This window comes from Leisingera sp. JC1 (genome assembly GCF_001679925.1).
GTDB lineage: Bacteria > Pseudomonadota > Alphaproteobacteria > Rhodobacterales > Rhodobacteraceae > Leisingera.
On record NZ_LYUZ01000080.1, the window covers coordinates 1 to 57,671 of the forward strand.

Genomic DNA, 57,671 nt, shown 5'->3' on the forward strand with positions numbered 1-57,671 from the left:
GCGGGGGGAGGGCGGGCGGCTAGAACGGGCAGCCCGAGCAGAATTTTGAGGAGGCCGATTTTGAGGAGGCCGCCTTGGACACATCCGCCCGCATCAGCCAGACCATTGCCACGGAAATCGGCGCTGCCGCCAAGCAGGTGAGCGCTGCGGTTGCGCTGCTGGATGAAGGCGCCACGGTCCCCTTTGTCGCGCGCTACCGGAAAGAGGCGACCGGGGGGCTGGATGACACCCAGCTGCGCACGCTGGCGGAGCGGCTGGCCTATCTGCGGGAGCTGGAAGCGCGCCGCGCCGCCATCCTTGAGTCGATCAAGGGCCAGGACAAACTGACCGATGATCTGGCTGCGTCGATTGCCAAGGCGGAAACCAAGGCGCAGCTCGAGGACATCTATCTGCCTTACAAGCCTAAGCGGCGCACCAAGGCGATGATCGCCAAGGAAAACGGGCTGGAACCGCTGGCAGACGCTATCCTCGCGGACCGCAGTGCTGATCCGGAGAAGCTGGCCGAAGGTTATGTCACCGAGGCTGTGGCCACGGTGAAGGATGCGCTGAACGGTGCGCGCGATATCCTGACTGAGCGGCTGACGGAAAACGCCAGCCTGCTGGGCCGCCTGCGGGAGTTCCTCCAGCGCGAGGCTGTGCTGACCGCCAAGGTCGTCGAGGGCAAGGAGCAGGAAGGCGCCAAGTTCTCCGACTACTTTGCCCATTCGGAGCGCTGGGCGGATGTGCCCTCGCACCGGGCGCTGGCGATGCTGCGCGGATCGAACGAGGGCGTGCTGACGCTGGACGTGGGGCCGGAGCCGGAAGAGGGCGTGGCCCGGGCGGAAGGAATGGTTGCGGCGGAACTGGGAGCGGGCGGCAACGGGCCGGGCGACAAATGGCTGCGCAAGGTCGCTGGCTGGACCTGGCGGGTGAAACTGAGCCTGTCGATGATGCTGGAGCTGATGGGTGATTTGCGCGGCCGCGCGCAGGAAGACGCCATTCAGGTTTTTGCCCGCAATCTCAAGGACCTGCTGTTTGCAGCGCCAGCCGGTGCGCGGCCGACTCTCGGGCTGGACCCGGGCATCCGCACCGGCGTCAAGGCGGCGGTGGTTGATGCAACCGGGAAACTGGTGGCCACAGAGACCTTGTACCCGTTCCAGCCGAAGAACGATCTGCGCGGGGCGCAGGTGTCGATTGTGAAGCTGATCGCCGAACACGGAGTAGAGCTGATTGCCATCGGCAACGGAACCGCCAGCCGAGAGACCGAAAAGATGGTGGCGGAGGTGCTGAAACACCTGCCTGCCAAAATCAAGGCGCCAACCAAGGTGGTGGTGAGCGAGGCGGGTGCCTCGGTCTATTCAGCCTCCGAGCTGGCGGCGCGGGAGTTCCCGGATCTGGACGTGAGCTTGCGAGGGGCGGTGTCGATTGCCCGGCGCCTGCAGGATCCGCTGGCTGAGCTGGTGAAGATCGAGCCCAAGAGCATCGGCGTCGGCCAGTACCAGCACGATGTCGATCAGCACAAACTGTCGAAATCGCTGGAGGCGGTGATCGAGGATGTGGTGAACGCGGTGGGGGTCGACCTTAATATGGCGTCGGCTCCGCTGCTGTCTCATGTCTCGGGCCTTGGCCCCGGCCTGGCAGAGGCGATTGTGGCGCATCGGGACGTGAACGGTGCGTTTGCCTCGCGCAAGGAGCTGCTGAAGGTTGCACGGCTTGGGCCCAAGGCGTTTGAGCAATGCGCGGGCTTCCTGCGCATCCGGGATGGCAAGGAGCCACTGGATGCGTCCTCGGTCCACCCGGAAAGCTATGGCGTGGCGCGCAAGATCGTGGCGGCCTGCGGGCGGGATATCCGCCAGATCATGGGGGACGGCGCGGCTTTGAAGTCCCTGCGGGCTGAGGAGTTTGCGGGCGAAGGGGTCGGCCTGCCCACCGTGCGCGACATTTTCCAGGAGCTGGAAAAGCCGGGCCGCGACCCGCGCCCGTCTTTCGTGACCGCCTCCTTCAAGGACGGGGTGGAGGAGATCACCGACCTGAAGCCCGGCATGGTTCTGGAAGGCACGGTGACCAACGTCGCGGCCTTTGGCGCCTTTGTGGACATCGGGGTGCACCAGGACGGGCTGGTGCATGTGAGCCAGCTGGCGGACCGGTTTGTGAAGGACCCGCATGAGGTGGTGAAGACCGGTCAGGTGGTCAAGGTCACCGTCACCGAGGTGGATGTGCCGCGCAAGCGGATCGGGCTGACCATGAAGAAGGACGGCGGCGCCTCGGCTAAGGAAGACCGCAACGTGCGCGGACCGTCCAAGGGCACCGGGCCGCGGCGCGGCGGTAAGCCGGGCGGACCCCAGGGCGGCAAAGGCAGGATGTCGGCCGGGCCCAAGGGCGGGCAGGCGCCCGGACAGGGCTCAGGCCAAAGTACTGGCGCGCTGGGTGCAGCCCTGATGGATGCCTTCAAGAAGAAATGAGGAAACGGGGGCGCGGCCCCGTTTCCCTTTTCAATAAGCCGCGTTTCCCATTTCAATAAGGGTTGTCAGGCGGGGCTGAGGTGCAGCCCCTTTTCGGTGAAGGAGATCTTCTGCCCGCTCTCGATTTCCTCACGGAACTGGGCTGCGAGGGCTTGCAGCGCGCCGGCATGCCCGCGGGCGGCAAAGCGGCTGACGGAGCGGATCAGAGTGCTGTTGTCAAAACCTTCCTCCGCGTGTGCCCAGACCAGCGGGTGAAGCTCCGTCAGGTGATCGCGGATCAGCCAGTCCGCAGCCCCGGCAATCCTGAGCCGCGGCACGTCGGCTTGCAGGTCCTTTCCCATGTCCTTGGGCAGGGCAACGGTGCAGTAGGCGGCGAGCAGGTTGATCATTTCCTGCGACGCGTCGGCCTGGACGATGTCGCGCAGCCCGTCCAGGAAAAAGCGGGTGTCGACACGGGCGCAGGCCTGGCTGTCGACGGAGATGGCGTCAAAGTAGACCCAGGTGTAGCCGCCTGCGCCCCAGGTGGCTTCGGTGCGGGCAGCGGTGCGGCGCGCCTCCAGCTCCAGTGCGGCATAGGAACCGGCGCTGCGCGGCAGCATATGGGTGCCAAGCGCCCGCATGTGGCGGTGGTTGGCAGGCGCCAGGTCAATCAGCGCGCTGTAGGTGTCCGCCACCTGCAGGGTGCCGGTGCTGCGGCCGGCAAAGAGCGCGCATTGCGCGGCCAGCAGAAACGGGCTGTTCCGGCTGTCCTCTGCAATCGGCTCCAGCAGAGCGGCGGCACGGTCGAAATGGGCGGCGCAGCGGCGCTGGTTCGAGGCCGGCGTCTCCTGCCCGCCGGTTCCGCGCCAGGCCCAGCCGATATCAATGTGGGCAAGCGCCACCAGGGCGGTCAGATAGGGATCGTGCCGGTTCTCTGCGCGCAGCGCCTCAAAGGCCATCAGGCCGCGGATCAGGGTGCGGCTGCGGGCGTCGTGATTTTCGGCCAGCGCGTGTTCCGTGGCGGTCACCACATCGGCGCGGGCGCCAAAAGCAATGAGATCGGCCAGCGGCATCCCGCAGCGGGTGGCGGCGCGGGTTTCGTCGGCCGTGCGGATCTGCCGGGACAGGTCGTCCCAGCGTTCCTGGCGGGCCAGAAACTGGCCGCGGTCCTGGGCCTCGGTGCCTTCGGGGGCGTCCTGCGCGCTCAGGACCGTGATGGACAGGCAATCCTCCGGGGGCTGGGCCAATGGCTGTTCCGCTGGGGCTGGCGCCTGGCGTGCAGCGGGCTTGGACCGGCTGGAAACCAGGCCTGAAATCCGGGAGAAAAGATCCAGTGCCTGTCGAGACTGTGTGAGCATTTGTGCTTCCTGATGAGTGGCAGCTTATCGTTGCTGCCAGTTTCGTCAGGCAATGGGGCGCAAAGATGGCGGCACTGAGGAAGTTAACGCGCCTGGGCGGTTAATCGCGTATTGCTGTCTAAAATCCGAAGTGGAATTGGCGGGCTTTTGACGGACGGGGTCAGAACGCGGCGAAGTGGTGGCGTTCAGTGCGCAGGCCGCGGGCCTGAAACACGGCGTCAGCCTCAGCGTGGGGCGGCGTCGCTTCCTGCGGCAGGCGGATGCGTTTGCCGCTGCGAAGGATCAGGGTTGCGCGGACGGAGAAGTCCCAGCGGGTATCGAACCGCACGCGGTCGATTTCACCCAGTTCTGCCTGTCCGGCCAGTTTTCCGGTGAACCATTCGACTCTGTTCGGGGATACCTTCAGCCCGGATACCGGGTTTCGGACCAGATCGGCGATCGCGGGCAGGACCGGCAGGGCAAGCAGGATTACAAGCCAAAGCGCGGCATCCAGCACCAGCCACAAGACAAGTAGCGCGGCCAGCCAGCCGCCAGTTGCCAGAATGGCCGCGGGGGAGCGGCCCCGGCGGGAGAAGCTGTAATCCTTCGCCGGGGGGCATGTTTCAGGCGTTTCAGGCATCCAGGATCCGGGTCACCATTTCATTGGTGTCGCGGCTGAGCCCGTCCGTGCCTGCAATCCGGTTGAGCTGGGCGCGGATCAGCGACTGGCGGCCGGAATCATAACGCTTCCAGGTCTGGAACGCGGCGCACATGCGGGCGGTGGTCTGCGGGTTCAGGCTGTCCAGCGCGATCAGGTTTTCGGCCAGAAGCTGGTAACCCTCGCCGCTGGCATGGTGGAAGCCGGCGTGATTGCCCGCCAGCGCTCCCATCACCGCGCGGAAGCGGTTGGGGTTCTTCATGTCAAACAGCGGGTGTTTGATAAGCGCCGCAGCGGTTGCAGCCGTCTTTTCCGGTGCGGCGCAGGCGATTTGCAGGGCAAACCACTTGTCCATCACCAGCCGGTCGTCCTGCCACTGATCAAAGAACGCCTTGGATTGGGCCGCGCCGTTCTCAGCCTTCATCAGCGCGGCAAGCGCGGCATACTGCTGGGTCATGTTGTCTGCGGAAGCATATTGGCGCGCGGCCTGTTCGCCGCCATCGAGCCGGGTAAGAAGTGAAAGGATGCGGCCGTTGAGCGCGCGTTTGCCGGCGCTTTCGGCGTCGGGTGAATAGGGCCCTTCTACCGTTGTGGCCGCATAGAGCCGGGGCAGGCTGGTTTCCAGCTGCTGCGCCAGGGTCTGGGCGAAGGTCTCTGCCGCGTCGTAGATTTTCTGCGGATCGGGGGTAAAGCCGCGCTCATGCAGGGTTTGAGCGATGTCCGACTGGCTGGGCGGCGACAGAACCAGGGCGCGGAAGGCCGGGTCCTGATCATCATCGCGCACCAGTTTTTCCAGCGCATCCAGATAGCTTGCATCGGGGGCGGCGCCGTCCAGCACCATGGCAACGCGGGTTTCCTTGGCCAGCGCATTGCCGGCCTCCCAGCGGTTGAACGGGTCGGTGTCGTGCGCCAGCAGGAAGGCGCGTTCGGCGTTGGTGGTCTCGCGCTCCAGGATCACCGGGGCGGAGAACTCGCGCAGGATCGAAGGAACCGGCTTGGAGGCGAGGCCGTCGAAGGTGAAGCTTTGCTTGGCTTCGGTCAGTTCCAGCACCTCAGTTGCGTGCACCTCGTCACCGTTGGGGGACAACAGGCCCACCGCCATCGGGATCACCCACGGCGCCTTTTCGGGCTGGCCCGGTGTCGGCGGCGTCGATTGCTCAAAGGTCAGCGTGTAGGTGCCATCAGCATAATCTTCCGAGACCTTCACCCGCGGGGTGCCGGCCTGGCTGTACCACAGCTTGAACTGCTTGAGGTCGCGCCCGGTGGCGTACTCAAACACCTTCAGCCAGTCCTCGATGGTGCAGGCCTGGCCGTCGTGGCGCTCGAAATAGAGCTTCAGCGCCTTGTAGTAGTTGTCCTCCCCAACCAGCCGCTTGAGCATCCCGATCACCTCGGCGCCTTTTTCATAGACGGTGGCGGTGTAGAAGTTGTTGATCTCCTGGAAGGCTTCCGGGCGCGGCGGATGGGCGAGGGGGCCGTTGTCCTCCGGGAACTGGCGGGCGCGGAGTGTAATCACGTCGTCGATCCGTTTCACCGGCTCGGACCGCATGTCGGCGGTGAACTGCGCGTCGCGGAAAACGGTCAGCCCTTCCTTGAGGCACAGCTGGAACCAGTCGCGGCAGGTGATGCGGTTGCCGGTCCAGTTGTGGAAGTATTCATGGGCAATTATTGCCTCGATACGTTCGAAATTGGCATCTGTAGAGGTCTCAGGCGACGCCAGAACGCAGGAGGAGTTGAAAATGTTCAACCCCTTGTTCTCCATCGCGCCCATGTTGAAATCGTCAACGGCGACGATGTTGAACAGCTCCAGGTCGTATTCGAGGCCGTAGACGTCCTCGTCCCATTTCATCGATTTCTTTAGCGCCTCCATGCCGAAGGCGCATTTGTTTTCATCACCCGGGCGGACCCAGATGTTCAGCTCCACCTCCTTGCCGGACTTGGTGGTGAAGCTGCCGGGGTGGTTCACCAGATCGCCGGCCACCAGTGCAAACAGATAAGCCGGTTTCGGCCAGGGATCGTGCCATTCGGCCCAGCCTTCGCCCGCGCCCACCGGATTGCCGTTGGACAGCATCACCGGCTCGTCGCCTTCGATGCGGACAGTGAAGGTGGACATCACGTCGGGGCGGTCCGGGTAATAGGTGATCTTGCGGAAACCCTCGGCCTCGCATTGGGTGCAATACATCCGGTTGGACATGTAGAGGCCTTCCAGCGCGGTATTGCCGGCCGGGTTGATCTCCACCTCTGCCTCCCAAGTGAAGGGGGCGCTGGGCACGTCGCATTTCAGGCCGCCCTCGACCAATTCCGGCGTGACCGGCTGGCCGTCGATTTTGGCGGAGATCAGTTTCAGCTCTTCACCATGCAGGAAGAACGCCTTGTCCGCCGCGTCCGGTTTCGGGGCAAAGCGGATTTTGCTCAGGACGCGGGTGGTTTCCGGTGCCAGGCGGAAGGTCAGGTGAACGCTTTCGACGTCATATCCAAAGGGCGTGTAGTCTTTCAGGTAGAAGGTCTGGGGCGTGTCTTTGGCCATTCTCGTTCTCCTCTGCACTGCTTCTTTTCAGGTGTAGAGGATAGGGGCGGGACTGCAAGCGGATTGGCGGTTGAAATGCGGCTTCCGGAAAATCCGCAGCACTTTCTTGAAAATCAAGAAATTGAGTTCGGTTTCACCGATGGGGTGTTTTGTTGCTGACCGGAAACTTCTGCCCTAGTTAGATGTCAGCATACAGTGGTGTACCGCCAGAAGGAGCAAGTCATGAGCCGGGTCGAGAAACAGGGAATTCAGGTTGCGCCGGAGCTGGCGGAGTTCATCGAGAAGCAGGCGCTGCCAGGCACCGGGATCGAAGCGGAAGCCTTCTGGAAAGGCCTGGCGGAACTGGTGAACACCTTTGGTCCGGAAAACCGGGCGCTGCTGGCGAAACGCGAGGAGATCCAAGCCAATATCGACGCCTGGCACATCGCCAACCGCGACAAGCCGCATGACCATGAAGCCTACAAGGCGTTTCTGGCGGACATCGGCTACCTGCTGCCGGAGGGCGGCGATTTCGAGATCGAAACGCAGAACGTGGACCCTGAGATTGCATCGGTGCCGGGGCCGCAGCTGGTGGTGCCGATCACCAATGCCCGCTATGCGCTGAACGCGGCCAATGCGCGCTGGGGCAGCCTGTATGACGGGTTCTATGGCACTGACGCGATGGGAACCCCGGCGCCCAAGGGCGGCTATGACAAGGGCCGCGGCGCGCGGGTTGTGGCGCGGGCGCGGGTGTTCCTAGATGAAGCATTTCCGATCAATGGAGCCAGCCATGCCGACGTGCGCCGCTATCACGTGCAGGACGGCCAGCTGCTGATCGACGACCTGCCGCTGGCGCAGCCGGAGAAATTTGCAGGCTACCGCGGCAACCCCAGGGCGCCCGAAGCCGTTCTGCTGCGAAACAATGGCCTGCATGTGGAGCTGGTGTTCGACCGCGCCCACGCCATCGGCGCCCGCGATCAGGCCGGTCTGGCCGACGTGCGGCTGGAAAGCGCAATGTCGGCGATCATGGACTGCGAGGATTCGGTCGCCTGCGTCGATGCTGAAGACAAGGTGCAGGCCTATTCCAACTGGCTCGGCCTGATGAAGGGCGATCTGGAGGCGGAGCTGGAGAAGGGCGGCAAGACCATCACCCGCCGCCTGAACCCGGATTTCGGCTATACCGCGCCGGACGGCTCAGCCATGTCGCTGAAGGGCCGCGCCCTGCTGTGGGTGCGCAATGTCGGCCACCTGATGACCAACCCGGCGGTGCTGGATCAGGACGGCAAAGAGGCATACGAGGGCCTGCTGGACGCGCTTATCACCGTGATGATTGCCAAGCACGACCTGAAGCGCGAGGGCGGCAACTCCGCCCATGGTTCTGTCTATGTGGTGAAGCCCAAGATGCACGGGCCGGAGGAAGTGGCGTTCACTGACCGGATCTTCGGCAAGGTCGAGGATATCCTGGGCCTGCCGCGCCACACCGTGAAGATCGGCATCATGGATGAGGAACGCCGCACCTCGGTGAACCTCAAGGAATGCATACGCGCCGCCAAGCACCGGGTCGCCTTCATCAATACCGGTTTCCTCGACCGCACCGGCGACGAGATCCACACCTCGATGGAGGCCGGACCGTTCTCTCGTAAGGACTTCATCAAGCGCAAGGGCTGGATCGGCGCCTATGAGAACCTGAACGTCGACATCGGCCTGGAGTGCGGTCTGTCCGGAAAAGCACAGATCGGCAAGGGCATGTGGGCAATGCCCGACATGATGGCGGCAATGCTGGAGCAGAAGATTGAGCATCCGAAGTCCGGCGCCAATTGCGCCTGGGTGCCAAGCCCGACTGCCGCCACACTGCACGCGCTGCATTACCACAAGGTGGATGTGCTGGCGGTGCAGGCCAAGCTGAAAGAGGGCGGCCGCCGCGCCCATGTGGATGGCATCCTGGAAATCCCGCTGGCGACCTACCGCAAATGGACCCCGCGCCAGATCGCCCGCGAGGTGGACAACAACGCCCAGGGCATCCTCGGCTATGTGGTGCGCTGGGTGGATCAGGGCGTCGGCTGCTCCAAGGTCCCGGACATCAACGACGTCGGCCTGATGGAGGACCGCGCCACCTGCCGGATTTCGGCACAGCACATCGCCAACTGGCTGCACCATGGCGTCGTCTCGGAAGAGGAGGTGATGGGCTCTCTGCGCAAGATGGCCAAAGTGGTGGATGAGCAGAACCGCGGCGACAATACCTACCGCGCGATGGCGCCTGGCTATGACACCATCGCCTTCAAGGCGGCCTGCGATCTGGTGTTCAAGGGGCGGGTGCAGCCCTCCGGCTACACCGAGCCGGTGCTGCATGCCCGCCGGCTGGAGCTGAAGGCCCAGGAAGCCGCCAGCTGACCGCGGCAAACTGACCGGATGAAACAGTTTCCCCGCAAACAGGGGTAGTCAAAGGGGGCCTTTTGGCCTCCTTTTCTGTTCCGTAACGTCAGGAGAGGAGGCTGAACTGATGGCTGGGATTTCACTGGAGCAGGCGCGCACCATCATCCGCGTGGCACTGGACAAGGGGCACGAGCTGAACCTGAAACCGCTGTCGGTGGTGGTGCTGGATGCCGGGGGTCATGTGCAGGCGTTCGAGCGCGAGGACGGCGCCGCACCGGGCCGGTTCCCGATTGCGCACGGCAAGGCCTATGGCTCTGTGATGCTGGGCATGGCGGGGTCTGCCCAGATGGCGCGTGCAGAGGCACAGGGTTATTTCATGGCAGCGGTGAACGGCGTTTACGGCGGCCAGGTGGTGCCGGTGCCGGGCGGCGTGCTGGTGCGCGGTGCCGATGGCGCGGTGATCGGCGCGGTCGGCGTGACCGGCGACACCTCGGACAATGACGCCATTGCGGCTGTTGCAGGCATCGAAGCTGCTGGCCTTTCAGGGGAAATCTGACCCTCCGGTGCGTATGTGAACAATCTGTTGCGCCATCACTGCGGTTGAACCCGGCCCCTGGCAGAGCTAGTTTTTCTGTCAGGGAACGGAGACAGCACAACATGGCGCGACCCAAAGTAGGCATTATCGGCAATTCCTATCTGCTGAACGACCAGTACCCCGTGCATGCGGGCGGAACGATGAATTCCGAGGCGATTGCCGAAGTGGCGGGCTGTATGCCGCTGATGATCCCCTCGGACCCGCGGTTCGTGACTGTCGGGGAGTTGCTGAATACCTTCGACGGGTTCCTGCTGACTGGCGGGCGGCCCAATGTGCATCCCAATGAGTACGGCGAGGCCGAGACCGAGGCGCATGGCGCCTTTGATCGGGCGCGCGATGCCATCACCCTGCCGCTGGTGCGCGCCTGCGTCGAGCGCGGCCAGCCATTCCTGGGCATCTGCCGCGGGTTTCAGGAGGTGAACGTGGCGATGGGCGGCACGCTGCACCCGGAAATCCGCGATCTGCCGGGGCGGATGAACCACCGGATGCCGCCGGACGGCACGCTGGAGGAGAAATTCGCCCTGCGTCACACGGTCAAATTCAACTCTGGCGGGGTGTTCCACCGCCTGTTCGGCGCTGAGGAAGTTATGACCAACACCCTGCACGGGCAGGGCATCAAACGCCCCGGTGCGCGGGTTGTCATCGACGGCCAAGCACCGGACGGCACGCCGGAGGCCGTCTATATCAAGGATGCACCAGGGTTCACCCTGTCGGTGCAATGGCATCCGGAGTGGGAGGCAGCAGCAGACCCGGTGTCGCGGCCGCTGTTTGAAGCCTTTGGTGAGGCTGTCCGGGCCTGGGCAGAGGGCGGCCCGCAGGCCAGTCTGCAAAAAACTGCATAAAGGATTTTCGCGCCCCTCAAGGGGAATGCGGCCCGCCCGGCGGGGCAGGCCGCATCTTGGTTCAGATCAGCAGATCAAAGTCATGCATCAGCGGCAGCCGCCGGGCGCGCCTACCGGTAAGGTCGAACAGTGCATTTGCCAGCGCCGGGGCGGCCGGCGGGGTGCCGGGCTCGCCCGCACCGCTGATATGCGACTGCTCTTCCAGAATACGCACCTCCACCTCGGGCATCGTGTGCATGCGGATGGCGTCGTAATCAGGGAAGTTTCCTTGCTCCGCCGCACCTTCGGCAAAAGTGATTTCGCCGAACATCGCAGCTGACAGCCCATAGGCCATGCCGCCGAACATCTGTGCTTCCAGGTTCTGCGGATCCAGCGCAACGCCCAGGTCGGCGGCGATCCAGGCTTTCCTGAGGCGGATCAGCCCGTCTTCCTCCGCCACCTCGATCACCTGAGCCACAGGGGTGCCGAAGCTGTAGGTCATGGCAACGCCCCGGCCCACGCCGTCAGGCGTCGTGCCGGTCCAGCCGGACATATCCTTGACCGCTTCCAGCACCTTGGCCGCGGGTGCCCATTCCTGGCGTGTGAGGGCCAGCCGGAATTCCAGCGGATCGGCACCGGCCGCGTGGGCCATCTCGTCCACGAAGCTTTCCATGAAGAAGCCGTTGAAGGACGCGCCGACAGACCGCCAGGCACCGATCGGGATCTGCAGGTCCGCCGCATGGCCGCGGATGCGGTAGTTGGGGATGCCGTAGGGCTGGTTGAAGGCGCCGTCCACCATTGTTGTGTCTGGACCCGCAGGGGTCATGCCGAACCAGCGGTTCATCAATTGCGGGGTCAGCGCCTGGCTGGCGATCTGGCCGTCCAGCAGGACCGCGCTGCCGTCTTTCACGGCGCCGCGCATGCGGGCCATGGCACCGGGGCGGTAGAAGTCATGGGTCATGTCCTCTTCCCGGCTCCAGGTGAGCTGCACCGGGGTACCCGGCATCTGCCGAGCCAGCCTGGCGGCGTAGATTGAGAAATCCATCTCGCCGCGCCGCCCGAAACCGCCGCCCATAAGCGGGGTGTTCACCTCTACCTGCTCCGGGTCGATCCCCAGCGCATCGGCACAGTGGTTGCGGGTCAGAAGCGGCCCCTGATTGCCGCTCCAGAGCTGCAGTTTGCTGCCGTCGTAGAGCGCGGTGGCGTTCAGCGGCTCCATCGTCGCGTGGGCCAGGAAGGGCACTTCGTATTCGGCGGAGACTTCCTGCGCGCCCTGGGGAAGTGCAGAGACATCGCCATCGTCGCGCAGTGTGGAGTTCGGCTCAGCGTCAAAGGCAGCGCGGATGGCGTCCTGGATTTCCGCTTGCGTGTCCGGAATGGGGGCGGGCCCCCAGTCTGCGGCGACCGCCTCGGCGGCCTGGATGGCGAGCCATGTGTTGTTTGCAACCACGGCAAAGGCATTGCCCAGGTCCACCACTTGTTCGATGCCCGGCATCCGCAGCGCTTCGCTGGCATCAAAGCCGTTCATTGTGCCGCCAAGGTGCGGGTTGGCCTTGAGGGCCGCGAACTTCATGCCCGGCAGGCGCACATCGATACCGAACTCTGCGGTGCCGGTGGCCTTGCCGGGCATGTCCACACGCGGCTGCGCCTTGCCCAGAAGCTTCCACTCACTGCGATGGCGCAGCTGGGCCTCGACCGGTTCCAGCCCGGCGGCTTCAGCAGCCAGATCGGTATAGGAAATCTCGATGCTGCCGGGGGCAATCACCTTGCCGTCCCTGGTGGACAGCTGGCTGCTGGCAACGCCCAGCCGGTTGGCTGCGGCAAGTTTCAGCGTTTCCCGTGCAGAGGCGCCCGCGGCCCGCATCCGCTCATACCCGTCCTTCATCGAGGACGAACCGCCGGTCACCTGCATGTCCATCAGCTTACCCGCATGGCCAAGCGCCTCACCCAGCGAATGCACAAAGCGGGACTTGTCATAGCCTTTGGACGGGATCACCTCCCCCAGCAGGGCGGAGTTGTAATAGGCGGTGGCGGCCGGGCCGTGGATGACCTCCACCTGGTCCAGTGTCACGTCCAGTTCTTCGGCGATCAATGCGGCCCAGGTGGTGTGCACGCCCTGGCCCATCTCGGCGCGCGGGGCGATCAGGGTGATCTTTTCGTTTGAGATCATCACAAACGGGTTGAACGCCGCTTCGCCTTCTGCCGGTTTCAGCGGGTTCGGGGCCGGTCGGCTGACGTAGTAGGCGCCGAAAGCGACCCCGCCAACGATGGCGGCGGAGCCGATCAGGAAGCTGCGGCGGGCGATTTTCTTGAAGCTGGCCATGACTTACGCCTCCTGCATCTTCTGGGCGGCGGAATGGATGGCGGCGCGGATGCGCGGATAGGTGCCGCAGCGGCACAGGTTGCCCTGCATCGCCTCGTCAATCTCCGCATCGGAAGGCGCCGGGTTCTCTGCCAGCAGGCTCGCCGCCTGCATGATCTGGCCGGACTGGCAATAGCCGCATTGGGCCACCTGATGCTCTATCCAGGCCTGCTGGATTGCTGCCATCGCGTCCGGCGAGCCGAGACCCTCGATCGTCGTCACCTCGCCCCAGACATCCGACAGCGCCACTTGGCAGGAGCGCACCGCCTCACCGTCGATATGCACGGTGCAGGCGCCGCAGGCAGCCACGCCGCAGCCGAACTTGGTGCCGGTGAGGCCGACCTCATCCCGCAAAACCCAGAGGAGGGGCACATCATCAGGCAGATCCACCTGATGGGTTTTTCCATTGATGCGCAGATCTGTTGGCATGGCGGGGCTCCCTTGCTGTGCTGCTGACAAAAATAACGAGTTTTGTCAGGGTGTCAATTGACATTTTTTACAAACAATGTCAGAAGCGGAAATATGAACATGGCAGGCATTGATCCGAAACAGCAGGCAATCCTTGAGGCCGCCTGGATGGCGTTTTCGACCTATGGGTTCCGCAAGACCTCGATGGATGACATCGCCAAGGGCGCGGGCATGTCGCGGCCCGCGCTGTATCTCCATTTTAAGAACAAGGATGCGATCTTCCGGGCACTGGTGACCGCCTATTACGGCAACGCCGCTGCCGGAGTGCGGGCGGCATTGGCGGAACCGGGGCCTTTGCCGGAACGGTTGCTAGCGGCGTTCCAGGGCCAGGCCGGGGAGGGTGTGCAGATGATGATGTCCTCGCCGCACGGGATGGAGCTGTTCGAGATCACCAAAAGCGTTGCAGGCGAAGTGATCGCTGAGGGCGAGGCTGCCCTGAGCGGGATCTACGCGGAGTGGCTGCAACAGCAGGCTGCGGCCGGGCGGGCGGTGCTGAGCGGCGATGCCGCGGTGATTGCCCGGACCCTTTGCGCCGCATTGAAGGGCATCAAGCAGACTGCTGCGGATTACGAGGCTTACCAGGACGGGGTGCGCCAGCTGGCGGCCCTTGCCGGGGCAGGGCTGACGCCGCGGTGATGCGGACCGGGCAGGCCGGCCCGCAAGTGTTTCAGAGTTCCGTGCGCAGGTGCCAGAGTTCGGGGAACAGCTCCACCTCCAGCATCCGCTTCAGATAGCTGACGCCGCCGGTGCCGCCGGTGCCGCGCTTGAATCCGATGACGCGCTCCACCGTGGTCACATGGTTGAAGCGCCAGCGGCGGAAGTAGTCCTCGAAATCCACCAGTTTCTCGGCCAGCTCATAGAGTTCCCAATGGGTTTCGGTGTCGCGGTAGACCTCGGTCCAGGCGGCCTGCACCGCCTCATGCGGCTGATAAGCTTCCGACACATCCCGGTTCACCACCTCATCCGGCAGCGCAAAGCTCTGCCCCAGCGCCTTCAGAGCCACATCATAGAGCGACGGCTGCGACAGTTCCGCCTCCAGCAGCGCCAGAATGTCCGGGCGGTGGGCGTGCGGGCGCAGCATCGCCTTGTTGCGGTTGCCCAGCATGAATTCGATCTGCCGGTACTGATGCGACTGAAAGCCGGAGCTTTGGCCCAGCTCATCCCGGAAGGCGGTGTAATCCGAGGGTGTCATGGTGCGCAGAACATCCCAGGCGGAGTTCAGCTGCTCAAAGATGCGTGCCACCCGCGCCAGCATCTTGAACGCCTGCCGCGCCTGGCCGACCAGCAGCCGCTCACGTGCGGCTCTCAGCTCGTGAATGGCCAGCCGCATCCACAGTTCTGAGGTCTGGTGCTGAATGATGAACAGCATCTCGTCGTGGGTATTGGTCCATGTCTTCTGCGCGTTCAGCAGCATGTCGAGCGACAGGTAATCGCCATAGGACATGCGCCCGTCAAAGGACATCTGGGCGCCGTCGTTGGCGGGATCGTAGGGTTGTGTCATCACATCATTCCTTTTCCTAAATTCAGTATATGTCAGGGAAAGGAATGCGTCCTCCGGTTCAGGGTGCCGCATTGGGCCAGGCGGCGCCACAGCGCAACCCAGCCCGCCGGGCGGCAGAGCGGCAGATGGTATGCGCGGAGCAGGCGCATCAGGTGACCGCGTGGCGGACCATGTATTCCGGGCGGTCCCACAGGGCATTGTTCATCACGTCAGCGATGATTTCTGCTGCGGCGCGCACGTCGCCCTCGTCGATATACAGCGGGGTGAAGCCGAAGCGCATGATATCGGGCGCCCGGAAGTCGCCGATCACACCACGGGCGATCAGCGCCTGCATCGCCGCATAGCCTTCGTCGAACTTGAACGACACCTGGCTGCCGCGGAACGCCGGGTCGCTGGGGGAGGCCAGCTCCAGCTGCGGGCAGCTTTCCTCAACCAGGGCGATGAACAGGTCGCAGAGTTCTATGGACTTTGCGCGTACCGCATCCATTTCCGCCATGTCCCAGATATCCATTGCCGCTTCCAGCGCAGTCAGCTGCAGGATCGGCGGGGTGCCGACCCGCATCCGGTCGATGCCGCTGCCGGGCCGGTAGTCGAGGTCAAAGGCAAAGGGTGCCTCATGCCCCAGCCAGCCGGACAGGGCGGGGCGGGCGGTCTCTGCGTGGCGCGGCGAGACATAGATGAAGGCCGGCGCGCCGGGGCCGCCATTGAGATATTTATAGGTGCAGCCAACCGCAAAATCCGCGCGGCACCCGGCCAGATCCACCGGGACCGCGCCAGCAGAATGGGCCAGATCCCAGACCGTCAAAACGCCATGGGCGTGGGCCTTTTCAGTCAGCGCCTTCATGTCGTGCTTGCGGCCGGTGCGGTAATCCACCTCAGTGATCATCAGCACCGCGATGTCCTCGGTGATGGCGTCTTCAACCGCTTCCGGGTCCACCACCCGCAGCTCATAGTCCGGCCCCAGCGATTTCAGCAGCCCGCTGGCCATGTACAGGTCAGTGGGAAAGTTGCCATTGTCCGACAGCACCACCTTGCGGCCCGGGTTCAGTTCCAGCGCCGAGGCAACCGCCTGGTAGACTTTGATCGACAGCGTGTCGCCCATCACCACATGGCCCGGCTCCGCTCCGATCAGCCGGCCGACCCGGTCTCCCAGCGCCTTGGGCTTGTCCATCCAGCCGGCCTTGTTCCAGCCGGTGATCAGCATCTGGCCCCATTCATCCTGCATCATCGCTCCGACCCGCTCCTTGGCGGCGCAGGGCAGGGGGCCCAGCGAGTTGCCATCCAGATAGATCACCCCTTCGGGCAGGTCGAACATCGCCTTGGTTGCGGCAAAATCGGTCATGGAGGGCCTCGTGTCTGGTGGGTATTTTAAGCTTGAAGCTTTTCCGGTTTGCTATCCTATCCTGGCCGTTCTGTCCAGTGCCTAGCCGTCCGCGGGCTGCGGATCCGGTATCCCGAACTCGGCGCGCTTCTTCTTTGACAGCTTCGCTGTGACCATCTGATAGGACAAGGTGATCTGTTCCTTCAGTTCTGTGTCCGTCAGGCCGTCGTCGTCAAACTGCTGCAGCCACTTCATCCCGCGCGACGCCAGATAGGGCGCCGGGCGGACGCCTGGGCGCTCCTGCAGCACCTCATAGGCGATGTCGCCGGCCTTGAAGGTGAAGGCATCCCTGCCATTGGCCCAGCCGCAGACGGCGAACAGCTTGCCGCCCGCTTTCCAGACGTCGGCATTGCCCCATTGCACCACATGTTCCGCTGCAGGAAAGGTGGCGCAGAACTCATTGAAAGCTTTGCGGTCCATCACATCTGCCCGCCTGCAATTTCAATGCACTGCCCGTTGACCGATCCGGACCCTTGTCCGCAAAGCCACAGGGCCGCGGCGGCCACTTCGTCCGGCTCGATCAGCCGCTTGTGGCGGTTGGCGTTGACCATCACGTCCAGGGCCTCAACCGCATTCAACCCGGCGCGCTGGGCGATCGAAGTGATATTACGCTCGACAATCGGGGTGTCCACGTAGCCAGGGCACAGCGCGTTGAAGGTGAAGGGCGTGCCCAGGTAGTCCTCGCTCAGCGCGCGTGTCAGTCCGACCAGCCCGTGTTTGCTGGCAGTATAGCAGGCGCCGCCTTTCAGGCCTCGAAGGCCTGCAATGGAGGATACGGTAATAACCCGGCCCCAATCGGTCTGCCGCATTGACTTGAAGCACTCGCGGATGGTCAGGAAAGCACCGTCCAGATTGGTGGCCATCATGTCGCGCCAGAACTCCATCGAGGTCTTGTGCAGCGCCGCGCCTTCGGCGATGCCGGCATTGGCGACGCAGATCTGGATGGGTCCGCGGGATGCGGCTGCGGCTTCCACCTTGGCCGCTACATCCGCCTCGTCGCGCACGTCCATTGCCAGTGGATGCATCCCTTCGGTCGCAGCATCCTCCAGCACCTCCTGCCTGCGGCCGGTGATGGTGACCTGTGCGCCCTCTGCGGCCAGCGCCTGAGCGATAGCGAGCCCGATCCCGGTGCCGCCGCCGGTCACCAGCGCGTGTTTGCCTTGCAAAGTCATGATATCCGGCCTCCCTGTTTTCCGGTCAGCCTATCGAGGGGCGGCCATCTGGCAAGACCGCCGTGCCGTCACGGCCGCTTTTGGGGGCGAAATACGTATTTCGGAGGCGGCCGCGCAGGCAGCCGGGCTGCGGATGCCAAACAGTACACGAAGAAATACATAGGCATCCGGACGAAACTATGCAGGATCATGCCGCAAGCGGGAACGGATTCGCCGTTTTCGCGGCATGTGGGGCAAATTGTCCTTTTCTTTCAATCCCGGCCGAAGCGGGCTGGACGAGCAAGCCGGATAAGGGAAGGTTGCCCGCGATGCGTGGTGTTTCAAACAGAAGTCTGCAAGAGGGCAGAGAATGACGCGGTGGCTGGATGTGCCGCCGGTCTGGCTGGCTGTCTTTGTTGCCGCGGCTTGGCTGCAAGCGGACCGTTTTCCCTTCGGGCTGTCTTTCGGCGGGGCCTGGGCAGAGTTTCTGGCAGGCATTCTTGTGGGCGGCGGCATCGTGCTGGCACTGCTGGCAATCACCGAAATGCAGCGCCAGAAAACCACCGTGATCCCGCACAGGACGCCCAGCCGCCTGGTGCAATCGGGGATCTTCAGCCGCAGCCGCAACCCGATCTATCTGGGTGATGTGCTCATCCTGGCAGGCCTTATCCTGTGGTTCGATGCGGTCCTGTCGCTGCCGCTGATCCCGGTCTTCCTGTGGCTGCTCGAGAAGCGTTTTGTCATCCCGGAGGAAAACCGGATGCGGCGTGAATTCCGGGCGGACTGGACCCGGTACGAGCAAAAGGTGCGCCGCTGGATGTGACGTCAATGCGGCAATGCGGCATGACTTTGCGGCAATGCGGCAAAATCCTTGCGCAATAATATTGCGCAATGTAGAGAGAATTATTGTGATCCGAACCCGGGCGTTGCTGGCGCGGGCAAGACGAGGGGAACCAAAAGGTGAAAATAGGTACACCAAAAGAAACATTCCCGGGTGAAAACCGGGTTGCGATGACGCCGGATTCGGCAAAGCAGCTGCAGAAGCTGGGCTATGAGTGCGCGATTGAGGCCGGGGCGGGCGCCGCTGCGGGCTTCTCCGATGCGGCCTATGAGGCGGCGGGGGTCGAGGTCATCAAGACCCCGGCGGCACTGTGGAAGGCTTCGGATATCGTTGCCAAGGTGCGCCAGCCGGACTCAACCGAGCTGAAGCGGCTGACCAAGGGCAAGACGCTGATCTCCTTCTTTAACCCGGCAGGGAACGAAGAGGGAATGGAGCTGGCCAAGTCGAAAAAGGCCAATGTCATCGCCATGGAAATGGTGCCGCGCATTTCCCGCGCGCAGAAGATGGACGCACTGAGCTCGATGGCCAATATCGCGGGCTACCGCGCTGTTATCGAGGCGGGCAACAACTTCGGCCGCTTCTTCACCGGCCAGATCACCGCCGCGGGCAAGGTGCCCCCGGCCAAGGTCCTGGTGGTCGGCGCAGGCGTTGCCGGTCTGGCCGCCATCGGCACCTCCACCTCGCTGGGCGCGGTAACCTATGCGTTTGACGTGCGCCCCGAAGTGGCCGAACAGGTCGAATCCATGGGCGCCGAATTCGTCTATCTGGACTTTGAGGAGGAGCAGCAGGACGGCGCCGCCACCGGCGGCTATGCGGCGGTCTCTTCCCCGGAATTCCGCGAGGCGCAGCTGGCTAAGTTCCGCGAACTGGCGCCCGAGGTCGACATCGTCATCACCACCGCGCTGATCCCCAACCGCGAGGCGCCCAAGCTGTGGCTTGAGGACATGGTCGCGGCCATGAAGCCGGGCTCTGTCATCGTCGACTTGGCCGCCGAGCGCGGCGGCAACGTCGAGGGCACGGTGAAGGACGAGAAAGTCGTCACCGACAATGGCGTCACCATCATCGGCTACACCGACTTCCCCAGCCGCATGGCGGCGCAGTCGTCGAGCCTTTACGCGACCAACATCCGCCACATGATGGCTGACCTCACGCCGGAAAAAGACGGCCAGGTCAACCACGACATGGAGGACGACGTGATCCGCGGCGCGACCGTCACATTCGAGGGCGAGATCACCTTCCCGCCGCCGCCGCCCAAGGTGCAGGCGATTGCGGCCAAGCCGAAGGAAACCGTGCCGGAGCTGACGCCGGAGGAGAAACGCGCCAAGGAGGTTGAGGCCTTCAAGGCGCAGACCAAGAGCCAGGTCACCATGCTGGCGGGCGGTGGTGCGCTCCTCTTGCTGGTCGGACTGTTCGCACCGGTCAGCTTCATGCAGCATTTCATCGTCTTTGCGCTGGCCTGCTTCGTCGGCTTCCAGGTGATCTGGGGTGTCGCCCACTCGCTGCACACACCGCTGATGGCGGTCACCAATGCGATCTCCTCGATCATCATCCTGGGCGCGCTGATGCAGATCGGCTCCGGCAGCTTCCTGGTGATCCTCCTGGCGGCACTTAGCGTCTTCATGGCCGGGATCAACATCTTCGGCGGCTTCCTCGTCACCCGGCGCATGCTCGCCATGTTCCAGAAATCTTAAGGAGGCCGGGCACATGGATTACGGTTTCACCACCGCCGCCTATGTTGTTGCGGCTGTTCTTTTCATCCTGTCGCTGGGCGGCCTCTCCAACCAGGAAAGCGCCAAACGCGCGGTCTGGTACGGCATCGCCGGTATGGGGCTGGCGGTCTTTGCCACCCTCATCGGTCCCGGTTCGGGCCTGTGGCTGCTGTCGATCCTGCTGATCGCGGGCGGCGGCATCATCGGCACCTATGTCGCGAAAAAGGTGCAGATGACCGAGATGCCGCAGCTGGTTGCAGCGATGCACTCGCTGGTCGGTCTGGCCGCGGTCTTTGTGGGCTTCATCGCCCATTTCGAGATCGGCAATGTGGCGGCTGCCGTCGCCGCGGGCAGCACCGAGGACCTCGGCACTTTTGCCAAGCTGATCGCCAAGAAAACCCCGGCAGAGATCGCCTTCCTGCGCGTGGAACTCTTCCTCGGCATTTTCATCGGCGCGATCACCTTCACCGGCTCCGTGATTGCCTTTGGCAAGCTGGCGGGCAAGGTCACCTCGGCTGCTACCAAGCTGCCGGGCGGCCATATGCTGAACGCAGGCGCGGCGGGTCTCTCCTTCCTCTGCCTGATCTGGTACTTCAACTCGGGCGGCTTCCTGCCGCTGTTCCTGATGACCCTTGCGGCACTGTTCATCGGCTACCACCTGATCGTGGGTATCGGCGGCGCCGACATGCCGGTGGTGGTCTCGATGCTGAACAGCTACTCGGGCTGGGCCGCGGCGGCGATCGGCTTCTCGCTGGGCAATGACCTGCTGATCGTGGTCGGTGCCCTCGTGGGCTCCTCCGGTGCTATCCTCAGCTACATCATGTGCAAGGCGATGAACCGTTCGTTTGTCAGCGTGATCCTGGGCGGCTTCGGCGGCACCACCGGTCCGGCGATGGAAGTAGAAGGCGAGCAGATCGCTATCGACGCCGACGGCGTTGCCACCGCGCTGGAGGAAGCTGACAGCGTCATCATCATCCCCGGCTACGGTATGGCGGTGGCCCAGGCGCAGCAGAACGTCGCCGAACTGACCCGGCGCCTGCGGGCCAAGGGCAAGGAAGTTCGTTTTGCCATCCACCCGGTTGCGGGCCGCCTGCCGGGCCACATGAACGTGCTGCTGGCCGAAGCCAAGGTGCCTTACGACATCGTTCTGGAAATGGATGAGATCAATGAGGACTTCCCGGAAACGGATGTGGCTATCGTCATCGGCTCCAACGACATCGTGAACCCGGCGGCGCAAGAGGATCCCAACTCGCCCATCGCCGGCATGCCGGTGCTGGAATGCTGGAAGGCGAAACAGGTGTTTGTCTCCAAGCGGGGCCAGGGCACCGGCTACTCCGGTATCGAGAACCCCCTGTTCTTCAAGGAAAACACCCGCATGTTCTATGGCGATGCCAAGGCAAGCCTCGATACGCTGCTGGGTCTGGTCCAGTAAGCGGGACATCAGCCCAAGAGAAAAAGGCGCTCCATCCGGGGCGCCTTTTTTGGTTCCTTGGCAGCGTTCTCGACTGGATTTGTATACCGTTGCATTCCGCTAACATGTTGAAATAAAACATTTCTGTACATGTTTTTCCGACTGCAGTATGGTCCGCGGCATTGCCCCGGAGACCAAGAATGCCGCCGATCCAGGATCACCCGCTGCGTTACCAGCTGACCAATGAGCTGCACGCCCGTCCGTTCCCCACCATGACCAGCCCTTGCACGGTGGTCTACCTGGCTGTGAAACAGCCGCAGGAGGCCGTGCACCGCGACCGGATGCAGGACATGCAGCACCTGATCCAGCTGCTGGACCGGCACGGCGCGCCGCATCCCAAACCGGGGGCAACCCATCACACCGCCCAGATTGGGCGGCACATGCTGAAGTGGGAGCAGCACACCGAGTTTGTCAGCTACACCGTCTACAGCGACGGCGTCAGCACGCGTGCTTTTGATCCGGCAGATTTTGACGTCTTTCCCGCCGACTGGCTGGCCGAGGCGCCGGGCCAGCGGATCACCTCGGCGCTGATCCGGGTAGTGCCGCGCGCGGCGCCTGCGGTGCTGAAATCCACAATGCACGACTGGTTCGTGCCGGAAAGCCTGACCGCCTCGCAGGTGCTTGATGACAGCGCGGTGGTGGCCGGCGATTTCCGCATCGACCCGGCGGGCCATGTACGCTTTGCCATCTTCCCTAATACGGACACCGGCGCGCAGCGGGTCGGCCGGATTGTGCAGCGGCTGTGCGAGATCGAAACCTACCGGGCGATGTCGATGCTGGGCTTTTCCCGCGCCCGCGGGCTGTCGCCGGTGATCGGCAAGCTGGACACCCGCCTCAGCCAGATGATGGCGGAGATGACGGCCGGCTCCAAACCCGCAGAGGAAATCCTGACCCAGCTGCTGGCGGTTTCCGCTGAGCTTGAGGCAATGGCGGCGCAGTCCGCCTTCCGCTTCGGGGCCACTGGCGCCTATGACGCGCTGGTCAGCCAGCGCATCAGCCTGCTTCGGGAGGAGCGCCACGAAGGGTTCCAGACCTTTGCCGAATTCATGCTGCGCCGGTTTGAACCTGCCATGCGGACGGTGAATTCCACCGAGAAGCGGCTGGATACGCTGGCCAGCCGGGCGCGCCGGGCAGGGGAGCTGCTCAGGACCCGGGTGGATGTGGAGCGTTCTGCCCAGAACCAGGCGCTGCTTGCCAGCATGGACCGCCGTGCAGATATTGCGCTGCGTCTGCAGCACACGGTCGAAGGCCTGTCGGTGGTAGCGGTCAGCTATTACGCGATATCGCTGGTTTCCGACTTCCTGTTCCCGCTGGCCGAACGCTACGGGCTGACCAAGAAGGTGCTGATCGCGGCTGTCACCCTGCCTGTGATCGGGCTGGTGTGGCTGGGCATCCAGCGGATCCGCAAGAAGCTGCACTGAGCGCAGCTGGATGTGCGCCAGAGAAAAGGGCCGCCCGGTGGGGCGGCCCTGTTTCGTGTCTGCGGTGGCTGCTCAGCGGCCCCGGATCCGTGGGTCCAGCGCGTCGCGTAGACCGTCGCCCAGGTAGTTCACGCTCAGCACCGTCAGCGAGATCGCCATGCCGGGCCAGAACACCCGCTCCGGGTGCTGCTGCAGGTAATCGGTGGCATCAAACAGCAGCCGTCCCCAGGTCGGGAAATCCGGCGGGAAGCCGAGGCCGAGGAAGGACAGCGACGACTCAGTGATGATCGCGGTGGCAATGCCCAGGGTGGCCGAGACCATGATCGGCGACAGCACGTTGGGCAGGATGTGCCGTGTGATCAGCCCGCTGTTGGTTGTGCCGATGGAGCGCGCCGCCATCACGAACTCGCGCTCCTTCAGCGCCAGCACATCGCCGCGCACGATCCGCGCGGTGGGCATCCAGCTGGTCACCCCGATGGAAATCACGATCAGGATGAAAATTCCCTGTTCCGGTCCGAACGCGGCGTTCAGCGGCTCGCGGAACAGCAGCATCATGACCAGCAGCAAGGGCAGCAGCGGCAGCGCCAGGAACAGATCGGTGAGGCGCATCAGCGGCCCGTCCAGCTTTTTGAAGAAACCGGCCATCACCCCGATGAAGGAGCCCAGGAACAGCGCCAGCAGCATCGCGGTCAGGCCCACCGACACTGAGGTCGCGCCCCCCGCCATCATCCGGGCCAGCATGTCGCGGCCCAGCTGGTCGGTGCCGAAGGGATGCGCCCAGCTCGGGCCCTGGTTGCGGGCGCGGATGTCGATCTGGGTAGCTTCAAGCTCCCAGAAGAACGGGCCCAGATAGACCGCCAGAATGATGAACAGGAACAGCGCCCCGCCCATCAGCGCCCCGCGGTGGGACTTGAACTGGTCCCAGACGTCCAGCCACTGGCTGCGCGGCGGCTTGTGCAGCTCTTCCAGCGCTCCGGCGGCCGGAACCGCTGTCGAGGCCGGTGCCATGCCTTCATCCGGCACAAAGCGTTCCTTGTCAGTCATAGCGGATCCTCGGGTCAAGAATGCCGTACAGCACGTCGGCGATCAGGTTGAACAGCACGATCAGCACCGCAAAGATGAAGGTGAGGGTCTGCACCATCGGCAGGTCGTTGGCCTGGATGGCGCCGATCAGCAGCTGGCCGATGCCGTTCACCTTGAACACCTGCTCAGTGATGATGGCGCCGCCGAAGATCGACGGAATGCCAAGCGCGATCACGGTAACGACCGGGATCATCGAGTTACGCAAGACGTGGACCATGACCACAACATATTCGCTCAAGCCTTTGGCGCGGGCGGTGCGGACATAATCCTGGTTCAGGTTGTCCAGCATCGAGGCGCGCATAAAGCGGGAGAGTTGCGCGGTGATCTGCAGCGCCAGCACCATCACCGGCATGATCATCTGTTTCAGCTGGAAGACAAAGGCGTCCCAGCTGTCCACCACATGGGTGGTGTCATAGATCGACGGGAACCAGCCCAGCTGCACCGAGAAGATCACGATCACGAGCACACCAGAGAAAAACGGCGGCACCGAGAAGCCGACCATCGACACGAAAGTGCCCATCTGGTCGAACCAGCTGTACTGGCGGTAGGCGGAGTAGATGCCGATCGGCAGTGCGATCAGGATTGCGACCACATAGGCGGTGCCGACCACCCACAGGGTCTGCGGGATGCGCTGCACCACGATGTCCATCACCGGCGAGCGGGTCTGCCAGGAGATCACCCGCAGCTGGCCTTCCGCAAGGCTGGTGCCGAAAATGTTGTCGATCAGCACCTGCGGCTCGATCCAGAAGAACTGCACCAGCCATTTCCAGAAACGGATATGCATCGGCTCGCCCAGGCCCAGGGCTAGGCGCATCTTTTCTTTGACTTCGGCGGGGACGGTCAGGGGAACCTGCGCCATCGGGTCGCCGGGGGCGAGCTCCAGGAGCAGGAAGATCACGAGGCTGATGAACAGCAGTGTCGGAACTGCCAGGATCAGCCGCCGGATTGTAAAGGTCAGCATCTGCTAAGCGCCTTTGCAACTTGTATTGAATTCGGAACAGGCGGGGCGGGCGCCCCGCGTCCAGGCCATGCGCGGCGCTGCTCTGCAGCCCAGCAGATGGCAAGAGGCCCCGGCATGTGCCGGGGCCCCGGGAAGCAAGCAGCGCTTACTTGATGCGGTACCAGTCAGCTGCGTTCCACAGCTCGCTGTCCCAGACGTTCAGGTCGACACCGCCCAGGGTGTTGGAATGCGCCGACAGGCGGCCGCGGTGAACCAGCGGGATCATGCCGCCGTTTTCGACCATGATGTCGTTCAGGCGGCGGCCGATCTCAGCACGCGCTTCCAGACCGGCGGTCTTGGTCAGCTCGGCGTGCAGCTGGTCGAACTCTTCGTTGCAGAAGCGCGAGATGTTCTCACCCTGCCACTGGGATTCCGGCTTCGGCGCCTTGTCGCACAGACCGTTGCCCAGGTAGGACTGCGGGTCGGTGCCGTCGAAGTTGTTGGCGTACATTTCGACGTCTGCATAGAAGCGCTGGAAGGTGTCGGGCGAGCCCGGGTCGCCGCCGAAGAAGACGGAGGCGTTCACGTTGCGCAGCTCGGTCTCGATGCCGATCTGGCTCCACCATTCCTTGATCAGCGCCTGGAAGTCCTGACGGACAGCGTTGGTCGAGGTCTGGTACAGGATCTTCATCGGCTTGCCGTCCGGGGTCTCCCGCACGCCGTCGCCATTGGTGTCCTTGTAGCCGGCTTCTTCCAGCATCGCCTTGGCGCCTTCGATGTCCTGGGTGGAGCAGTCAAAGGTGTCGGAAGCAAAGGCTGCGGGTGCAGGCACCCAGTTGCAGCTCACTGCGCCAGCCTTGCCGTAGCCGATTTCCACCAGCAGCGGACGGTCGATGGCCATCGACATCGCCTTGTAGACCGCCGGGTCTTTCAGGAACGGGTGCGGATGCTTGGCGGTGGAGCGCTCGCCCTCCGGCAGCTCCGGCGACGGGTCGGTCTGGTTCAGCATGATTCGCTCCACCAGCGAGCCGAAGCCCGCAACCGGCTTGCCTTTGCCGCCTGCTTCCATCTGCGCAATCACTTCCGGCGCCAGCTGCAGGTTCCAGGCATAGTCGAACTCGCCGGTTTCCATCACCGCGCGGCCAGCCGCGGTTGCATCCCCGCCGCCCTTGAACAGCACCTTGGCAAACGCCGGCTTGGCCGGGTCGCGGTAATTGTCGTTGGCCGACATGGTGATCACGTCGTTCGGCTTGAACTCATCCACCACAAACGGGCCGGTGCCGATCGGGCCAAAGTTGGCCTCGGTGCATTCCGGCGCTTTGGCGCCCATGCAGTTTTCGAACTGGGCCTTCTGCAGGATCGGGCTTTCGCCGCCCACAAACGGGCCATAGGGGAACGGGGTCGGCTTGTCGAAGGTGACCTTGACGGTCAGATCGTCCACCACCTCGACGCCGGTGACGCCCTGGAACTTGGTCAGCTGCGCGCAGCCGCCTTCGGGATGCATGCAGTAGTCGGCGGTGAATTTCACGTCATGGGCGGTGAAGTCGGTGCCGTCGGACCATTTGATGCCCGGTGCAACTTTCCAGGTGATCGAGGTCAGGTCTTCGCTGACGCCGCCGTTCTCAACGGTCGGGATTTCCGCCGCCAGATAGGGGACCATGTTGCCCTGCGGGTCGTAACGCGCCAGCGGCTCGATGACCAGCGACGCCGACTGCACGTCCTTGGTGCCGCTCGACAGGAACGGGTTCAGGATCGACGGCGCCTGCCAGTAAATGATGTTGACCTGGCCGTCGGACCCGCGCTCTGCAAAGGCTGCAGGCGCAAGAGAGGCCGCGGCAACGGCACCCATCAATAGGGATTTCAATTTCATCACACACTCCTTGTCGGACACGTTTCGTGTCTTTTTGTTGGCCGGGCCGGCTCAGGCCCGGAGGGTTGCCGCATTGCTGCGGAAGTGTAGCATTGGGCCTGCAGGCACAGGGAAAACCTTGGAGCTATAATCCCTTAACACTTTACCGGAGACACCGGCGTGTGACAGCTTGCAGACAACCACGGGGGTATCGAAACGCTTTTGCCGGCAAATTGCAAATTCCAATTTCGAAGAGCCCATGCATTATTTGCATGAGCATTTTGAAGGAAAGTAGAGTTTACTCCGGAACCTGAGGCTGCCTTTGAACGCGGCCCGGACAAAATAGAACCAGGGAGCCGTCATGCTGGACAACGCCATTGCGTCCATAAGAAATCTGCGGGTGGAGTTTCAGACCAAGGACGGCCCGGTGGTCGGGGTGGAGGATGTCTCCTTTGATGTCAGCCCCGGCGAAACCGTTTGTATCGTTGGCGAATCCGGTTCCGGAAAATCGGTTTCCTCGCTGTCGCTGATGCGGCTGGTGGAGTTCGGCGGCGGCGAGATCGCGGGCGGCGAGCTGCTGTTCAACCGCCGTGGCGGCGAGCGCTCCAACCTTGCAACCACCGAACAGGAGCTGATGAAGCAGATTCGCGGCAACGAGATCGGCATGATCTTCCAGGAGCCGATGACCGCGCTCAACCCGGTGTTCACCGTCGGCCGCCAGCTGACCGAAGGCCTGCGCATCCACAAGAAGATGTCGCAATCCCAAGCGGAGGAGCGGGCGCTTGAACTGCTGCGCCAGGTCCGTATCCCGGAACCGGAACGCCGTCTGAAACAGTACCCGCACGAACTGTCGGGCGGCATGCGCCAGCGGGTGGTGATTGCGATGGCGATGGCCTGCGAGCCGCGGCTTCTGATCGCGGATGAGCCGACCACCGCGCTCGACGTGACCATCCAGGCGGAAATCCTGGCGCTGATGGACCGGCTGAAGCGCGAGACCGGCACCGCGGTGATGTTCATCACCCACGACATGGCGGTGGTCGCCCAAATGGCCGACCGCGTGGTTGTCATGTTCCGCGGCAACAAGGTTGAGGAAGGCACCGTCGAGGAGATCTTCGAAAACCCCAAGCACGACTACACCAAGGCGCTGCTGGCGGCGGTTCCGAAACTGGGCGAGATGCGCGGCAAGCATTATCCCGAGCCGATGAAGCTGATGGGCGTCGAGAACCAGAAGATCGAACCGATTAAGGGCACCGATGAAGTGCTTCTGGAGGTGAAGAACCTGACCACCCGCTTTCCGGTCAAAGGCGGGTTGCTGCGCCGCACCATCTCCAACGTGCACGCGGTGGAGGACGTGTCCTTCAAGGTGTTCAAGGGCCAGACCCTGTCGCTGGTGGGCGAATCCGGCTGCGGCAAATCCTCTGCAGGGCGCTCAATCCTGCGCCTGGTGGAGCCGCAGTCCGGCGAGGTGAACTTTGAGGGCCGCAACGTGCTTGGCTTCAACGCCACTGAGATGCACAAGGCGCGCCAGGACATGCAGATGATCTTCCAGGATCCGTTTGCCTCCCTCAATCCGCAGATGCAGCTGATCGACCAGGTTGCAGAACCGCTGCGCAACTACGGTCTGGCCTCAGGCTCCGAACTGCACGACCGGGTCGCCAGCCTGTTTGACCGCGTCCATCTGCCGCGCAGCTTCATGCGCCGCTACCCGCACGAGATGTCCGGCGGCCAGCGCCAGCGGATCGCCATCGCGCGCGCACTGGCCCTGAACCCCAAGCTGATCGTCGCGGACGAGGCCGTCTCGGCGCTTGATGTGTCGGTGCAGGCGCAGGTCCTCAATCTGATGATGGAACTGCAGGCGGAACTGGGGCTTTCGTTCCTGTTCATCAGCCACGACATGGCGGTGGTGGAGCGCGTCAGCCATCAGGTGGGTGTGATGTACCTGGGCCGTATCGTGGAAATCGGCCCGCGCGAGCGCGTGTTTGAAAACCCGCTGCACGCCTATACCCAGGCGCTGATGAAGGCGGTTCCGATCGCCGATCCGCGCCAGCGCAAGTCGGAGAAGGAACTGAACTTCAAACCGATTCCGTCGCCCATTCACGAAGTCGGCTACCAGCCGGAACCATCGGAATACCTGGAGCTGGAGCCCGGCCATTTCGTGCTGACCACTGACAGCGGATACTGATCATGCTCGCGAAACTGACGCCGCTGGAGATCATGGAACGCCTGGTCTCCTTCCCGACCGTGAGCCGGGACACCAACCTGCCGCTTGTCGACTGGGTGCAGGACTATCTGTCTTCCCACGGCATCGAAAGCCACCGCTGGACAGACCCGGATCAGCCCCACAAGGCTGCCGTATTTGCCCATGCCGGCCCGTGGGAAGAAGGCGCTGTGGTTCTGTCCGGCCATACCGATGTGGTGCCGGTGGACGGCCAGCCCTGGGACACCGATCCTTTCACTGTGGTGGAAAAGGACGGCAAATACTTCGGCCGCGGCACTTGCGACATGAAGGGCTTTGACGCTCTCGCCATCTGGGCGCTGGTGGAGGCCCATACCGGGGGTGTCACCCGGCCGCTGCAACTGGCGCTGAGCTTTGACGAGGAGATCGGCTGCACCGGCGCCCCGCCGATGATCGAAGCCATGCAGCAAGTGTTGCCCAAGGGCTCCGCGGTGATCGTGGGCGAGCCCTCGATGATGCAGGCCGTCACCGGCCACAAGGGCGGCACCGGCTATGACACTCATCTGGTGGGCTTCGAGGTGCACTCCTCGCTCATGCACACCGGCGTCAGCGCCATCATGCAGGGCGCGAAACTGATCGACTGGGCCAACCAGCAGAACGCCGCGAACATGGCCAGGGAGCCGGGTGAGATGCGGGCGATGTTCACTCCTCCCTGGACGACTTGCCACGTCGGCATGATCGAGGGCGGCACCGCCCATAACATCACCGCCAAGGACTGCCGCTTCCTGATGGATTTCCGGGTGGTGCCGGGCGAGCACGCCAGCGATTGGGAGGCGGCTTATCTGGCCAAGGTGCGCGAGGTCGAGGCGGAGATGCAGGCCATTCATCCGGAGGCCCGCATTGATGTGTCCAAGCACTTTGACGTGCCTGGGCTGGTGCCGGAACAAAACGGCGAGGCAGAGGCGCTGGTGCGCCGGGTAACCGGCGACAATGGCTCCCATGTGGTCAGCTACGGCACCGAGGCGGGCCAGTTCCAGCAGGCCGGTTACTCGGCGGTGATCTGCGGCCCCGGCGACATCGCGCAGGCGCATCAGCCCAACGAGTATATCACGGTGGCCCAGTTCGAGGCGGGCCATGACTTCATGCGCAAGCTGGTGGAGAAACTGCGCGGCTACTTCCCGCTGCCTTGAAACCGCGCGTTTCGTGCTCAGATTGGTGCTGCAGGTGTATCAGGGGTGCACAGATGGTGCACAAGGGGTGCACGCATGGCACCCCCTTCTGTCGAGTTCCGCCACGTCCCGGCGGGGCCGGATACTTGCGAAGCTAAGTTTTTTCGCGGACAGTTTGCCGCAACGGAACCTGAAACAGTAAAGGGGAGGGGAATATGCCGGCCAAGAACCGCTTTGCCGAGATGCACCAGGAGATCACAACCTGGCGCCATCACCTGCACGAGAACCCCGAACTGATGTACGAGGTGCATGAAACCGCCGCCTTTGTGGTGGAGCGGCTCAAGGAGTTCGGCATCACCGATATCACCACAGGCGTCGGCCAGACCGGCGTGGTGGCGGTGATCGAAGGCAAGACCAATACCTCGGGCCGCGCCATCGGCCTGCGTGCCGACATGGACGCGCTGCCGATCCCCGAGGCCTCGGGCGTGGACTATGCCTCCAAAACCCCCGGCGTGATGCACGCCTGCGGACATGATGGCCACACCTCGATCCTGCTGGGTGCGGCTAAGTACCTTGCAGAGAAACGGAATTTTGACGGCAAGGCCGTGCTGATCTTCCAGCCGGCCGAGGAAGGCGGCGCCGGCGGCAAGGCGATGTGCGACGACGGGCTGATGGACCGCTGGGGCATCCAGGAGGTCTATGGCCTGCACAATATGCCGGGCCTGCCGGTGGGCGAATTTGCGATCCGACCGGGCCCGCTGATGGCGTCCTCGGATGAGTTCATCATCACCGTCACCGGCAAGGGCGGCCACGCCGCCGCCCCGCATGAAGCGATCGACACGACGCTGGCGGCTTCGCAGATCGTGGTCTCGCTGCATTCCATCGTCTCGCGCAACGTGGACCCGATCAAACGCGTGGTGCTGACCGTCGGCACCTTTGAGACCGACAGCACCGCTTCGAACGTAATCGCTCATACCGCCAAGCTGCAGGGCACCGTCCGCACACTGGATCCTGAGTACCGCACCCAGGCAGAGGACTGGGTGCGCCGGGTCGCCGAAAGCACCGCTGCCGCGTACGGGGCCACGGCTGAGGTCGAATGGCTGCCGGGCTATCCCGTTACAATCAATGATGAAAACGGAACCGCTCATGCGGTGGAGGCGGCGCAGGCGGTCTCTGCCAAGGTCGATGCCGAGACCCCGCCGATCATGCCGTCCGAGGATTTCTCCTACATGCTGGAGCAGCGCCCCGGCGCCTATATCTTCCTCGGCAACGGCGACACCCAGATGTGCCACCACCCGGCCTATGTCTTTGACGACGAGGCGATCCCGCTGGGATGCAGCTGGTTTGCCGAGCTGGTGGAACGAAGAATGCCCGCGGCCTGAGGCTGCGGGGAACAGATAACCAAAGGAGTGAGAAATGCCGGTCAAGAACCGCTTTGCCGAACTGCAGGATGAAATCACCGCCTGGCGCCGTGACATCCACGAAAACCCGGAAATCCTGTTCGAAACCCACCGCACCAGCGCGCTGGTGGCTCAGAAGCTGCAGGACTTCGGCTGCGACGAGGTGGTGACCGGCATCGGCCGCACCGGTGTGGTTGGTGTCATCAAGGGCAAGGCGGACACATCCGGCAAGGTAATCGGCCTGCGTGCCGATATGGATGCACTGCCGATCCATGAGCAGACCGGGCTGGACTATGCCTCCAAGACCCCTGGCGCGATGCATGCCTGCGGCCATGACGGCCATACCGCGATGCTGCTGGGTGCTGCCAAGTACCTGTCGGAAACCCGCAATTTCGACGGCACCGTGGTGGTGATCTTCCAGCCCGCCGAGGAAGGCGGCGGCGGTGCCAAGGTGATGTGCGACGATGGCCTGATGGACCGCTGGGGCGTGCAGGAGGTTTACGGCCTGCACAACTGGCCGGGCCAGCCGCTGGGCTCTTTTGCTATCCGCCCGGGATCCTTCTTTGCCGCCACCGACCAGTTCGACATCACCTTCGAGGGCCGCGGCGGCCATGCGGCCAAACCGCATGAGACCATCGACACCACCGTTCTGGCCGCGCAAGCCGTGCTGGCGCTGCAGACCATCGCTTCGCGCAATGCCGACCCGGTGCACCAGATCGTGGTCTCCGTGACTTCGTTTGAGACGTCGTCCAAGGCGTTCAACGTGATCCCGCAGAAGGTGCAGATCAAGGGCACCGTGCGCACCATGTCCAAGGAGATGCGCGACCTGGCCGAAAAGCGGATCAATGAGGTATGCACCGGCATCGCCGCGACCTTTGGCGGCACCGCGGACATCACCTATCACCGCGGTTATCCGGTGATGGTGAACCACGAGGAGCAGACCGAGTTTGCCGCCAAGGTGGCGGAGAGCGTGTCCGGCTCCTGCGGGGATGCGCCGCTGGTGATGGGCGGCGAGGATTTCGCCTTCATGCTGGAGGAGCGCCCCGGCGCCTACATCCTGATGGGCAACGGCGACACCGCGATGGTGCACCACCCGGAGTACAACTTCAACGACGACGCCATTCCTGCAGGCTGCAGCTGGTGGGCGGAGATCGTTGAGCAGCGGATGCCTGCGGCTTGACCTGAAAAAGGAGAGGGGGCTGTCTGCCCCCTCTTGAGCCTGCGGCTCAATTCACCCCCGAGAATATTCTTGACCAGAAAGAAGCGGCGGCGGGCGTCAGTGCTCCAGCAATTCGCGGTAGATGGCGACCAGGCTCTCGGCCTCTTTCTCCAGCGCGAAATTGGTCATGGCGTGTTTGCGGGCGGCCTCTGACCATTGCGCCAGCCGGCCTTCGGTAGACAGCACCTCGTTGATCGCGTCCACCATTTGGCCGGTTTCGCCCGGATCGATCAGCAGGCCGGTTTCACCCGGCGCAATCAGCTCCTCGAAAGCGCCGACGCGGGTGGCCACGGCAGGTACGCCGCAGGACATGGCTTCCAGCGGGGTCAGGCCAAAGCCCTCCCAGCGCTGCGGAGCGACATAGAGATCCAGCGCCTGGTACCAGCGGGACACCTCCCAGACCGGCACTTCCGGCGGGAACAGCAGGCGGTCCGATAGGCCAGAGGCTTCCACCTTGGCGCGCAGGCCCTTCTCAAAAGCCACATGTTTTTCTGTCGCCCGGCCCATCACGATGCCAACCGCCTTGGGGTGCGCCTTCAGCACCTCCAGCATGGCGTCGACAAAAACGTCCGTGCCTTTCTGCGCGCGGATGCGGCCGTAGCAGCCGATCAGGATGGCGTCTTTCGGCAGGCCCAGCTCGCGACGCAGTGCCGCCTTGTCTGCGGGCGGAGCGAACTCTTCGGTGTTGATCCCGTGGTGCACCACCTGCGCAGGCTTCTCCAGATAGGCCGCGCCCTTAGCCGAGGTTGCGATCACCCGGTCCATTTGCGAGATCAGCCACTTGGTATAGCCGGAGTGATGGCGTTGCGAGGCGGAGGTGAACAGCAATTTCAAGCGCTTGCCCAAGAGGTATTTCAGCGCCAGCCCGCCCAGCATTTCCACGTTGCGGCGGGCGTGCCAGACGCGGGCGCCGGCCGGGCCATTGCGGTTCATCAAGATGAGTTGGGAGGCTGTCAGGTGCGGCATGTCCCCCGGCAGGCCGCTGCCCGCGGTGGCAATGGCGATCTGCTGGCGCTGCAAGGGTACCAGCCGCACGATGGTGGAGGTCACGCCGGACAGGCGGCGCTTGAAGTTCGGTGCGATGACCTCAACCGTGTTGGCGTCCACTTCAGCCATCCTGGCCTCCTTCGCGGGACAGAAGCGCCAGCAGGGCGTCCACCGTCTTGTCCAAGTGATCCGACTGGCGGGAGATGAATTGTCCAGCAGCATCGCGGGCAGCCTGGAAGGCCTTCGGCTGGTCCAGCCACTTGGCGACCTGATCCGCCAGCTCCGCCGCTGAGCGCACTTCTGCCGCGGCGCCTAGGGCGGTCAGCTCGGTGTAGGTCTCGGCGAAATTGTAATATCCGGCGCCAGTGATCACCGCAGCACCGGCCTGCATCGGTTCAAACGGGTTGTGGCCGCCGATTTCGCGCAGGGAGCCGCCCAGGAACACCAGCGGGCACAGCGCGTACCAGGTGCCGACCTCACCCAGCGTGTCAGCCAGGTAGACCTGCGTCTGGGTGCCGGGCAGCACGCCTTTACTGCGCCTCGCGCAGCTGAGACCGGCGTCCTTGACCATCATTTCAACCGCATCCCCGCGTTCCGGGTGGCGGGGGGCGAGCAGCAGGCAGAGGTCCGGGTGCTGTTCCAGCAGCGCCTTATGGGCCTCCAGCACGGTTTCCTCTTCGCCCTCGTGGGTGGAGGAGGCAACCCAGACAGGGCGCTCGCCGATGCTCTCCCTGACTTTGACAAGAGCGTCCTGATCCACCGGCAGCGGCGCGGAGACGGCCTTGAGATTGCTGCCGGGGCGGATGCGCCCCGGGGCGGCCCCCATGGCTTGCAGGTTGGTGGCGGTCTTCTGGTTCTGGGTCACCAGCAGGGTGAACTGGTCGAGGATGAAGCGCGCGGTTTCCCGGCGTTTTTTCCAGCCTTCCACCGATTTGTCCGACAGCCGCGCGTTCAGCAGCACCAGCGGGCAGTCGGCCTGACGCGCGCGCACCAGCATCTGCGGCCACAGCTCGCTTTCCACAAACACACCCAGATCAGGCTGCCAGTGGGCCAGGAAGCGGTCCACGGCGGCAGCGGTGTCCAGCGGCGGGAACTGGTGGCGGCAGCGTGGCGGCATCCTTTTGGCGATCAGCTCAGCCGAGGTGGGCGTGCCGGAGGTAATCAGGAATTCCGCATCCGGGGCCTGTTCGCCCATGCGGGCAATCAGGGTCAGCACCGACAGGCTTTCGCCGACAGAGGCGGCGTGGAACCAGATCAGCCGCCCGGCAGGGCGGGGCAGGGAGGCATGGCCGAGGCGTTCGCGCACCCGTTCTTCCGGCAGGCCGTAGTCGCGCAGCTTGCCCGCGACCTTGCGCCAGGCCAGGGGGGCAATCAGCGTGCTGACGCCGCAGTACAAGGAATAGAGCAGCGTCCGTTGCGCTGGAGCGGTTCCAGGCATGTCAGCCGCCGGTGTGGCTCATGTGGCGGGACATCTGGCCGCCGGCCTCTTGCCGGGAGTAGTCGAAGTCATGGCCGCGGGGCTTGTCGCCGATGGCCGCGCGGATGGCGGCCTCCAGCACGCCGGTGCCTTCCTCATTGGCGCGCAGGGGCGCGCGCAGGTCGGCTTTGCCCTCCTGGCCGAGGCAGGTGTAAATCTCGCCGGTGCAGGTCACCCGCACCCGGTTGCAGCTTTCGCAGAAGTTATGCGACAGCGGCGTGATGAAACCGATCTTCTGGCCGGTCTCCTCCAGCCGCAGATAGCGCGCCGGGCCGCCGGTGCGCTCTGCCAGATCGGTGACGGTGTAGTGGTTTTCGTATTCCTTGCGCACGTCCTTCAGCGACCAGTACTGGCCGATGCGCTCCATGGCGCCGATATCCTCGCCCATCGGCATCACTTCGATCCAGGTGAGGTCGAGGCCGCGTCCGGCGCACCACTCGGTGATGCGGGGCAGTTCCTCTTCATTGAAGCCTTTGAGCGCCACCGCGTTGATCTTGACCTTGAGGCCCGCCTTCTGTGCCGCGTCGATGCCCTTCATTACTTGAGGCAGGCGGCCCCAGCGGGTGACATCGGCAAACTTCTGTTCATCCAGCGTGTCGAGCGAGATATTCACCCTGCGCACCCCTGCGGCATAGAGGTCATCGGCGTATTTCACCAGCTGCGAACCGTTGGTGGTCAGCGTCAGCTCCTTGAGGGCGCCGGTGTCCAGATGACGGCTCATCGACTGGAAGAAGGTCATGATCCCGCGCCGCACCAGCGGCTCGCCGCCGGTGATCCTCAGCTTCTCGACACCCAGCCGGATGAAGGTGGAACACAGCCTGTCCAGTTCCTCCAGCGTCAGCAGATCCTTCTTGGGCAGAAAGGTCATGTTTTCCGACATGCAGTAAACGCAGCGGAAATCGCAGCGGTCGGTGACCGAGACACGCAGGTAAGTGATTGCGCGGGCGAAGGGATCGATAAGGGGTGCCGTCATGCTTCCTAGGTAAAGCGGGGCACCGCCCGCGGCAAGGGGGGACCGCATTTGTGACTGGCAAAGAGTTTCGCAGCTGGCTAGGGTCGCCTCATGCGTATGACAGTCATTTCCCTTGCTTCGATTTCCCTGCTGGCGGCCTGTAACGGGCTGCAGCTGAATTCCTCCATTCTGAACGGCGGCGGCGGGCCGTCGGCGGCCGCACCGCAGGATCCGGTGCTGCAGCCTGCGCCCGGCGTTGATGTCGGTGAGGCTGAGCCTTTGGCGCCAACATCGCCTTCCGCGCCGTCCTTCCTCGGCTCCGCCACCACCGTGGCTTCGCTGGGCGATCCGTCGCTGCCGGGGCTGTGGATGGAAACGCCGCTGGTGGCAGCAGAACAGCAGGCGCTGATCCGCTCCAACCGCAATACCCAGGTGGTGGTGACGCTGAAGCCCATCCCGGGAGAGGCCTCCGGCGGCAGCCGCCTGTCAATTGGCGCAATGCGGGCGCTGGGCCTGCCGCTGACGGAGCTGGCCGAGTTGCAGGTGCTGCCCCCCGCGGGCTGAATCGCCTTAAAAAGGGGAAAGCGCCCGCCTGCTGTGGCGGGGCGGGCGCTGCCCGGCGGTTGCCAGGCGGAGCTTTTTACAAGCCTAGGCGTCTTTCAGGTATTTGGCCGCTTCCTTGCGGGCAAACCCCTTCATGTTTTGTCCATGTTCCGCCAAAAACGCGCGGGTGCGGTCTGCATCATGTTTACTGAGATCGCGCAGCCACCAAGCCACTGCTTTCTGCATGAACCAGTCGCGGTCGGGCACGTAGGCTGCGGCCCAGGCCAAGATGCGCTCGCGGGCGGCGCTGTCGGCGGGTTTCAGATTGTTCATCTTGGCCCAGGGCAGAGTGGCGACAAGCGCTGCGCGGCGGGTCCACATGTGGTCCGATTGTGACCACGTTTCCACAGTATCGAGCCGCGATGAGTCCGCCAGCAACCGTTTTGAAATGGCAGAGCAGGCATGGTCGGCAATCGCCCAGCTGTCAAACTGCGGCACCCAGGATTGCAGCAGGTCCCAGACCGCCTGATCCTCCTTGATCCGCGCTTGAGTGAGCAGCTTGCCCGCGGCGATGCGGGCCTCGAAGATGTCGGTGTCCCATAGGGCACGCGCAAGATCCACGCGCTCTGGCACGCTCAGGGACTGGCGCCAGGACTTGGTCAGCTCATTGGTGGCTGGGTTGGGCACGCCCAGCACTTCACGGGCTTGCTTGTGATAGGCGGCCATCTGCTCTGCCCGGCCGGGTTCGGCCTGGGCTTTCAGCGCATCAAGATAGGTTTCCAGCATTTTCCCGGTTCGCAGCTTTACACCGGCACGCCGGTGGGCTTGCCGTCGATGGTGGACTGGTTCTTCTGCACCCAATAGGCGCGGATTTCATCGTCCGATTTGCCGTCGACCCATTTCTGCATGGTGTCGCGTTCGGACTGGTATTCCATGAACGGCACTGCATAGCCGCAGGAGGTCTGCACCAGGTCGACCGAAACATCGAAGATCTGCCGGGCGCTGCGGTGGGCGGGGAACAGGGCGGCCAGATCGTTCCAGCCTTCATCCTCCGCGTGCAGAACCTTGGCGGTGCCATAGGTGCGCAGGATCATCGGGCGGGTGGTGAAGGAGCACCACATCAGGGTCATCCGGTTCACCTCCAAGAGGTGGCCCGCGGTTTCATTGCCGCTGCCGGTCAGGTTCATCCAGACGATCCGGTCCGGACCTAGCACCCGCAGCGAGTCCATTCCCTTTGGGGAAATGTTCACACGGCCCTCCGGCCCGGCTGAACCGGTGAAGAACATGTGCTGCTCTTCAATGAACTTGCGGTGCGCGGCGTCGATCTGCGGGAACTGCTTGGCCATGGCTCACTCCACCGTCACCGATTTCGCCAGGTTGCGCGGCTGGTCCACGTCGGTGCCTTTGGCAACCGCGGTGTGATAGGCCAGCAGCTGCGCCGGAATGGCATAGAGGATCGGCGACAGAGCCTCCTTGATGCGGGGCATCCGGATCGCGCACCAGACGTCGTCGCCTGCCTCGTCAATGCCGTCCTGGTCAGAGATCATCAGCACCTTGCCCTTGCGTGCCAGCACTTCCTGCATGTTGGAAACCGACTTGTCGAACAGCGAGTCCTTGGGCGACAGCACCACCACCGGCATGTTCTTGTCGATGAGGGCAATGGGGCCGTGCTTCAGCTCGCCGGAGGCATAAGCTTCGGCGTGGATGTAGCTGATTTCCTTCAGCTTCAAGGCGCCTTCCAGCGCCAGCGGGAACATCAGGCCGCGGCCCAGGAACAAGACGTCACGGGCTTCGCTGACCTTCTGCGCTGCCAGGCGGATCGCCTCGTTCTGCTCCAGCGCGGAGGACAGCACATTGGGCAGCCCGCGGATCGCAGTGGCGTATTCGGCCATTTCCTCAGGCGAAAGGTGCCCGCGGTCGCAGGCAGCCTTGAGCGCCAGCGCCAGCAGCACCGTCAGCTGGCAGGTGAACGCTTTGGTCGAGGCCACGCCGATTTCCGGCCCGGCAAAGATCGGCAGCGCCAGATCGCTTTCCCGCGCGATGGAGCTTTCGGGGACGTTCACCACCGACAGGATCTTGTCCGCCTTTTCCTGGCAGTAGCGCAGCGCCGCCAGGGTGTCGGCGGTTTCTCCCGATTGGGACACGAACAGCGCCAGGGTTTTGCCGGGGATCGGCGGCTCGCGGTAGCGGAATTCGGAGGCGATATCGACCTCGACCGGCAGGCGGGCGATCTGCTCGAACCAGTATTTTGCAGTCAGGCAGGCATAGAATGCGGTGCCGCAGGCAACCATGGTCAGCCGCTCGACTTGCGAGAAATCCACGCCTTCGCCGGGCAGGCGCACGGCGTTTTCCTCAACCGGCAGGTAGTGGCGGATGGCCTCGGCAATCACATGCGGCTGCTCGGCGATTTCCTTGGCCATGAAATGCTTGTGGCCGCCCTTGTCGACCTGGGAGGAGTCGATCTGGATGGTTTTGGTTTCGCGGTTCACCAGCTCGCCGTTTGCGCCGCGGATCTCGGCGCCGGCGCGGGTGACAACAGCCCGGTCGCCTTCTTCCAGATAGGTGATCCGGTCGGTCAGCGGCGCCAGGGCAATGGCGTCGGAACCCACGAACATCTCGCCGTCGCCATGACCGATCGCCAGGGGCGAGCCTTTGCGGGCGGCGATAATCAAGTCTTCTTCGCCGTCAAACAGGAAGGCCAGGGCAAAGGCTCCCTCCAGCAGGTCGAGGGTCTTGAAAGCGGCATCGACGGGGGAGTGCCCCTCTTTCAGATAGCGTTCCGTCATCAGGGCGACAGTTTCGGTGTCGGTCTCTGTGCGGAACTCCATGCCGCAGTTCAGAAGCTCTGCGCGCAGTTCCTTGTAGTTCTCGATGATCCCATTGTGGACCACCGCCACGGCGCCGGCGCGGTGCGGGTGGGCATTGCTGACCGACGGCGCGCCATGGGTGGCCCAGCGGGTGTGGCCGATGCCGGCCTTGCCGGCCAGCGGTTCATGCACCAGGAGGTCGGAGAGGTTCACCAGCTTGCCCACTGCTCGGCGGCGGCGCAGGGCGCCGTTGTTCACCGTGGCGATCCCGGCGCTGTCATAGCCGCGGTATTCCAGCCGCTTCAACGCCTCGACCAGGATCGGGGCGGCTTCGTGATTGCCCAGTACGCCGACAATTCCGCACATCACTTGGCTCCCTTCTGCAGGCGGGCCTTTTTGGCGCGCAGCATGTCCATCAGCTTGCGCGCGCGGCCCGGTTTGTTGCTTTGCTCGGCGCGGCCGATGGCCAGATCGCCGTCTTCCACATTCTTGGTCACCACGGCGCCGGTGGCGGTCATCGCCTCGTTGCCGACGCGAACCGGGGCCACCAGCATGGTGTTCGATCCGATAAAGGCGCGGGCGCCGATCTCGGTGCGGTGCTTCATCACCCCGTCATAGTTGCAGGTAATCGTGCCTGCGCCAATATTTGTCGCTTCACCGACCGACGCATCGCCGATGTAGCTGAGGTGGTTGACCTTGGCGCCTTCGGCAATCTCGGCGTTCTTGATCTCGACGAAGTTGCCGATGTGGGTGTTTTCAGCCAGCTCCGCGCCGGGACGCAGGCGCGCATACGGCCCGACCTTGGCGCCGCGGCTGACGTGGCAGCCTTCCAGATGCGAAAACGCACGGATCAGCGCGCCGCTTTCTACTGTGACGCCGGGGCCGAAGACCACGTTGGGCTCGATTACGGTGTCGCGGCCGATGAAGGTATCAAAGGCAAGGTAGACGGTTTCCGGCGCCATCAGGGTGACGCCCAGTTCCATCAGGTCCGCCCGGGCGCGCGCCTGGAACAGTGCATCCGCCTGCGCCAGTTCGGCGCGGGAATTGACGCCCAGCGTCTCTGCCTCATCGCAGGACACGGCGGTGACGTTCAGACCCTCGCGCCGGGCCAGCTCCACCAGATCGGTCAGGTAGTATTCGCCGGAGGCGTTTTCATTGCCGACCTTGGCGATCAGATCGAACATCGCGCTGGCCTTGCCCGCCATCAGGCCGGAGTTGCAGAAGGAAATCGCGCGCTCCGCCTCAGTGGCGTCCTTGAACTCGACAATCCGCTCCAGGCTGTCGCCCTGCATCACCAGGCGGCCGTAACGGCCCGGATCGGCAGCTTCGAACCCCAGCACCACCAGGTCAGCGCGCTGGCGGGCCTCAACCATGCGCTCCAGCGTGTCCGCGCTGACAAAGGGCGTGTCGCCATAAAGCACAACCACATCGCCTTCGAACCCGTCCAGCGCGGTGCGGGCCTGATCGACCGCATGGGCGGTGCCAAGCTGCTCCTCCTGCAGGACAACTTCGGCCTCTTCGTCGATTTCGGCAACTGCCGCACGCACCTCATCCGCCCCGTGGCCTGCCACGATGATGGTGCGCTCCGGCGCCAGTGTGCGGCCCGCGGCCATCGCATGCTCCAGCATCGGCGCCTGGGCAATCGGGTGCAGCACTTTCGGAAGGTCGGAGTTCATCCGCGTGCCTTTACCGGCCGCCAGGATGACAAGGGCAATGCTCATAATCGCTTTTCTCTTTGTCTTTTTAGCGCTCCCGTTTTATCCGCTAACAGGCGGGGCGCAAGGGATAGCGCCATCAAACAAGATTGCGGGCTGCAACATGCGGCGGCGGAAAAGTGCCGAAAGGGCAGGACATGCGAACGGTTATCTTCGATCTGGACGGCACGCTGGCGGATACCTCGGGCGATCTGCTGGCCGCGGCCAACGCCTGTTTCCGGCAGATGGGGCTGGGCGATGTTCTGGACCGCCCGGAGGATGCTGCCGTCGCTCTGCGCGGCGGACGCAACATGCTGGCGACCGGCCTGAAGCGGGCAGGGCAGTTCGATCAGGCCACCGTTGATGAGTTCTATCCGGTGCTGCTGGAAGCCTACCGCGATGCCATCGACCACCACACCGTGCTGTATCCCGGCGCGATGACAGCAGTGGAAGAATTGAAAACCGCAGGTTTCGGCGTCGGCATCTGCACCAACAAGCCGGAAGGATTGGCGGACCAACTGATGCGCAGCCTAGGTGTACGCGACAACTTTGCCTCCTTGGTCGGGGCCGACACGCTGCCGGTGCGCAAGCCTGATCCCGCGCCGCTGTTTGAGGCCGCCCGCCGCGCAGGCGGCGACCCGGCCCGCACCCTGCTGGTCGGGGACAGCGACACCGACCGCAACACCTCGGCAAATGCCGGCGTGCCGTCGGTGCTGGTGACCTTCGGTCCCTCGGGCGATGATATGGCGGCGCTGAAGCCCGAAGCTCTGCTCGACCGCTTCGAGGACCTTCTGGACGTCGCGGAGCGGCTGATTGCGTGATACCGCAACTTAGTTTCGGGAAAACCGTCTGTCCGGCTTCCCCCTTGACCGCTGGCCGCCCGCGGCTCACAAACGCCGCATGAGCGAGACATTTACCGGGTCATTCACCCAGCAGGAACCCATCCCCGAAGACGCCATCGAGGCCGCGCTGGCGGTGCTTCGGCACGGGCGGCTGCACCGCTATAACGTGGCAGAGGGCGAAGAGGGTGAAACCGCGCTGCTGGAGCAGGAGTTCGCGGCGCAGATGGGTGCGAAATACTGCCTGGCGGTGGCGTCCGGCGGCTATGCGCTGGCAACCTCGCTGCGGGCTGTCGGGGTGAAGCCCGGCGGCAAGGTGCTGACCAACGCTTTCACGCTGGCGCCCGTGCCGGGATCCATTGCCTCTGTCGGGGCGGAACCGGTGTTCGTCGAAGTCACCGAAGACCTGACCATTGATCTGGATGATCTGGCGGCCAAGGCGGCTCAGGCCAAGGTGCTGATGCTGTCGCACATGCGCGGGCACCTTTGCGACATGGACCGGCTGATGGCGATCTGCGATGCTGCCGGTATCACAGTGATCGAGGATTGCGCCCACACCATGGGGGCCTCCTGGAACGGGGTGCTGTCGGGCCGCCAAGGGGCAGTGGGCTGCTATTCCTGCCAGACCTACAAGCATGTGAACTCGGGCGAGGGCGGGCTGCTCATCACCGACGACGAGGAAATTGCTGCCCGCGCCATCATGATGTCCGGCTCCTACATGCTCTATGGCCGCCATTTGGCGGCGCCGGGGCCGGAGGTGTTCGAGCGGGTGAAATACGAAACCCCCAACATCTCGGGCCGGATGGACAACCTGCGCGCCGCCGTCCTGCGGCCGCAGCTGCGGGATCTGAACACACAGGTGGAACGCTGGAACGACCGCTACCGCGCGGTCGAAGAGGGCCTGCGCGGCACGCCCGGCCTGACGGTGGTGGAGCGCCCCGCACAAGAGGTCTATGTCGGCTCCTCAATCCAGTTCCTGCTTCTGGACTGGTCCGAGGAGGCAGTGCAGGAGGCGGTGCGCCGCTGCGCCGCCCGCGGGGTGGAACTGAAATGGTTCGGCACGCCGGAGCCCGTCGCATTCACCTCCCGCTACGACAGCTGGCGCTATGCGGACACCCCGCGGCTGCCGCAAAGCGACCGCATCCTTGCAGGCATCATAGACATGCGGGTGCCGCTGACCTTCAGCCTGGAGGACTGCGCCCAGATCGCGCGCATCATCCGGGCTGAGGTCTCTGCCGTCTATCAGTCCGCCTGATAGAGCGGCACCGTTGAAATCGAGACCTTGGCCGATCCGTCGGTCAGCTCTGCCGCGTGGGCGGCATAGATCAGCGTCTGGTTGGCCTCGTCAAAGATCCGCTTTACCCGCAGCGATTTCAGGATGATCGAACGCGACGCGCGGAACACATCCTCGCCGCCGCGGCTGCGGTCGATGTCACCCACCGTTATTGGGCCGGTCTGGCGGCAAGCGATGGAGGCATTTGAGGGATCCTCGAACCAGTTGCCCTTGGACAGCCGGTCGATTAGTCCGCGCTCGAAATAGGCGATATGGCAGGTTACGCCTTCGACCTTGGGGTCGGCGATGGCCTCGATGATGATGTCGTTGCCCACCCAGTCGACGCCGATCTCCCCGACCTCTTCAGCGGCGGCGGGCAGGCTCAGCAGGCAAAATGCGGCGGCCAGGGTCTGTTTCAATCGTGTCATGCGGTGCTCCTGTCGGTGCTGCGGGGAAAATGTTTCCTCATTTCTCAAATGTCTACGCGCAGGTCCGGTGAAAAGATCCCTGGAACCTTTTTCCGGCAGCGGACGTTGAGCCCCCGCAACGGCGCAACGAGGCGCCTAATAACGAAATGGCATTGAGGAGAAAACGATGCACACGTCCAAAATCGCCCTGACCGCTTCCACTCTGGCCCTGCTGGCCGCCCCGGTTTGGGCGAATGTCCAGGCGCAGGCTGTCACCGATCTGAACCTGCGTGCGGGTCCGGGGCCGCAGCATGAAATCGTCGGTGTGATTGCGGCAGAGGGTGCCGTCGATCTGGAAGGCTGCATCGAGGAGAGCAACTGGTGCAAGGTCAGCTACGAAGGCGCTGACGGCTGGGCCTACGGCGAATACCTGACCGGCGCCGTCACCGAGCAATATGTGCCGGTGGTGGCCAAGGACAGTCCGGTGCAGATCAGTACCGTGACCTATGAAAATACCGGCGAACACGATGAGGAAGTTGGCGCCATCACCGGTGCCATCACCGGCGGCCTTATCGCTGGCCCGGCTGGTGTCGTTGCCGGGGCGATTACAGGCGCCGTCGCAGGTGAGGCAGTGGTGCCGGACGAACAGGTTGTGACCTATGTGCGCAGCCATGCCACCGAACCCGTCTATGTTCAGGGCGAAGTGGTGACTGGCGTCGTGATCCCGGAAGGAGTGCAGCTGACCCCGGTTCCGGACACCGGCTACCGCTATGTCTACCTGAACGGCCTGCCGGTCCTGGTGGAGGCGGACAGCCGCACCGTGGTCCATGTGGTCCGCTGATCCAAGCTGACCCAATTTGAAACTGCTTTAGGCGGGCGGCCCCATGCGGGCCGCCCGCTGCCGTTCAGGCACCCCAACCAGGAACACGATTGACCCGAATCGCGGGCTCCTCTATTGAATTGAACAACTGTTCATATAATCGGCTCTGGCCTGGAGGATCTGCGGGATGTTCAACGCAAGCATGACTTTCGATCTTGGTGAGGACGTGAACGCGCTGCGCGATGTGGTTCACCGCTGGGCGCAGGATCGCGTCAAGCCGATGGCGCAGGAGATCGACCAGAAGAACGAGTTCCCTGCGGAGCTGTGGAAAGAGATGGGCGAGCTGGGCCTGCTGGGCATCACTGTTCCGGAAGAGTTCGGCGGTGCCGGCATGTCCTATCTGGCCCATACCGTCGCGATTGAGGAAATCGCCCGCGCCAGCGCTTCAGTCTCGCTGTCCTACGGTGCGCATTCCAACCTCTGCGTCAACCAGATCAAGCTGAACGGCAACGCGGAACAGAAGGCGAAATACCTGCCGCGGTTGCTGTCCGGCGAACACGTCGGCGCGCTGGCAATGTCCGAAGCAGGCGCTGGCTCCGATGTGGTCTCGATGAGCCTGCGTGCTGAAAAGCGCAACGACCACTTCCGCCTGAACGGCAACAAGTACTGGATCACCAACGGCCCCGACGCCGACACTTTGGTGGTCTATGCCAAGACTGATCCGGAGGCCGGCTCCAAGGGCATCACCGCCTTCCTGATCGAAAAGGAATTCAAGGGCTTCTCCACCTCCAAGCATTTCGACAAGCTGGGGATGCGCGGCTCCAACACCGCCGAGCTGGTGTTCGAGGATGTGGAGGTCCCGTTCGAAAACATCCTGGGCGAAGAAGGCAAGGGCGTGCGCGTGCTGATGTCCGGCCTGGATTACGAGCGCGTGGTGCTGGCGGGCATCGGCACCGGCATCATGGCTTCCTGCATGGATGAGATGATGCCCTACATGGCAGAGCGCAAGCAGTTCGGCCAGCCGATCGGGAACTTCCAGCTGATGCAGGCCAAGATCGCCGACATGTACACCGCGATGAACACCGCGCGGGCCTATGTCTATGAGGTTGCCAAGTCCTGCGACAAGGGCACCGTGACCCGCCAGGACGCAGCGGCCTGCTGCCTCTATGCTTCTGAGGTCGCGATGACCCAGGCGCACCAGGCGGTGCAGGCCTTTGGCGGCGCAGGTTACCTGTCCGACAATCCGGTTGGCCGGATTTTCCGCGATGCCAAGCTGATGGAGATCGGTGCGGGCACCTCTGAGATCCGCCGGATGCTGATCGGCCGCGAGCTGATGGGCACCATGTAAATGCAAAACCCCGCGCATCCGAAGGGAAGCGCGGGGGCTGAAACAGGCCCGGCGGCACGAGGCAAGCTGCCAAGCCTTATCTGGATCACCAAGGATCAGAAGCGGTGCACGTAAGCGAAGTTCACGACAACCGGATCGATCTCAGCGGTGCCGATGGCGGCGCCGTCCAGGGTTGCGTCGGTGTCGATGTCCATCCAGCGGACGTTGAACCGCAGCGCGCCATTGTCGGAGATCTGGTAGTCGGCACCGGCGTTCACCGCGATGCCAAAGCTGTCGTCCAGCTTGAGCGTGCCAAGCGCGGTCTCTTCCTCAAAGAAGGTGGTGTAGTTCAGGCCAAGGCCGAGGAACGGCTTGATCACACCCTGGGTGGGGAAGTGGTAGTTGACCGAAAGGGTCGGCGGCAGTTGCTTGGCGGAGGCCGCATAGGCGCCACCCAAGTTGACGTCATGCTCAAACGGTGTGGCCGCCAGCAGCTCGACACCCCAGTTGTCACGGAAGAAGTACTCAACGGTCAGCGACAGCGCGGTACCGTCATCAATGTCAGCCAGCGCGCCGGCCAGGGTGCCATTATCGGATTTCGGGTTCACATTGGCGATACCAACGCCGACGGTCCAATCGCCTTGCTCCTGAGCAATTGCGGGGGCGGCCATTGCGGCCAGGGCGGAGGTCAGCGCAAGCGCGGAAACCATGCGTTTCATGGGGTGCGTCCCTTTTCTTGTGTTCACCTCGACGTAATGCGCCCGAAACGAACCGCAGACCCTGATCTGAGTCAAATCGGCGCGCTGTTACCTGTTGAAAATACGAAGAAAAGACGCATACCAGTTATGCGTTTCGGGAATGTCTAAACATGCATCAAAATCGTAACATTCCCGGGCTTCGCGCAGACGGCAGCTGGAACTTGCCAGAGCGGTTGAACATGGCGGCGCAATGCCTGGCACAGCCGGACGATGCGCTGGCGCTGATCGACATGACCTCCTCCGCCCGCCGGGACATTTCCTATGGCGAACTGAAGGCAATGACCGACGGGCTGGCGCGTTACCTGCTGACCCGCATCCAGCCGGGCGACCGGGTGGGCGTGCTGCTCAGCCAGTCGCCCTGGTGCGCGGCGGCGCATCTGGCGATCTGGAAGGCAGGCGGCATTTCGGTGCCGCTGTTCAAGCTGTTCAAACATGACGCGCTGGCCTCGCGTGCCGGTGACGCCGGGGTGCGGTTCGTGTTCACCGATCCGGAAGGCGCGGAATTGCTGGGCGATCTGGCCGAGGCGGTGATGGCCGACACCGCTGGGATTGACGGCGGCCCGGTGCCTTTCGCCGACACCACCCCGGAAACCCCCGCGGTGCTGATCTACACCTCCGGCACCACAGGCAGCCCCAAGGGCGCGCTGCACGGCCACCGGGTGCTGACCGGCCACCTCCCGGGTGTTGCCATCAGCCATGATCACCTCGGCCAGCCGGGGGATGTCCTTTGGACCCCGGCGGACTGGGCCTGGATCGGCGGGCTGTTCGACGTGCTGATGCCGGGCCTTGCGCTGGGCGTGCCGGTGGTTGCTGCGCGGCTGGACAAGTTCACGCCACAGGCCTGCGCGGATCTCATCGCCAAGGCCGGGGTGCGCAACATCTTCTTCCCGCCAACCGCGCTGCGGATGCTGAAGGCAGCGGGGCAGGGGCTCGACGGTCTGCGTTCTGTTGCCAGCGGCGGAGAGCCCCTGGGCGCAGAGATGCTCGCTTGGGGCCGGCGGCAACTGGGCGTCACCATCAACGAATTCTACGGCCAGACCGAGTGCAACATGGTGGCCTCCTCCTGTGCCGCCGATTTCGAGCCGCGCCCGGGCTGCATTGGCAAGGCGGTGCCGGGGCATGAGCTGGCGGTGATCAACGAGGCAGGCAAACCCACGCAAGGCGAGGGCGACGTCGCCATCCGCCGCGGCTCTGCTTCGATGCTGCTGGAATACTGGAACCGGCCCGAAGAGACCGCCGCCAAGTTCCGCGGGGACTGGCTGGTGACCGGCGACCGCGGCATCTGGGAGGGCGATTACCTGCGCTTTGTCGGCCGCGAGGATGATGTGATCACCTCCGGCGGCTACCGCATCGGCCCGGCGGAAATCGAGGACTGCCTGCTGACCCACCCCGCGGTGGCGACAGTGGGCGTGGTTGGCAAGCCCGACCCCCTGCGCACCGAAATCGTCAAGGCCTATGTGGTGCTGAAACCCGGCGCCTCAGTCTCGGAGCAGGAACTGCAGGACTGCGTCAAGGACCGCCTCGCGCATTATTCCTACCCGCGCGAGGTCGCCTTCCTTGAACAGCTGCCAATGACCGTGACCGGCAAGGTGATCCGTAAGGAGCTGAAGGCGCGCGCGGCAGGGGAAGCCGAATGACCCAGGGTGCTGCATACCCGGCGTACGCTGCCCCAACCGGAATGAAAGAAATATCCCGTATAACGGGACACAGCCTAACCCCTACAATGGGAGAGTGGACATGAAACTCACATCCAAGGCGATGCCCTCCTCGGACGGCTTCAAGCAGAACCGCGAGGCGCATCTGGACGCGCTTGCGCAGATCAGCGAGGCGGCGGAGGCCGCGCGCATGGGCGGCGGCGAGAAATCCCGCGCCCGCCATGAAAGCCGCGGCAAGATGCTGCCGCGCCGCCGGGTAGCGAACCTGCTGGATCCCGGCTCTCCGTTCCTGGAGATCGGCGCCACCGCGGCGCATGCCATGTATGACGGCGCTGCACCCTCGGCGGGTGTGATTGCAGGCATCGGCCGGGTGCACGGGCAGGAGGTCATGGTGGTCTGCAATGACGCCACCGTGAAGGGCGGCACCTATTACCCGATGACGGTCAAGAAACACCTGCGCGCGCAGGAGATTGCGGAGGAAAACCGTCTCCCCTGCATCTATCTGGTCGACTCCGGCGGCGCCAACCTGCCCAATCAGGACGAGGTTTTTCCGGACCGCGACCATTTCGGGCGCATCTTCTACAACCAGGCGCGTATGTCGGCCAAGGGCATCCCGCAAATTGCCGTGGTTATGGGCTCCTGTACCGCGGGCGGCGCTTATGTGCCTGCAATGTCGGATGTCACCATCATTGTAAAGGAACAGGGCACCATCTTCCTGGCCGGCCCGCCGCTGGTGAAGGCCGCCACGGGGGAGGTCGTCAGCGCCGAGGACCTGGGCGGCGGCGATGTGCACACGCGCCTCTCCGGCGTGGCCGACTACCTGGCCGAGGATGACGCCCACGCGCTGGCGCTGGCCCGGCGCTCGGTGCAGTCGCTGAACATCACCAAACCGCTGACGGTGAACTGGGCCAGCCCCGAGGAACCCGCCTATGATCCCGAGGAAATCCTCGGTGTGGTTCCAGGAGACCTGCGCACGCCCTATGACATCCGCGAGGTGATCGCGCGTCTGGTGGACGGTTCGCGCTTTGACGAATTCAAGCCGCGTTTCGGCGAAACCCTGGTCACCGGCTTTGCCCACCTCAAGGGCTGCCCGATCGGCATCATCGCCAACAACGGCGTGCTGTTTTCCGAGGCGGCCCAGAAGGGCGCGCATTTCGTTGAGCTGTGCAGCCAGCGCAAGATCCCGCTGGTGTTCCTGCAAAACATCACCGGCTTCATGGTCGGCCGCAAATACGAAAACGAAGGTATCGCCCGCCACGGCGCCAAGATGGTGACCGCGGTGGCGACCACCAATGTGCCGAAGATTACCATGCTGGTCGGCGGCTCCTTCGGTGCCGGCAACTACGGCATGTCGGGCCGCGCCTATTCCCCGCGCTTCCTGTGGACCTGGCCGAATTCCCGCATCTCGGTGATGGGCGGCGAGCAGGCCGCGGGCGTGCTGGCAACTGTGAAACGCGACGCCATCGAACGCCAAGGTGGCAGTTGGAGCACTGAGGAGGAGGCGGAGTTCAAGCGCCCCACCATCGAGATGTTCGAGGAGCAGAGCCACCCGCTTTATGCCTCTGCGCGTCTCTGGGATGATGGCATCATCGACCCGCGCAAATCCCGCGACGTGCTGGCCCTGTCGCTGAGCGCTGCCCTGAATGCCCCGATCGAAGACACGCGCTTCGGCGTCTTCCGGATGTGAGGATCTCCCATGTTTGACAAAATCCTGATTGCCAACCGCGGAGAGATTGCCTGCCGCGTGATGGAAACCGCCCGTGCCATGGGGGTGCGGACCGTGGCTGTTTACTCCGACGCCGATGCCGCCTCCAAACACGTGGCGCTGGCGGATGAGGCCGTGCATATCGGCGGCCCGGCGCCGGCAGACAGCTATCTGAAGGGCGATGAGATCATCCGCGTCGCACAGGAAACCGGCGCCCAGGCGATCCATCCGGGCTACGGCTTCCTGTCGGAAAACCCGAAGTTCGTCGAGGCGGTGGAGGCCGCGGGCCTCACCTTCATCGGGCCGTCGGCGGATGCGATCCGCAAGATGGGCCTCAAGGACGCCGCTAAGGCGCTGATGGAGGAGGCCGGCGTGCCAGTGGTGCCGGGCTATCACGGCACCAATCAGGACCCGGAGTTTCTGGCCGGCGAGGCGGGGAAAATCGGTTATCCGGTGCTGATCAAGGCGGTTGCCGGCGGCGGCGGCAAGGGGATGCGGCTGGTCGAGAAGCCATCCGAGTTCGTCGATGCCCTGAAAAGCGCCCAGGGCGAGGCGACCACCGCATTCGGCAACCCGGACGTCTTGATCGAGAAATACATCCAGCAGCCGCGGCACATCGAGGTGCAGGTCTTTGGCGACGGCGAAACCGCAGTGCATCTGTTCGAGCGCGACTGCTCCCTGCAGCGCCGCCATCAGAAGGTGATCGAGGAAGCGCCCGCGCCGGGCATGACCGCGGAGATGCGTGAGGCGATGGGCCAGGCCGGTGTGCGCGCGGCTGAGGCCATCGGCTACAAGGGCGCGGGGACGGTGGAATTTATCGTCGACGGCTCTGACGGGCTGCACACCGACGGGTTCTGGTTCATGGAAATGAACACACGCCTGCAGGTGGAGCATCCGGTGACGGAGCTAATCACCGGCGTTGATCTGGTGGAGTGGCAGCTGCGTGTTGCCTCTGGCGAGAGCCTGCCTGCCAAGCAGGAAGACCTCACTATCACCGGCCACGCGTTTGAGGCACGGCTTTATGCGGAGGACGTGCCCAAGGGCTTCCTGCCTGCAACCGGCACGCTGACCCATCTGTCCTTCCCGGCAGAAGCCCGCGCCGACAGCGGTGTGCGGGCAGGGGACACCATCAGCCCCTGGTACGACCCGATGATCTCCAAGGTGATCGTGCATGGCTCCACCCGCAAGGTGGCGCTGTCGCGGCTGGCGCGCGCACTGGAGGAGACGCAGGTCGGCGGCACCGTCACCAACCTCGCCTTTCTCGGCGCACTGGCGGCGCATGAGGGGTTTGCCAATGGCGAGGTGGACACCGGCCTGATTGCCCGCGATCTGGACGCGCTGACAGCGGCACCGGTGGTGGAGCTGCGCCACAAGGCGGCGGCCGGCATGGTGGCGCTGAATCTGGTGGAGGCTGTACCGGACACCGGCTTTATCCTCTGGGCGCCCCTGCACCGGGCTGTCACCCTGTCCCATGCGGGCGAGGAGTTCACGGCGGACGTGCAGGTGGACGGGGTGGACCGGCAGATGTGGACCGTTGATGGCGAAACCGTCGTGGCCGAACGCAGCCAGGGCCAATGGCGCATTGATGAACGCCGGATGCCCGCGGTGTCTCAGTCGGGAACGCTGATCACCGTGCATGATGCCTATGGGCTGGAGTTCACCGCGATTGACCCGCTGGACCGCGATGCGGCAGCAGGCGGCGACAGCAACGTGATCGAGGCGCCGATGCCCGGTCTGGTCAAGGCGGTCTTTGCCGAAGCCGGCCAGGCGGTGAAAGAGGGCGACCGGCTGGCCATTCTGGAAGCGATGAAGATGGAGCATTCCCTGCTGGCGGCCCGCGACGGCGTGGTGGCGGAGGTTCTGGCTGCTGCCGGCGACCAGGTTGAGGCCGGGGCGGCGCTGGTGCGGCTGGAAGAAGAAGACGGCTGACCCGGGACCGGGGTGGCGCCTGCCGCCCCCGCTGCGGTTTGAGTATTTTTGGAAAGATGAAGCCGGAGGGCATTCCATGGGTGAATTTGCCGAAATCTTCGAGGTCGGCCCGCGCGACGGGCTGCAGAATGAAAAGCGGGAAATCCCGGTTGCGGAAAAGGTGGCGCTGACCGACTGCCTGAGCCGCGCCGGCTTCAAACGCATCGAAGTGGCAAGCTTCGTCTCGCCCAAATGGGTGCCGCAGATGGCGGGCAGCGCAGAGGTGCTGGCGGGCATCAACCGCGCCTCCGGTGTGCGCTATGCGGCGCTCACTCCCAACATGCGCGGCTACGAGGATGCGGTGGCTGCCAAGGCGGATGAGATTGCGGTCTTTGCCTCCGCTTCCGAAGGCTTCTCCAAGGCCAACATCAACGCCACCATCGAGGAAAGCATCACCCGCTTTCTTCCCATCCTGGAGGCCGCCAAGGAGATCGGGCTGCCGGTCCGGGGCTATGTCTCCTGCGTGACCGATTGCCCCTATGACGGCGCGACGCCGCCTGAACAGGTGGCGGAGGTGGCCGAACGGCTGTACGCGCTCGGCTGTTACGAGATATCACTGGGCGACACCATCGGGCAGGGCACCCCGGAGGCGATCACTGCGATGCTCAAGGCAGTCACCGCGCGGGTGCCCGCTGCACAGCTGGCAGGCCACTACCACGACACCGCGGGCCGGGCGCTCGACAATATCGAGGCCTCGCTGGCGCAGGGGGTGCGGGTGTTTGATGCGGCCGTGGGCGGCCTCGGCGGCTGCCCCTATGCGCCGGGCGCGGCGGGGAATGTGGCAACGGAAGCGGTGCACAAGCGCCTCACGGAATTGGGCTATAACACTGGGCTGAACGCAGATGTGCTGGAAGAGGCCGCAGCACTCGCCCGTGCCATGCGCGGCCTGCAGTAAGAATTCAGCGGAGACACAAGATGTTTGAGACAATCACCCTGGACACCGACGCCCGCGGCGTCTGCACCCTGACCCTGAACCGGGCTGAGAAGCACAACGCCATGTCTGGCCAGATGCTGCAGGAGCTGACCCTGGCGGCAAAACGGCTGGCCGAGGACGAAACCGTGCGCGTGGTTGTGCTGACAGGTGCGGGTAAGAGTTTTTGCGCGGGCGGCGACCTTGCTTGGATGCGGGCGCAGATGGATGCCGATGCCGAAACCCGCGCGCGCGAGGCGCGGGTGCTGGCGGAGATGCTGATGGCGCTCAACACCCTTCCGAAACCGCTGATTGGTGCGGTGCAGGGCAACGCCTTCGGCGGCGGTGTCGGAATGGCGTCGGTCTGCGACGTGGCCATTGGTGCGGATCATCTGAAGATGGGCTTGACCGAGACCAAGCTGGGTCTGATTCCCGCCACCATCGGCCCCTATGTCATCGCCCGCATGGGCGAGGCCAAGGCCCGGCGCGTGTTCATGTCGGCGCGTTTGTTCGGCGCGGCGGAAGCTGTCGAGCTTGGCCTGCTTGCCAAGGCGGTGCCCGCGGAGCAGCTGAGTGAGGCGGTCGAGGCGGAAGTTGCCCCCTATCTGAACTGTGCCCCCGGCGCGGTGGCGGCGGCCAAGAAGCTGGCCCGCGATCTGGGGCCGCGGCTGGATGACAGCGTGATCGACCATACAATCAAGGCGCTTGTGGAGCGCTGGGAAGGGGCGGAGGCAGGAGAGGGGATCGCGGCGTTCTTTGAAAAACGCAAACCGGCATGGCAAAGCTGAAAAGCGGCATATCTGACTCACGTTTTCATGGCGGCTGCAGTTCCCCCTGCGGCCGCTTTTCTTATGAAAACGCTTGGGAATTATCCCTGTGTTGCAACAGTGCTTTTTCTATCCAAACCCCTGTGGATTAACGTCGCTTTAGTTGACGCTCCGCAGGCGCGGGGGTATGCACAGTCCAAATCAACACGCCAATTGACGCCGCGCGGAAATCCGCCCGGGGAAAGGAGCTGCTCTTGGAAGAGATGTTGAGGGAATACCTGCCTATTCTGGTCTTCCTGGCCGTCGCGGCAGGTTTGGGGATTGTCCTTATCCTGGCAGCCGTCGTCCTGGCGGTCCGCAACCCGGACCCGGAAAAGGTCAGCGCCTATGAATGCGGTTTCAACGCCTTTGACGATGCCCGCATGAAATTCGATGTCCGGTTCTACCTGGTGTCGATTCTCTTCATCATTTTCGACCTGGAAATCGCTTTCCTGTTTCCCTGGGCTGTCGGTTTTAAGGATATCAGCGACCTCGGCTTCTGGTCGATGATGGTGTTCCTCGGAGTGCTGACCATCGGCTTTGCCTATGAGTGGAAGAAAGGGGCCCTGGAATGGCAGTGATGACCGGACCCAACACGGCGGGCGTGGACAAGGAAGTTGTCACCCGGGCCATCAATGCCGAGCTTCAGGATAAGGGCTTCCTGCTCACCTCGGCTGAGGACATCATCAACTGGGCGCGCACCGGCTCGCTTCACTGGATGACCTTTGGCCTCGCCTGCTGCGCGGTGGAGATGATGCATACCTCGATGCCGCGCTATGACGCCGAACGCTTCGGCATCGCGCCGCGCGCCTCGCCGCGCCAGTCGGACGTGATGATCGTCGCAGGCACCCTGACCAACAAGATGGCGCCGGCCCTGCGCAAGGTCTACGACCAGATGCCCGAGCCGCGTTACGTGATCTCGATGGGCTCCTGCGCCAACGGCGGCGGCTATTACCACTACAGCTATTCCGTGGTGCGCGGCTGCGACCGGGTTGTGCCGGTCGACGTCTATGTGCCCGGCTGTCCGCCGACGGCTGAGGCGCTGCTCTATGGCCTGATGCAGCTGCAGCGCAAGATCCGCCGCACCGGCACCCTGGTGCGCTAAGGAAGGGGCGGAGAAAACATGAGCGAAGCACTGAAAGAACTGGGCGCCCAGATTGAAGCCAAACGCCCCGATTGCGTGGTGGCCTGGGATGTGTCCTTTGATGAGCTGAACATCGACGTCACACCCTCGAACATCGCCGGTCTGGTGGAGTTCCTGAAACTGGACGCCAACTGCAAGTTTTCGACCCTGGTCGACATCACCGCAGTGGATTACCCCGACCGCGCCAAGCGGTTCGACGTCGTCTACCACTTCCTGTCGATGTACCGGAACCAGCGCATCCGCCTGCGCGCCGCCGTGCGCGAGGATGAGATGGTGCCCTCAATCGTGGACGTGCACCCCTCAGCCAACTGGTTCGAGCGGGAAGTCTACGACATGTTCGGCATCCTGTTCTCCGGCCACCCGGACCTGCGCCGGATCCTGACCGACTATGGCTTCCGCGGCTATCCGCTGCGCAAGGATTTCCCGACCACCGGTTATACCGAGGTCCGCTATGACGAGGCGCAGAAGCGCGTGGTCTATGAGCCGGTGAAGCTGGTGCAAGAATACCGCCAGTTTGATTTCATGTCCCCGTGGGAAGGTGCCGAATACATCCTGCCCGGCGACGAGAAGGAGGGGGCGCAATGATGGACGGCTCCAAATTTGACGACGGCAGCGTCGACGCGCTGAGCGGCGAGCAGAAGATCCGCAACTTCAACATCAACTTCGGCCCGCAGCACCCTGCGGCGCACGGGGTTCTGCGTCTGGTGCTGGAGCTTGACGGCGAGATCGTCGAGCGCTGCGACCCGCATATCGGCCTGCTCCATCGCGGCACCGAGAAGCTGATGGAAAGCCGCACCTACCTGCAGAACCTGCCGTATTTCGACCGCCTCGATTACGTGGCGCCGATGAACCAGGAACATGCCTGGTGCCTGGCCATCGAGAAGCTGACCGGCACCGAGGTGCCGCGCCGCGGCCAGCTGATCCGGGTGCTGTACTCGGAAATCGGCCGGGTGCTGAACCACCTCCTCAACGTCACAACGCAGGCGATGGACGTCGGCGCGCTGACCCCGCCGCTGTGGGGCTTTGAAGAGCGCGAAAAACTGATGATCTTCTACGAGCGGGCCTGCGGCGCACGCCTGCACGCGGCCTATTTCCGCCCTGGCGGCGTGCATCAGGACCTGCCGGACGAGCTGCTGGATGATATCGATCTCTGGGCGATGGAATTCCCCAAGGTGCTGGACGATATCGACGGCCTCTTGACCGAAAACCGAATCTTCAAGCAGCGCAACTGCGACATCGGTGTGGTGACCGAGAAGGACATCCAGGAATACGGCTTCTCCGGCGTCATGGTGCGCGGCTCCGGCCTTGCATGGGACCTGCGCCGCGCGCAGCCCTATGAATGCTATGACGAGTTCGAGTTTCTGGTGCCCGTCGGCAAGAACGGCGACTGCTATGACCGCTACCTCTGCCGGATGGAAGAGATGCGCCAGTCGACCTCGATCATCCGCCAGGCGATTGCCAAGCTGCGCGAAGCCACCGGCGACGTGCTGGCCCGCGGCAAGCTGACCCCGCCCAAGCGCGGCGACATGAAGACCTCGATGGAAAGCCTGATCCACCATTTCAAGCTGTACACCGAAGGCTTCCACGTCCCCGCAGGCGAGGTTTACGCCGCCGTCGAGGCGCCCAAGGGCGAGTTCGGTGTCTATCTGGTGGCGGACGGGTCCAACAAACCCTACCGCTCCAAGATCCGCGCGCCGGGCTTCCTGCACCTGCAGGCAATGGACCACGTTGCCAAGGGCCACCAGCTGGCCGACGTCGCCGCCATCATCGGCACCATGGACGTCGTTTTTGGAGAGATTGACCGCTAATGCTTCGCCGTCTGCATTCCGAACAACCCGACAGCTTTGCCTTCACCCCGGCCAACCAGGCATGGGCTGAGGCGCAGATCACCAAATATCCTGAGGGCCGTCAGGCCTCTGCGGTCATTCCGCTTTTGTGGCGTGCGCAGGAGCAGGAAGGCTGGGTCACCAAACCCGCGATCGAAGCCGTGGCCGATATGCTCGGCATGGCTTATATCCGGGTGCTGGAGGTTGCTTCCTTCTACTTCATGTTCCAGCTGCAACCGACCGGCTCCGTTGCCAATATCCAGATCTGCGGCACCACGTCCTGCATGATCTGCGGCGCCGAGGACCTGGTGGCGGTCTGCAAGGAAAAGATTGCCGAGAAGCCGCACACCTTGTCAGCGGATGGCAAGTTCACCTGGGAAGAGGTCGAGTGCCTGGGGGCCTGCACCAACGCCCCGATGGCGCAGATCGGCAAGGATTACTACGAAGACCTGACCATCGAGAGCTTTACCAAACTGCTGGACGATCTGGCGGCTGGCAAGGTTGTGGCACCCGGCCCGCAGAACGGCCGTTACGCGGCGGAGCCGAAATCCGGCCTGACCTCTCTGACCGACTTCGACAGCGGCAAGACGCAGTACAATGCCTCTGTGCAGCTGGCGATGGACATCAAGGACGGCGTCAAGCGCATCCAGGGTGATGAAGTGCCGCTGCTGACCCCCTGGGTCGGCAAGGACGGCGTTGTTGCCGGCCGTGCAGCCGAAGGCCAGCCGCCGAAAGCCCCCGAGGCGCCCAAACCTGCCGTGAAGCAGGCGGAGGAAGCCGCCAAGGCCGCACCCAAGAAGTCGGCTGCAGCTGAGCCGTCCTCGCCGGAAGGCGCGGCGGCAAAGCCTGCGGACGGCAAGACCGGTGACGCTGAAACAGCAGAAGCCCAACCCGAGGTTCTGAAAGAGGCCCGCGGCGGCCT

The 57,671-nt window shown here is 63.8% G+C and carries 49 protein-coding genes (1 of these 49 running past the window's edge); 28 read left to right on the forward strand and 21 right to left on the reverse strand.

Going from position 1 to position 57,671, the window contains the following annotated elements:
• Positions 1–74: 74 nt before the first annotated feature.
• On the forward strand, positions 75–2,441 hold the full coding sequence (locus tag A9D60_RS07720; RefSeq protein WP_065267041.1) for a Tex family protein: 2,367 nt from the start codon (positions 75–77) through the stop codon (positions 2,439–2,441).
• A gap of 65 nt (positions 2,442–2,506) precedes the next feature.
• Here A9D60_RS07720 and A9D60_RS07725 read toward each other — a convergent pair whose 3' ends face one another.
• From A9D60_RS07725 to pepN, 3 genes are all read right to left on the reverse strand, one after another.
• Complete coding sequence (locus A9D60_RS07725) at positions 2,507–3,667, reverse strand: hypothetical protein (protein WP_368072342.1); 1,161 nt, start codon at positions 3,665–3,667, stop codon at positions 2,507–2,509.
• A 271-nt stretch (positions 3,668–3,938) separates the two neighbouring features.
• Positions 3,939–4,397, reverse strand: coding sequence for a hypothetical protein (locus tag A9D60_RS07730; RefSeq protein ID WP_065267043.1), 459 nt, complete (start codon positions 4,395–4,397; stop codon positions 3,939–3,941).
• Entirely contained in the window at positions 4,390–6,942 is a 2,553-nt protein-coding gene (gene pepN, locus A9D60_RS07735; RefSeq protein WP_065267044.1) for an aminopeptidase N, read from the reverse strand. Before pepN ends, A9D60_RS07730 begins: the two co-directional genes overlap by 8 nt.
• 222 nt (positions 6,943–7,164) lie before the next feature.
• Between pepN and A9D60_RS07740 the strand changes: the two genes are divergently transcribed.
• The 3 genes from A9D60_RS07740 (at position 7,165) to A9D60_RS07750 (ending at position 10,731) form a co-directional block, all read left to right on the forward strand.
• A complete protein-coding gene (locus tag A9D60_RS07740; RefSeq protein ID WP_065267045.1) occupies positions 7,165–9,312 on the forward strand; it encodes a malate synthase G in 2,148 nt (715 codons plus the stop codon).
• A 109-nt stretch (positions 9,313–9,421) separates the two neighbouring features.
• A complete protein-coding gene (locus A9D60_RS07745; RefSeq protein ID WP_065267046.1) occupies positions 9,422–9,850 on the forward strand; it encodes a GlcG/HbpS family heme-binding protein in 429 nt (142 codons plus the stop codon).
• Between the two features lie 101 nt (positions 9,851–9,951).
• Complete coding sequence (locus A9D60_RS07750) at positions 9,952–10,731, forward strand: gamma-glutamyl-gamma-aminobutyrate hydrolase family protein (RefSeq protein ID WP_065267047.1); 780 nt, start codon at positions 9,952–9,954, stop codon at positions 10,729–10,731.
• A 61-nt stretch (positions 10,732–10,792) separates the two neighbouring features.
• Here A9D60_RS07750 and A9D60_RS07755 read toward each other — a convergent pair whose 3' ends face one another.
• Entirely contained in the window at positions 10,793–13,033 is a 2,241-nt protein-coding gene (locus tag A9D60_RS07755) for a xanthine dehydrogenase family protein molybdopterin-binding subunit (protein ID WP_065267048.1), read from the reverse strand.
• A 3-nt stretch (positions 13,034–13,036) separates the two neighbouring features.
• Complete coding sequence (locus tag A9D60_RS07760; protein ID WP_065267049.1) at positions 13,037–13,501, reverse strand: (2Fe-2S)-binding protein; 465 nt, start codon at positions 13,499–13,501, stop codon at positions 13,037–13,039.
• Positions 13,502–13,594: 93 nt separating this feature from the next.
• Here A9D60_RS07760 and A9D60_RS07765 point away from each other — a divergent pair, with 93 nt between their 5' ends.
• Positions 13,595–14,176 carry a TetR/AcrR family transcriptional regulator gene (locus A9D60_RS07765; RefSeq protein ID WP_065267050.1) on the forward strand — a complete coding sequence of 194 codons (582 nt, stop codon included), beginning with the start codon at positions 13,595–13,597 and terminating at the stop codon, positions 14,174–14,176.
• Between the two features lie 31 nt (positions 14,177–14,207).
• Here A9D60_RS07765 and kynA read toward each other — a convergent pair whose 3' ends face one another.
• From kynA to A9D60_RS07785, 4 genes are all read right to left on the reverse strand, one after another.
• Entirely contained in the window at positions 14,208–15,041 is an 834-nt protein-coding gene (gene kynA, locus A9D60_RS07770; RefSeq protein ID WP_065267051.1) for a tryptophan 2,3-dioxygenase, read from the reverse strand.
• Positions 15,042–15,189: 148 nt separating this feature from the next.
• A complete protein-coding gene (gene kynU, locus A9D60_RS07775; RefSeq protein WP_065267052.1) occupies positions 15,190–16,383 on the reverse strand; it encodes a kynureninase in 1,194 nt (397 codons plus the stop codon).
• 81 nt (positions 16,384–16,464) lie between these two features.
• Complete coding sequence (locus A9D60_RS07780; protein WP_065267053.1) at positions 16,465–16,842, reverse strand: MmcQ/YjbR family DNA-binding protein; 378 nt, start codon at positions 16,840–16,842, stop codon at positions 16,465–16,467.
• On the reverse strand, positions 16,842–17,594 hold the full coding sequence (locus A9D60_RS07785; protein WP_065267054.1) for an SDR family NAD(P)-dependent oxidoreductase: 753 nt from the start codon (positions 17,592–17,594) through the stop codon (positions 16,842–16,844). Before A9D60_RS07785 ends, A9D60_RS07780 begins: the two co-directional genes overlap by 1 nt.
• Before the next feature lie 349 nt (positions 17,595–17,943).
• Between A9D60_RS07785 and A9D60_RS07790 the strand changes: the two genes are divergently transcribed.
• The 4 genes from A9D60_RS07790 (at position 17,944) to A9D60_RS07805 (ending at position 23,015) form a co-directional block, all read left to right on the forward strand.
• Complete coding sequence (locus tag A9D60_RS07790; RefSeq protein ID WP_065267055.1) at positions 17,944–18,396, forward strand: methyltransferase family protein; 453 nt, start codon at positions 17,944–17,946, stop codon at positions 18,394–18,396.
• 137 nt (positions 18,397–18,533) lie between these two features.
• Complete coding sequence (locus A9D60_RS07795; RefSeq protein ID WP_065267056.1) at positions 18,534–20,105, forward strand: Re/Si-specific NAD(P)(+) transhydrogenase subunit alpha; 1,572 nt, start codon at positions 18,534–18,536, stop codon at positions 20,103–20,105.
• 13 nt (positions 20,106–20,118) lie between these two features.
• A complete protein-coding gene (locus A9D60_RS07800) occupies positions 20,119–21,555 on the forward strand; it encodes an NAD(P)(+) transhydrogenase (Re/Si-specific) subunit beta (protein ID WP_065267057.1) in 1,437 nt (478 codons plus the stop codon).
• 179 nt (positions 21,556–21,734) lie between these two features.
• Complete coding sequence (locus A9D60_RS07805; RefSeq protein WP_065267058.1) at positions 21,735–23,015, forward strand: DUF3422 family protein; 1,281 nt, start codon at positions 21,735–21,737, stop codon at positions 23,013–23,015.
• A 72-nt stretch (positions 23,016–23,087) separates the two neighbouring features.
• Here A9D60_RS07805 and A9D60_RS07810 read toward each other — a convergent pair whose 3' ends face one another.
• The 3 genes from A9D60_RS07810 to A9D60_RS07820 form a co-directional block, all read right to left on the reverse strand.
• Positions 23,088–24,059, reverse strand: a complete 972-nt coding sequence (locus A9D60_RS07810) for an ABC transporter permease (protein WP_175392920.1) — start codon at positions 24,057–24,059, stop codon at positions 23,088–23,090.
• A complete protein-coding gene (locus tag A9D60_RS07815) occupies positions 24,052–25,059 on the reverse strand; it encodes an ABC transporter permease (protein ID WP_065267059.1) in 1,008 nt (335 codons plus the stop codon). Before A9D60_RS07815 ends, A9D60_RS07810 begins: the two co-directional genes overlap by 8 nt.
• Before the next feature lie 145 nt (positions 25,060–25,204).
• Positions 25,205–26,908: a peptide ABC transporter substrate-binding protein gene (locus tag A9D60_RS07820; RefSeq protein ID WP_065267060.1), complete on the reverse strand. Its 1,704-nt coding sequence runs from the start codon at positions 26,906–26,908 to the stop codon at positions 25,205–25,207.
• Positions 26,909–27,248: 340 nt separating this feature from the next.
• On the opposite strand from A9D60_RS07820, the gene A9D60_RS07825 reads away from it, so the two are divergent.
• The 4 genes from A9D60_RS07825 to A9D60_RS07840 all read left to right on the forward strand — a co-directional run bounded on the left by A9D60_RS07825 (position 27,249) and on the right by A9D60_RS07840 (position 32,812).
• A complete protein-coding gene (locus A9D60_RS07825; protein WP_065267061.1) occupies positions 27,249–29,069 on the forward strand; it encodes an ABC transporter ATP-binding protein in 1,821 nt (606 codons plus the stop codon).
• Between the two features lie 2 nt (positions 29,070–29,071).
• Entirely contained in the window at positions 29,072–30,253 is a 1,182-nt protein-coding gene (argE, locus tag A9D60_RS07830; protein ID WP_065267062.1) for an acetylornithine deacetylase, read from the forward strand.
• A 194-nt stretch (positions 30,254–30,447) separates the two neighbouring features.
• Positions 30,448–31,614 (forward strand): M20 aminoacylase family protein, encoded by a 1,167-nt coding sequence (locus tag A9D60_RS07835; RefSeq protein WP_065267063.1) that lies wholly within the window; start codon positions 30,448–30,450, stop codon positions 31,612–31,614.
• Positions 31,615–31,648: 34 nt separating this feature from the next.
• Positions 31,649–32,812, forward strand: coding sequence for a M20 aminoacylase family protein (locus tag A9D60_RS07840; protein WP_065267064.1), 1,164 nt, complete (start codon positions 31,649–31,651; stop codon positions 32,810–32,812).
• A gap of 96 nt (positions 32,813–32,908) precedes the next feature.
• Here A9D60_RS07840 and A9D60_RS07845 read toward each other — a convergent pair whose 3' ends face one another.
• The 3 genes from A9D60_RS07845 to moaA are packed head-to-tail and all read right to left on the reverse strand — an operon-like array spanning position 32,909 to position 36,288.
• The gene (locus A9D60_RS07845; protein WP_065267065.1) at positions 32,909–33,967 is read right to left on the reverse strand and encodes a glycosyltransferase family 4 protein; all 1,059 of its coding nucleotides are present in this window, start codon (positions 33,965–33,967) and stop codon (positions 32,909–32,911) included.
• Positions 33,960–35,276: a 3-deoxy-D-manno-octulosonic acid transferase gene (locus A9D60_RS07850; protein WP_065267066.1), complete on the reverse strand. Its 1,317-nt coding sequence runs from the start codon at positions 35,274–35,276 to the stop codon at positions 33,960–33,962. Before A9D60_RS07850 ends, A9D60_RS07845 begins: the two co-directional genes overlap by 8 nt.
• A 1-nt stretch (position 35,277) precedes the next feature.
• Complete coding sequence (moaA, locus tag A9D60_RS07855; RefSeq protein ID WP_065267067.1) at positions 35,278–36,288, reverse strand: GTP 3',8-cyclase MoaA; 1,011 nt, start codon at positions 36,286–36,288, stop codon at positions 35,278–35,280.
• Positions 36,289–36,378: 90 nt separating this feature from the next.
• Here moaA and A9D60_RS07860 point away from each other — a divergent pair, with 90 nt between their 5' ends.
• Positions 36,379–36,831, forward strand: coding sequence for a hypothetical protein (locus A9D60_RS07860; protein WP_065267068.1), 453 nt, complete (start codon positions 36,379–36,381; stop codon positions 36,829–36,831).
• 84 nt (positions 36,832–36,915) lie between these two features.
• On the opposite strand, the gene A9D60_RS07865 is transcribed toward A9D60_RS07860, so the two are convergent.
• Genes A9D60_RS07865 through glmU form a run of 4 tightly spaced genes read right to left on the reverse strand, consistent with a single transcriptional unit; the run spans position 36,916 to position 41,338 of the window.
• Positions 36,916–37,596: a DNA alkylation repair protein gene (locus A9D60_RS07865; RefSeq protein WP_065267069.1), complete on the reverse strand. Its 681-nt coding sequence runs from the start codon at positions 37,594–37,596 to the stop codon at positions 36,916–36,918.
• Between the two features lie 17 nt (positions 37,597–37,613).
• Entirely contained in the window at positions 37,614–38,156 is a 543-nt protein-coding gene (locus tag A9D60_RS07870) for a pyridoxamine 5'-phosphate oxidase family protein (protein WP_065267070.1), read from the reverse strand.
• A 3-nt stretch (positions 38,157–38,159) separates the two neighbouring features.
• Entirely contained in the window at positions 38,160–39,983 is a 1,824-nt protein-coding gene (gene glmS / locus A9D60_RS07875; RefSeq protein ID WP_065267071.1) for a glutamine--fructose-6-phosphate transaminase (isomerizing), read from the reverse strand.
• Positions 39,983–41,338 (reverse strand): bifunctional UDP-N-acetylglucosamine diphosphorylase/glucosamine-1-phosphate N-acetyltransferase GlmU, encoded by a 1,356-nt coding sequence (gene glmU / locus A9D60_RS07880; RefSeq protein ID WP_065267072.1) that lies wholly within the window; start codon positions 41,336–41,338, stop codon positions 39,983–39,985. The genes glmS and glmU overlap by 1 nt, the downstream gene beginning before the upstream one ends.
• Before the next feature lie 131 nt (positions 41,339–41,469).
• Between glmU and A9D60_RS07885 the strand changes: the two genes are divergently transcribed.
• A complete protein-coding gene (locus tag A9D60_RS07885) occupies positions 41,470–42,132 on the forward strand; it encodes an HAD-IA family hydrolase (protein WP_065267073.1) in 663 nt (220 codons plus the stop codon).
• A 79-nt stretch (positions 42,133–42,211) separates the two neighbouring features.
• Entirely contained in the window at positions 42,212–43,405 is a 1,194-nt protein-coding gene (locus A9D60_RS07890; RefSeq protein WP_065267074.1) for a DegT/DnrJ/EryC1/StrS family aminotransferase, read from the forward strand.
• Here A9D60_RS07890 and A9D60_RS07895 read toward each other — a convergent pair.
• Complete coding sequence (locus tag A9D60_RS07895; protein WP_065267075.1) at positions 43,393–43,851, reverse strand: CreA family protein; 459 nt, start codon at positions 43,849–43,851, stop codon at positions 43,393–43,395. The two genes, A9D60_RS07890 and A9D60_RS07895, sit on opposite strands and share 13 nt — an antisense overlap.
• 166 nt (positions 43,852–44,017) lie before the next feature.
• Here A9D60_RS07895 and A9D60_RS07900 point away from each other — a divergent pair, with 166 nt between their 5' ends.
• Both A9D60_RS07900 and A9D60_RS07905 read left to right on the forward strand, forming a co-directional pair.
• The gene (locus A9D60_RS07900; RefSeq protein ID WP_065267076.1) at positions 44,018–44,671 is read left to right on the forward strand and encodes a DUF1236 domain-containing protein; all 654 of its coding nucleotides are present in this window, start codon (positions 44,018–44,020) and stop codon (positions 44,669–44,671) included.
• Between the two features lie 166 nt (positions 44,672–44,837).
• Positions 44,838–45,998: an isovaleryl-CoA dehydrogenase gene (locus A9D60_RS07905; RefSeq protein ID WP_065267077.1), complete on the forward strand. Its 1,161-nt coding sequence runs from the start codon at positions 44,838–44,840 to the stop codon at positions 45,996–45,998.
• Between the two features lie 95 nt (positions 45,999–46,093).
• On the opposite strand, the gene A9D60_RS07910 is transcribed toward A9D60_RS07905, so the two are convergent.
• Positions 46,094–46,696 carry an OmpW/AlkL family protein gene (locus tag A9D60_RS07910; protein WP_065267078.1) on the reverse strand — a complete coding sequence of 201 codons (603 nt, stop codon included), beginning with the start codon at positions 46,694–46,696 and terminating at the stop codon, positions 46,094–46,096.
• Between the two features lie 149 nt (positions 46,697–46,845).
• On the opposite strand from A9D60_RS07910, the gene A9D60_RS07915 reads away from it, so the two are divergent.
• The 10 genes from A9D60_RS07915 to A9D60_RS07960 form a co-directional block, all read left to right on the forward strand.
• The gene (locus A9D60_RS07915) at positions 46,846–48,372 is read left to right on the forward strand and encodes an AMP-binding protein (protein ID WP_065267079.1); all 1,527 of its coding nucleotides are present in this window, start codon (positions 46,846–46,848) and stop codon (positions 48,370–48,372) included.
• Between the two features lie 100 nt (positions 48,373–48,472).
• On the forward strand, positions 48,473–50,077 hold the full coding sequence (locus A9D60_RS07920; protein ID WP_065267080.1) for a carboxyl transferase domain-containing protein: 1,605 nt from the start codon (positions 48,473–48,475) through the stop codon (positions 50,075–50,077).
• A gap of 9 nt (positions 50,078–50,086) precedes the next feature.
• Entirely contained in the window at positions 50,087–52,024 is a 1,938-nt protein-coding gene (locus tag A9D60_RS07925) for an acetyl-CoA carboxylase biotin carboxylase subunit (RefSeq protein ID WP_065267081.1), read from the forward strand.
• A gap of 76 nt (positions 52,025–52,100) precedes the next feature.
• Entirely contained in the window at positions 52,101–52,958 is an 858-nt protein-coding gene (locus A9D60_RS07930; RefSeq protein WP_065267082.1) for a hydroxymethylglutaryl-CoA lyase, read from the forward strand.
• A 20-nt stretch (positions 52,959–52,978) separates the two neighbouring features.
• Complete coding sequence (locus A9D60_RS07935) at positions 52,979–53,761, forward strand: crotonase/enoyl-CoA hydratase family protein (RefSeq protein ID WP_065267083.1); 783 nt, start codon at positions 52,979–52,981, stop codon at positions 53,759–53,761.
• A gap of 233 nt (positions 53,762–53,994) precedes the next feature.
• A complete protein-coding gene (locus A9D60_RS07940; protein WP_019295998.1) occupies positions 53,995–54,360 on the forward strand; it encodes an NADH-quinone oxidoreductase subunit A in 366 nt (121 codons plus the stop codon).
• Positions 54,351–54,884: a NuoB/complex I 20 kDa subunit family protein gene (locus tag A9D60_RS07945; RefSeq protein ID WP_019295997.1), complete on the forward strand. Its 534-nt coding sequence runs from the start codon at positions 54,351–54,353 to the stop codon at positions 54,882–54,884. Before A9D60_RS07940 ends, A9D60_RS07945 begins: the two co-directional genes overlap by 10 nt.
• An 18-nt stretch (positions 54,885–54,902) precedes the next feature.
• On the forward strand, positions 54,903–55,508 hold the full coding sequence (locus A9D60_RS07950) for an NADH-quinone oxidoreductase subunit C (protein WP_065267084.1): 606 nt from the start codon (positions 54,903–54,905) through the stop codon (positions 55,506–55,508).
• Complete coding sequence (locus A9D60_RS07955; protein WP_175392922.1) at positions 55,508–56,731, forward strand: NADH-quinone oxidoreductase subunit D; 1,224 nt, start codon at positions 55,508–55,510, stop codon at positions 56,729–56,731. The genes A9D60_RS07950 and A9D60_RS07955 overlap by 1 nt, the downstream gene beginning before the upstream one ends.
• Positions 56,731–57,671 carry the 5' portion of an NADH-quinone oxidoreductase subunit E gene (locus A9D60_RS07960; protein WP_065267086.1) on the forward strand. Its footprint extends 259 nt past the window's final position, so the window shows 941 of its 1,200 coding nt (coding positions 1–941); its start codon is at positions 56,731–56,733; its stop codon lies off the right edge, out of view. Before A9D60_RS07955 ends, A9D60_RS07960 begins: the two co-directional genes overlap by 1 nt.

Coding starts and splice junctions, on each gene's coding strand:
- pepN (WP_065267044.1), bottom strand. CDS start 6,942: ATGGCCAAAGACACGCCCCAGACCTTCTACCTGAAAGACTACACGCCC.
- A9D60_RS07815 (WP_065267059.1), bottom strand. CDS start 25,059: ATGCTGACCTTTACAATCCGGCGGCTGATCCTGGCAGTTCCGACACTG.
- A9D60_RS07790 (WP_065267055.1), top strand. CDS start 17,944: ATGACGCGGTGGCTGGATGTGCCGCCGGTCTGGCTGGCTGTCTTTGTT.
- A9D60_RS07840 (WP_065267064.1), top strand. CDS start 31,649: ATGCCGGTCAAGAACCGCTTTGCCGAACTGCAGGATGAAATCACCGCC.
- A9D60_RS07885 (WP_065267073.1), top strand. CDS start 41,470: ATGCGAACGGTTATCTTCGATCTGGACGGCACGCTGGCGGATACCTCG.
- kynA (WP_065267051.1), bottom strand. CDS start 15,041: ATGACACAACCCTACGATCCCGCCAACGACGGCGCCCAGATGTCCTTT.
- A9D60_RS07950 (WP_065267084.1), top strand. CDS start 54,903: ATGAGCGAAGCACTGAAAGAACTGGGCGCCCAGATTGAAGCCAAACGC.
- A9D60_RS07865 (WP_065267069.1), bottom strand. CDS start 37,596: ATGCTGGAAACCTATCTTGATGCGCTGAAAGCCCAGGCCGAACCCGGC.
- A9D60_RS07860 (WP_065267068.1), top strand. CDS start 36,379: ATGCGTATGACAGTCATTTCCCTTGCTTCGATTTCCCTGCTGGCGGCC.
- argE (WP_065267062.1), top strand. CDS start 29,072: ATGCTCGCGAAACTGACGCCGCTGGAGATCATGGAACGCCTGGTCTCC.
- A9D60_RS07740 (WP_065267045.1), top strand. CDS start 7,165: ATGAGCCGGGTCGAGAAACAGGGAATTCAGGTTGCGCCGGAGCTGGCG.
- glmU (WP_065267072.1), bottom strand. CDS start 41,338: ATGAGCATTGCCCTTGTCATCCTGGCGGCCGGTAAAGGCACGCGGATG.
- A9D60_RS07910 (WP_065267078.1), bottom strand. CDS start 46,696: ATGAAACGCATGGTTTCCGCGCTTGCGCTGACCTCCGCCCTGGCCGCA.
- A9D60_RS07835 (WP_065267063.1), top strand. CDS start 30,448: ATGCCGGCCAAGAACCGCTTTGCCGAGATGCACCAGGAGATCACAACC.
- A9D60_RS07915 (WP_065267079.1), top strand. CDS start 46,846: ATGCATCAAAATCGTAACATTCCCGGGCTTCGCGCAGACGGCAGCTGG.
- A9D60_RS07765 (WP_065267050.1), top strand. CDS start 13,595: ATGAACATGGCAGGCATTGATCCGAAACAGCAGGCAATCCTTGAGGCC.
- A9D60_RS07800 (WP_065267057.1), top strand. CDS start 20,119: ATGGATTACGGTTTCACCACCGCCGCCTATGTTGTTGCGGCTGTTCTT.
- A9D60_RS07900 (WP_065267076.1), top strand. CDS start 44,018: ATGCACACGTCCAAAATCGCCCTGACCGCTTCCACTCTGGCCCTGCTG.
- A9D60_RS07870 (WP_065267070.1), bottom strand. CDS start 38,156: ATGGCCAAGCAGTTCCCGCAGATCGACGCCGCGCACCGCAAGTTCATT.
- glmS (WP_065267071.1), bottom strand. CDS start 39,983: ATGTGCGGAATTGTCGGCGTACTGGGCAATCACGAAGCCGCCCCGATC.
- A9D60_RS07745 (WP_065267046.1), top strand. CDS start 9,422: ATGGCTGGGATTTCACTGGAGCAGGCGCGCACCATCATCCGCGTGGCA.
- A9D60_RS07785 (WP_065267054.1), bottom strand. CDS start 17,594: ATGACTTTGCAAGGCAAACACGCGCTGGTGACCGGCGGCGGCACCGGG.
- A9D60_RS07895 (WP_065267075.1), bottom strand. CDS start 43,851: ATGACACGATTGAAACAGACCCTGGCCGCCGCATTTTGCCTGCTGAGC.
- moaA (WP_065267067.1), bottom strand. CDS start 36,288: ATGACGGCACCCCTTATCGATCCCTTCGCCCGCGCAATCACTTACCTG.
- A9D60_RS07930 (WP_065267082.1), top strand. CDS start 52,101: ATGGGTGAATTTGCCGAAATCTTCGAGGTCGGCCCGCGCGACGGGCTG.
- A9D60_RS07810 (WP_175392920.1), bottom strand. CDS start 24,059: ATGACTGACAAGGAACGCTTTGTGCCGGATGAAGGCATGGCACCGGCC.
- A9D60_RS07920 (WP_065267080.1), top strand. CDS start 48,473: ATGAAACTCACATCCAAGGCGATGCCCTCCTCGGACGGCTTCAAGCAG.
- A9D60_RS07890 (WP_065267074.1), top strand. CDS start 42,212: ATGAGCGAGACATTTACCGGGTCATTCACCCAGCAGGAACCCATCCCC.
- A9D60_RS07780 (WP_065267053.1), bottom strand. CDS start 16,842: ATGGACCGCAAAGCTTTCAATGAGTTCTGCGCCACCTTTCCTGCAGCG.
- A9D60_RS07755 (WP_065267048.1), bottom strand. CDS start 13,033: ATGGCCAGCTTCAAGAAAATCGCCCGCCGCAGCTTCCTGATCGGCTCC.
- A9D60_RS07935 (WP_065267083.1), top strand. CDS start 52,979: ATGTTTGAGACAATCACCCTGGACACCGACGCCCGCGGCGTCTGCACC.
- A9D60_RS07945 (WP_019295997.1), top strand. CDS start 54,351: ATGGCAGTGATGACCGGACCCAACACGGCGGGCGTGGACAAGGAAGTT.
- A9D60_RS07820 (WP_065267060.1), bottom strand. CDS start 26,908: ATGAAATTGAAATCCCTATTGATGGGTGCCGTTGCCGCGGCCTCTCTT.
- kynU (WP_065267052.1), bottom strand. CDS start 16,383: ATGACCGATTTTGCCGCAACCAAGGCGATGTTCGACCTGCCCGAAGGG.
- A9D60_RS07845 (WP_065267065.1), bottom strand. CDS start 33,967: ATGGCTGAAGTGGACGCCAACACGGTTGAGGTCATCGCACCGAACTTC.
- A9D60_RS07825 (WP_065267061.1), top strand. CDS start 27,249: ATGCTGGACAACGCCATTGCGTCCATAAGAAATCTGCGGGTGGAGTTT.
- A9D60_RS07805 (WP_065267058.1), top strand. CDS start 21,735: ATGCCGCCGATCCAGGATCACCCGCTGCGTTACCAGCTGACCAATGAG.
- A9D60_RS07850 (WP_065267066.1), bottom strand. CDS start 35,276: ATGCCTGGAACCGCTCCAGCGCAACGGACGCTGCTCTATTCCTTGTAC.
- A9D60_RS07955 (WP_175392922.1), top strand. CDS start 55,508: ATGGACGGCTCCAAATTTGACGACGGCAGCGTCGACGCGCTGAGCGGC.
- A9D60_RS07760 (WP_065267049.1), bottom strand. CDS start 13,501: ATGCCAACAGATCTGCGCATCAATGGAAAAACCCATCAGGTGGATCTG.
- A9D60_RS07730 (WP_065267043.1), bottom strand. CDS start 4,397: ATGCCTGAAACGCCTGAAACATGCCCCCCGGCGAAGGATTACAGCTTC.
- A9D60_RS07925 (WP_065267081.1), top strand. CDS start 50,087: ATGTTTGACAAAATCCTGATTGCCAACCGCGGAGAGATTGCCTGCCGC.
- A9D60_RS07750 (WP_065267047.1), top strand. CDS start 9,952: ATGGCGCGACCCAAAGTAGGCATTATCGGCAATTCCTATCTGCTGAAC.
- A9D60_RS07905 (WP_065267077.1), top strand. CDS start 44,838: ATGTTCAACGCAAGCATGACTTTCGATCTTGGTGAGGACGTGAACGCG.